Genomic DNA, 51,612 nt, shown 5'->3' with positions numbered 1-51,612 from the left:
ATTTTCGAGAACTCCGCGCTGTGGCCATGGATGCGTGGCGCGACATCGCACAACTCAGTGCCGCGTGAAAACTGCCATCAGCCCCTATTTCCAGACAGACAGGTTAACTTTACAGTACCGTCTGGTGTTCAGGTCAGGATCTTGCCCCTGTTTTCGGGCATCAGCGCTGTTACGTCACTGTTGGTATCGCCGTCCATCATGTCGGCCAGGTGGCGTGCGGTTGTCGGGCCAAGGGTAAAACCTTGATGGCCGTGACCGAAATGGAACCACAGCTGGTCATGACGCGGCGCGGCGCCGACGAGGGGCAGCATGTCGGGCAGGAACGGCCTGGTGCCACGCCAGACCTTTCCTGCCTGGGCCATGCCCGGATCCATATAATTGCGCACCCCCCTGGCCGCGCGCGACAGTTGGCGGGTGTCGGGCACGCGGCCTGCGGCCTCCAATGCGACACCGCAGGTCATGCGCAGGCCGGCCCGCATCGACGACAGGACAACCCCGTGTTCGGCATCGAAGATCGGGCGCTGCAGGGCCGGGGCGCGATCATACATGCGATGGGCACCATGTTTCATGACCATGCGCACCTGATATCCAAGCTGCTTCAACAATTGCGGGCTCCACGGGCCGAGGGCGATCACCGCGTGTTCGGCCTGTGTCCGGCCCTGATCGGTGTTCACCTGCCACATGCGTCCCTCGCGCTGCAGGTTCAGCGCATCGCCACCAAGAATCCGACCACCCCGTTCACGAAAACAGCTCGCATAGCGCGTCACCAACCCGCCGGGGTCGCTGCAACTCCAGACCTCGGGCCAATGAACGCCACCGGCCGGCGTGCTGGTGTAAAGGGGTTCCATCCTTCGCACCGTGCCGCCATCCAGCGCGGTAGCCGCGATGCCGTAACGTGCGTCGAGGCGTTCAAGGTCCCGTGCCATCGCCTCGAAGCGGCGCGGGTTCCGAAACACGGACAGATACCCGTTGCGGGCGATCAGATCGCCGGCATCCGCAGCCTTGATCCAGCGATCATGATCGGCGCTTGCGGTGCGGATCAGATGCGCGTGAGATGTGCAAAGGGCCTGATAACGGCGCGGATGAGAGAAGCGATAATATTGCCACAGCGCGGGCCACTGCCCAAGCACCCCGCCAAACGACCAGAGAATATCGTTGGTGCGCCCCAGAAGAATGTCACAAAGCTCGCGCGGGTTGCGCGGCATTGCGTAAGGCTCGGCCGCTTCGGCCTGGATAAGACCGGCATTGCCATGGCTGGTTTCCTGCCCCGGCAATCCGCGATCCACGACCGTCACGGTATGACCCCGCGATTGCAGTTCCAATGCGGTGGAAATGCCCACCATTCCGGCGCCCATAATCATGATCTCGGACATCAGCCGGCCCCCCTTGACGGGGAATGGGTGTCGGGAACATTGCGCATGAACGTGACCTTCCGTTTGGAGCCAATGCCCCGATTCAGCGCGCCGCGCCCTGATAACCACTCAATACGCGCGTCAGGTTGTCACCAAGGCTGTCCGAGAGATATCCGCCTTCCTGCACGAAAATGGTGGGCAGACCGGCGCGCGCGATGGCTTCGCCTATCCGGGAAAACCCGTCTGCGGTGACCTGAAAGCCCTGGAACGGATCGTCTTGCGACGCATCCAGCCCAAGCGCGACGACCAGCACATCCGTGCCAAAGGCACGCACGCGGTCAAGGCAGGCATCAAGCGCGGCAAGAAAGGGCGCATCGCCCGTGCCGCGCGGCAGCGGCAGGTTGAAATTGTATCCCCGGCCACGACCTTCGCCGCGTTCTTCCTGATGCCCCCAGAAAAAGGGATAGAACTCTGCCGGATCGGCATGGATCGACAGTGTCAGAACATCATCACGATCATAGAACAGACCCTGCGTGCCGTTGCCGTGATGCACATCCACGTCCAAAATCGCCGGGCGCAGGCCCTTGTCGCGCAGCAATTGCGCCGCGATTCCCGAATTGTTCAGAAAGCAGAAGCCCCCCGCCATGTCGCCGAATGCATGATGTCCGGGCGGCCGACAAAGCGCATAGGCCGCACGCGCGCCATCGGCCATCAGCCCCGCCGCCGTGATTGCGCTTTGCGCCGACCAATAGGCCGACCCCCATGTGTCGGCATTGATCGGGCAGGATGTGTCGGCCTGATGGTATCCCGCCTGCCCCAGTGCCGAACGCGGATAGCTGTCGCCGCGATTTCCCGGTTTGATATGCGAGATCACCTCGGGGCCTGCACCCTCGATCTGGCTCCAGCGGGCATGGATCGTCTGCAGGAAAATCAGGTATTCCGGGGAATGCAGCGCCGCGATGGGGCCAAGCCCCGCATCCTCGGGTTCGGCGAAACTGCATCCGGCAGCCTCGGCCCCCGCGCGCAGGATCTCGGTTCGCTGGGGTTGTTCGGGGTTCGGTTTCATCACGCCATAGGCCATGAATTGGCCGGGATCATGGGCGCGTTGGCGGGGGTCGTAGATCGCTTTCATCGGGGTCTCACTGAAAATTAGGTGTCAACCAAAGACGAGATCGGGCAGCCACAGCGCCACACCGGGCACGAAAGTGGTGATCAGAAGGGTCGGCAGCCAGGCAAAGAAGATCATGATGAAGGTCGGCTTCAACATCTCGCTGACCGGCGTGTCTGTAACCTTGGCCCCCAGATACAACAGCGGCGCGGTCGGCGGGGTGATATTGGCCATGCCCAGATTGACGCCAAGAACGGCGGCGAAATGCACCGGATCCATGCCGACGCTTTGCACGATGGGCAACAGCAGCGGCGCGGACAGAAGCAGGCCCGAGATGTCATCCATCAACATGCCGATCAGGATCATCACCAGATTGACCATCAACAGGATCACGACCGGATTGTCCGAGATCGAGAGGATAAGTTCCTCGGCCATGCCCGGAATGTCTTCGAACACCAGAAACCGGCTGACGATGACCACCACAAAGACCATCAGCATCACGACGCCGATGGTCGTGCCTGCATAGCGCAGGGTCGGCCAGATATTCTGCGGCGTCAGCCCGCGATAGATGAACAACCCGACCGGAATGGCATAGATCACGGCCACACCTGCGGCCTCGGTCGGCGTCATGATGCCGCCATAGATGCCGCCAAGGATGATGACCGGCATCAACAGCGCCGGAAAGGCGCGGCCAGCGCGACGGACGAATTCCTGCGGATAGCTGGCCGGGCGTTCCAACAACTTCAGATCCGCCTTGCGCATCAGCACGAAATTCACGACGCAAAGCAGCGTGATCAGGATCAGCCCCGGCACGACCGTCGACAGGAAACAGCGCAGAACCGATTGCTGTGCGACCCAGGCGTACAGGATCTGCGACGAGGATGGCGGGATCAGCAGCCCCAGCGGGCAGGCCGCCACGATCAGCGCCGCCGCGGGCCCGCGGGGGTAATTCGCGGCCTTGAGATGGGGCATCATGATTGACCCGATACAGGTCAGGGTCGCCGCCGCCGAACCCGAAATAGAGCCGAAGATGCCGCTGGCAAACACTGCCGCCGCGCTGAGGCCGCCATGGATGCGCCCGACCAGCAGCTCGGCGACAGAAATCAGCGGCGCGGCGATGCGGCCACGCTCCATGATGGCGCCGGCCAGAATGAACAGGGGGATGGCCAGAAGCACAATCGAGTTCATCTTCCAATGCCCGGTGGGCAGGAAGCCGGTCACGTCATGTCCGCCAAAAAGGCCGATAAAGACCAGCACCCCGCCAAAGGACAAGGGCACGCTGACCCCGATCAGAAGAAGCAGGCACAGAATGGCAAGGCTGCCGAGAATGATCATCTGTCAGGGTCCTCAGGCGGTGTCGTTATCGGCCTGCACCGCGAAGCGCTCTGCCGGAAGTTTCAGGAAGACGAACAGCCGCAGGGCGCTGTAGAACCCCATCAGGCCAAAACCCACGAAAATGGCGGCGCGCGGCACGAAAAAGGGAATCTGCAATGCAATGGTGGTCTGATAGCGCGGGTAATCCCCGAGCTCGTCAATCATCATGACGCTGGACCAGTAAAACAGCACCAGCGTTACACCCAGCTCGATGGCGGTAATGACGATCGCCCTTGTGCGACGCTTGGCGGGATCGATGATCACGAAATCAAGCAGGTCGGCATTCACATGCGCGCCTTCCCAGGTTCCCAGCGCGGCGGCGATGAAATACAGCCAGAAGCAGATGATCAGCAGCCATTCTTCATAGGCGAACAGATCGGCGTTGAAGCCATAGCGGAACACCACCACCAGAAAGAAGGTCAGTGCCATGGCGATGCAGCCAAAGCAGATATAGATGGTCTGAAGCCGCAATATGGTGCGGACCAGCTTGGCCAGCCCCGGTGGCAAATCCTGGCTCAGATCTTTCATCGCGCGTCTACCGTCAAAATTGGAAAGGATCGCGCAGGCTCTGGGGTCCAGAGCCTGCCGTGGATCAGTTCTCGCTCACCATCAGGCGGTCGATCACGTCCTGTCCGACGATATCGGCGATACCGGGCCAGACTTCCTCGCGCACGGTTTCCGCGATCGCGCTGCGATCTTCGTCCGACACTTCGACGACCTCGTAACCGGTTTCCTTCAGCTGCTCGAGATAGCTTGCCTCATTGGCCTTGGCTTCCGAAAAATAGCTTTGCGCCGCCTTGTCAAAGGCCGCCTGCACCGCTGCGCGCTGTTCGTCGTTCATGTCCTCCCATGTTTCCAGAGAGGCGTAGTAGGTGGTGTTCTCGACCACGGCGCCATAAGGGATGAAATACTTGCCCACATCCGACGTCGCGAACGCGCTATAGGCCAGCTGCGCGGTGCAGCAGATCGCCCCATCGACAACGCCCGACTGGATCGCGGGGAACACCTCGCCCCAGTTCATGGTCGTGGCGTTGAAGCCCATGGCCTCGACCGTGCTCTTGATTACCTGGCTGGACCAGACGCGGATATTCAGACCCTTGTCGCCGGTGCCGGTCGCGTCTTCGGGCATGGACTGCGCAACCACACCAATGAACCCTTCGGGCGCATTTGCCAGCAGCTTGAGTCCCAGACCTTCCAGACGCTCGGCGAAGACTTCGTTGAACGCGCTGTCCTTGTTAAGATAGATCGCTTCCATCTCGTCAAAGCTCGACACCAGATAGGGCAGCGAGTTGATTTCCAGGACGGGATCGCGATGGGCATAAACCACGGAATGCACCAGATCGACATTGCCGCGCGACGCATCCTCGAACAGCTCTTCGCCCGAACCAAGCTGCCCCGCCTCGAACAGGGTGACCGACAGACCGACATCCGCGTCCTCGATGTCCTTTTCGATCTGCTTGAGGATCTCGTTTCCGAAATGCTCGACCGGAACAACGCCGGCCAGCTTCAGGCGCATATCGGCGGCTTCGGCGGTGGCCAGTGACATCGCAAGGGCCGCTGTGGTGGTCATGAAAGCCTTGAGCATAAAGAATTCTCCGTTCCCAGTTGTCATGGCGGCAGGATCGTCACTTGCGCCCATCTGTCGGCTGGTGCCGTTTCTGTCGATGGGCCGGATCAGGCCGCCGGTTGACGGCAAGGTTGCGAAGATTGGCACAATAGATCAAATAGATAATTTCTGAACATGCCATAGTTTCAATCTATATTGATGCTGGCTATCGCGATTTTGCACGAGGAATGCCCATGCCAGCGACCCGACTTGATCCAGAACGCCTTGCAAGGGAAATGAACTGGAACCTGCTGCGCACCTTTGTCGTGCTGGCGGAAAGCGGATCGATCACCAACGCTGCCGAACAGTTGCGGTTGAAGCAACCCAGCGTATCCGTGGCGTTGAAAAAGCTGGAGGATCGGCTGGGGCAGCGCCTGATCGACCGATCTCCCGGCCGGTTTGCGCTGACCGAGGCGGGACAGCTGCTTTACCGCGAGGCAGTGAATATCAATGGCTCGATCCTGCGGTTGGCGACCTTGATGCGTGAAGTGACGCCAGAGATCAGCGGCCATGTGCGCATTGCCGTGGCCAGCCATGTGGTATGCCCGATATTTGATGAGGTGATCGGCGATTTCTACGCTGCGCATCCACAGGCAAAATTGTCGATTGATGTGATTACCAGCATGGATGCCATTGCCGCCGTGTCTGCCAAACGGGTCAGTTTTGCCTTGGCGCTGGTCCGCGAAAAAGACCCGAACCTGTGCTATATGCCGTTGTGCCGCGAGGTGTTTGGCCTGTTTTGCGGCCCGCGTCATCCATTGTTCGGTCGCCGTAACCTGACGCTGGATGATTTGAAGGGGCACGGGGCCGTGGTGTTCGACAATGACCGTTTGCAGGATGCCCTGCAGGATGTGACCCTGCTGCGGGCGCGCGCCGCGCTTGCTGCGCAAGTCAGGGGCGTTTCCGAGAACCTGGAAGAGGTGCGGCGCATGATCATGGCGGGTTTGGGCATCGGTCCCCTGCCCAAGCATGTTGTGGTCCGGGATCTGCGCGACGGCCTGCTGTGGCAAGTGCCTCCGTTCGAAGATCTGCCCGAGGTGGATGTATACTTGATCTGGAACCCCGAGACCGTTCGCAACCGCGCGGAAGACAAGCTGTTGCATGGTTTGATCGCGCGATTGGAGGCGACGCCTTTTGCCGACCGCATCTATGTATGACGGCTGTCCGTCCGATCAGGGCTTGACCTCAGGCCGACGGCAAATCCGACAGGCAAATGCGCGATCCGCTTTGCGGCTGGGATGGGCCACTGCAAACATTCCGGATTGCGTCAGCATGTCTTGATGCGGTCATTTCGCTTCGCGAGGGCCGGGCCGTTCAAGGCCCGCGCTGCACTGGCTGGCGACGGATAAATGGGCAGGAACGGATCGCTTGCCTTTCTTATGGGCAACGCGCCCGAGATCTGGGCAGGATTCAGTGCTGTCGGCATCGGCAATCCTTTTGGCTCTGGCCGAGTCACCTCGGGCGGCGCTTCAATCAGGGTATTCACATGCAAGCATAGCCATGGTCAAACCAATGAATTTTGATGAAATGTGGGGTGGCGACGATCGGATCCGCCGACCTTACCAGAAATTTCACGACTGGTTCGACACTGAAGAACCCGCCCGGCTGCGCGCCAAGCAACGCGAAGCCGAAGAATTGTTCCGGCTGACCGGGATCACCTTCAACGTATACGGCCGTGCCGAGGCCGAGGAACGACTGATCCCTTTTGACATCGTTCCTCGCATTATCTCGGATCGGGAATGGAACCGTCTGACGAAGGGCATTGAACAACGCGTGCGTGCCATCAATGCGTTTCTGCATGATGTCTATCACCGTCAGGAAATCATCAAGGCCGGGCGCATTCCCAAGGACATGATCAGCCGGAATGCCGCCTTTGAGCCGAAAATGATCGGAGTGACGCCGCCGGGCGGGGTTTATACCCATATTGTCGGTGTCGATCTGGTCCGCACGGGGCCGGACGATTTCTATGTTCTCGAAGACAATGTGCGTACCCCGAGCGGCGTCAGCTATATGCTGGAAAACCGCGAAACCATGCTGCAGATGTTCCCCGAACTGTTCGCCCGAAACAAGGTCAAGGGTGTGCAGGGTTATCCGACCGACTTGCGGCGATCGCTTGCGGATTGCGCCCCGTCGGGCGCGGCGGGTTCGCCGGTGGTGGCGGTGCTGACGCCGGGCATTTACAATTCGGCCTATTACGAACATGCGTTTCTGGCCGACCAGATGGGGGTCGAGCTGGTCGAGGGTCATGATCTGCGGGTCATGGGTGGGCGGGTCGCCATGCGTACGACCCAGGGCTACAAGCCCATCGACGTGCTGTATCGTCGCGTCGATGATGAATTTCTTGACCCGCTGAACTTCAATCCTGACAGCCAGCTTGGCGTTCCCGGAATCATGGATGTTTATCGCGCTGGCGGCATCACCATTGCCAATGCGCCCGGCACCGGCATTGCGGATGACAAGGCGATCTACAGCTATATGCCCGAGATTGTCGAATTCTATACCGGCGAAAGGCCGATATTGCAGAATGTGCAGACATGGCGTTGCTCGGACCCGGATTCCCTAGCCTATGTCCTTGATAATCTGGCGGATCTCGTCGTGAAAGAGGTCCATGGATCGGGCGGCTATGGCATGCTGATCGGACCCACGGCCACAAAACGGGATCTGGCCGCATTTCGCAGGAAACTGCAGGCGCGGCCCGGTCACTATATCGCGCAGCCGACCCTCAGCCTGTCCACGGTTCCGATCTTTTCAAAGCAGGGGCTGACCCCGCGCCATGTGGACCTGCGGCCTTTTGTGCTGGTCAGCCCGAACCGGATCACCGTGACCCCCGGCGGCTTGACACGGGTCGCATTGCAAAAAGGATCGCTTGTGGTGAATTCCAGCCAGGGTGGCGGCACCAAAGACACCTGGGTGTTGGAGGACTGACGCGATGCTTGGAAAAACCGCCAATGGCCTGTTCTGGATGTATCGTTACCTCGAACGTGCCGAAAACACCGCCCGCCTGATCGAAACCGGGCAGCGCATTGCATTGACGCGGCTGGATGCCGGTGATTCCGAATGGCGCCCGGTCCTGCAATCGGCAGGCAGTCTGGACCAGTTCGGGTTGCGCCACGACGAATTGCACAAGGATGCCGCGATCGACTGGTTGCTGCGTGACCGGACCAACCCCTCATCTGTCCTGTCTTCCATCGAAGCCGCGCGCCAGAATGCCCGTCTGGTGCGGACCGCCCTGACCCATGAAGTCTGGGAGGCAACCAATAGTGCCTATATGCAGGCCCGTGACATTCTGGCGCGCAAGGTCGGTGAACGGGACCTGCCCAGTGTTCTTGGCACCCTGCGCCAGCGGACTTCACTGGTGCGTGGCATGACCCATGGCACGATGCTGCGCAACGAGATCTATAATTTCGCGCGCATGGGCACGTTTCTGGAACGGGCAGACAACACGGCGCGAATTCTGGATGTCAAATATTATGTCCTGCTGCCATCGGCCAAGGCTGTCGGCACCTCGCTGGACAATGTGCAATGGGAAACCATCCTTCGGTCGGTGTCCGCGCGCGGGGGATTTCGCATGGAATACGGTGCAGCCGCCGGCCCCCGTGAAATTGCCAGTTTTCTGATACTGGACCGGCGCATGCCGCGCAGCCTTGCCTTTTGCGTTCGCAAGATCAGGGAACAGCTTGCGCATCTGGCGCCGGGGCATCGCAAGCCGGGCAAGGCCCAGGGCAAGGTTGCGCATCTGGAACACGCCTATCTGACCTATGATATCGATGCGGTTTTTGACTATGGCCTGCATGAATTCGTTCAGAAAATGCTGGATCTGTTATCGGATCTGTCCGCGCAGATCGAAGCTGATTTCCGGTTCTATGAGTAGATGATGTATCTGAATATTCACCACGAAACCCGCTATCGCTTTGAAACCGGTGTTCAATACGGGCTGCAACAATTGCGGATGACACCGAAATCATCACATCAGCAACAGGTCGTGGCGTGGCAGACGCGGGTGGTCGGTGGGGTCAATGAACTGCATTTCGAGGATCATCACCACAATACGGTCGAACTGATCAGTTTCGCCTCTGCCACCGAAGAGCTGGTTCTGATAGGCGAAGGTCAGGTGCGCATCACCGACACGAATGGCATTGTCGGTCGGCATCGCGGTCCTGCCCCGTTATGGCTTTATGAACAGATAACCCCGCGCACCAGGGCGGATGCAGGTGTGCGCGACCTGTTGCGCGAGCTGCCCAAGGGCGATGCGCTGGATCGTTTGCACAATCTGTCGCAATTGATCCGCGAGCAGATCGCATTCGAGGTCGGCGTGTCCTGCACCGATTGGGGCGCCGAAGAGGTGATCGCCGCCGGCAAGGGCGTGTGCCAGGATCACACCCATGTCTTTCTGGCCTGCGCACGAAAGATGGGGTTTCCCGCGCGCTATGTCTCGGGGTATCTGATGTTGAACGACCGCAGTTCGCAGGTCGCCATGCATGCCTGGGCCGAGGTGCATCTGGATGGCCTGGGTTGGGTCGGTTTTGACATTTCCAACGGGATTTCTCCGGACACGCGCTATGTCAGGGTTGCGACGGGGCTGGACTATCGCGATGCGGCACCTGTATCCGGTTCGCGGATCGGGGGCATGGGCGAAACCTTGTCGGTCTCGATCGACGTCGTGCAACAATAAGAGCGCCGGATGACCTATTGCGTGGGAATGATGCTGGAAGGGGGGCTGGTCTTCATGTCCGACACCCGCACCAATGGTGGCTTCGACAATATCTCGACCTTTCGCAAGATGTCGATCTGGGAGGCCCCCGGCGAACGGATGATCACGCTGATGGCTGCCGGAAATCTTGCGACCACGCAGGCCGTCAAAAGCGTTCTGGACGAACGCAGCAAATCGCCGGATGACAGGCAATCCTGCGTGTTGCGGGCACCGTCGATGTTTCAGGTTGCCAGGCTGGTCGCCGACACGCTGCGGGATGTCATTGCCCAACACGCCAACGTCGGACAGCGCGCCGACAGCACCTTTAACGCGACGCTGATTCTGGGTGGGCAGATTGGCGATTCCCCCCCGCGGCTGTTCCTGATCTATCCCGAGGGGAATTTTATCGAGGCATCGCCTGACACCCCGTTTTTCCAGATCGGTGAGACGAAATACGGGCGTCCGATCCTTGTGCGGGCCTATGACCCGAACATGAGCTTCGAGGCGGCGATGAAGTTGCTGCTTGTCAGTTTCGATTCAACGCTCAAGGCCAATCTGACGGTTGGCGCGCCGTTTGATTTTCATTGTTACCGGACCGACAGCCTGCGCATCGGTGCCACGGGCCGGATCGAGGCAACCGATCCCTATTTCCAGGCCGTTTCGCAGGGCTGGGGCGATGCATTGCGCGAGGCGTTGGACATGCTGCCCGATTTCAGCCTGCGCGCCGCAACCTGAGCGATCGGTAAAGATCAGGTCCGCCGCGTCCGCAAATCATGCGAAACCGGGGCGTTCATGCATTGGGACAGACGCGCAGGATATCCGCCAATGCGGCTGCGGACCCGGCCATTCCGGTCTTGAACAGATCGCGGCCGCCTTCCAGCGGAACATCGACCTCCAGACCACTGGCTTGGGCAAAGAATTCCTTGTCGGTCTGCCCCATTTGCAAAGATGCGATCAGGCCGTTGTCCTCTCCCGCACGATATTCCGCTTCGATTGGAACGCGTGCCATGCGCCCATCGGCATGTTGAATCCAGATCATCAGATTGCGCTCGGACCCGTCATCGGGAAACAGGGGCGTGCTGCCGCCAAGCAAGGTGAAACTGATACTGGTGCTGCCCTTGAAGCATCCCAATTGCAGTGTACGCCCTGCGGCCTGAGCCCGATAGAATACCCGATCAGCTTGTTGAGTCGTCCTGATCCAATCTTTCGCCGAAGCAATCGTCGGAAGAAAAATAAACGATATCAATAGGCAAATCGCGACACGCATCAAAACACCCTCCCATGTTATGCATGACCCATGATGTGGCAGGATTGACCCTGAATGCGATTCCGGCAACCGTTAATAGGTTGATCTGCGCATATCACTGGTTGCGGGGCTGGGCCACGAGGAATGCGGGAACCATCTCAATACAGCCGTTCGGCATTGTCGCGATAGATCGCCGCCTTTTCGGCCTTGGCGATGCCGGCATCTTGCAGGGCCTGATCCAGCAGGTCGCGCCAATACGCCGGGGATGCCATCGCCGTTGCGACAGGCCAGTTGCTGGCATACAGCAACCGGTTGGCGGCAAACAGGTCCAGCATCACGTTCAGATGGTCACGGGTCATGGTCTGGTCACGGCCGGGGTCGCGGTGACCGGCAAGCGGCAATCCTGACAGTTTGACATGCAGGTTCGGGTAACGCGCAAGCCGTTGCATGGTGGCGCGCCAGGCCGGGAAGCTGTCCGGGTTTTCATCAGGCAGGCCGAAATGCGCCAGCACGACATTCAGATCGGGATAGGCCGCGGCAAGCGCGCCGACGGCGGCGGCATGGATGGGCGGGGCAAGTATTTCGACAATGGCTCCGTGGTCGCGCAACGAGGCGCATGTCGCCCGTGCGGCATCGCTTTGCAGATACTTTGCGGGTTCGGGATCAAGCAGGGGGGTGAAGCGTACCCCGCGAAAGGCCGGATCGCCGGCCTGTCGGGCAAGCTGATCGGCGCAGTCCCGTGCGCGCAGATCGACCCATCCGATGACCGAACGGAACATCGGATGCCGATGGCACAGTTCAAGGCAGTACATCGCATGTTCAACCGTGGCCGGCCCATGCACAAGAACGGCGCTGTCCGCATTGGTTGCGGCCAGTATCGGGGCAAGATCTTCGGGCATGAAAGCCTTGTCGATCAGTGCCGGGAACTGCTGTTCCGCGATGAATGTTTCGCCTCGGGTTCGGTCCCAGATGTGAACATGGGAATCGACGGCCGGGATGGTCATGTCATATGCCTTTCGTCGGGGCCGGGATGCCCAGCTCGTCCAGATTGCGCCACAGGTCCGCAGGGGGGATATGCCTCAGATCCTCTAGGTTAGAGGCCAACCCTGTCGGTTCCGTCAGGCCCAGCACCAGCCGCGTTACGGCCGGATGGGCCGCGCTGTAATGCAGGGCTGCGCGCTTGAGCGACACACCCTGCGCCGCGCACGCGGCTTCGATCTTGCGAACACGGGCGCGGATTTCCACACCGGGTTGCTGGTAATCGAAGCGCGTAGAGGGGTGATCGGCGCCGGTGGCCAGAATGCCCGAATTGAATGGCGCGGCCAGTTCGACATCGATGCCCCGTGACAGGCACATGGGAAACAGATCCTTGGCCGCCGTCTGGTCAAGCAGGGTGAACCGGCCCGCCACCATCAAGACATCCAGATCGGAATGGTGCAGCAATGCCAGATGCGTGGCCGCCACATTGCTGCCGCAGCCGATGGCCCCGACCACGCCTTGCGATTTCAGATCGGCCAATGCGGGCAGAGCGCCTTCCAATGCCTCGTCGATATTGTCGTCGCAGTCGTGGACAAAGGCGATGTCCAGCCGGTTCGTGCCAAGCCGGGACAGGCTGGTTTCGATGGCGCGCAGGGTCGCGTCCCGCGAATAGTCGCGCCAGTCCCCGGGGTTGTCCATCGGGTTGGAAACAGCCGCAGCGTAATCTCGATACCGTCCGACCTTCGATGACAGCATGTAATCCGCGCGGGGCAGCCCCCGCAGCAACCGGCCCAACCGTTCTTCGGACAGCCCGCCGCCATATAAAGGTGCAGTGTCAAATCGGCGAATGCCCATGTCCCAGGCGGCGGCCATCATGCGTTCGGCCTCGGCATCCGAAATCGGGGCCGCATTCGTGGTGCCCAACAGGCCAAAACCCAGCCCTACGGGTTTCACGGGCGGATTCATCGGATACGCTTTTCGGTTTTGGGATCAAAGAAATAGGCATGCGCCATGTCGAAGGACAAAGGGTGCGCCGCACCTTCGGTCAGACTGGTGCGTCCACCGGTCTTGCCGATCAGGGCGTGTTCTCCGACCATGAAATGCACCAGTTTCTCGGTTCCCAACTGTTCGATGAGATTGACCGGCAGGGTGATCGAAGCCCCGGCAGGCAGGTCCGCCGAGGGCCGGATGTCGTCGGGGCGGATACCACAGATCACACTGTCGCCGGCCCGCAGGCTGCTGGGGGTGGCACAGGCGATGTCGTTCTGGCCCAGTTTCAGCCCGGTTGGGGTGACCATGCATTCGACCAGATTCATCGGCGGGCTGCCCATGAAACCCGCGACAAATACGGTGTCGGGATCGTGAAAGATCTGGTCCGGGGTGCCTTGTTGTTCGATGCGCCCGTCCCGCATGATGACGATACGATCGGCAAGGGTCATCGCCTCGACCTGATCATGGGTGACATAGATGATCGTGTTTTCCAGCCGCTGGTGCAGCCGTTTGATTTCCGCCCGCATCTGACCGCGCAGCTTGGCATCCAGATTTGACAGCGGTTCGTCGAACAGAAACACCTCGGGGTCGCGCACGATCGCGCGGCCCATGGCGACGCGCTGGCGTTGCCCGCCCGACAAGGCACCCGGTTTGCGGTCAAGCAATGGCGTCAGTTCCAGGATTTCCGCGACCTCACGGACGCGGCGATCGATCTCGTCCCTCGGCATGCGCGACAATTGCAGCGAGAACGCCATATTGTTGTAAACCGTCTTGGACGGGTAGAGCGCGTAATTCTGAAACACCATCGCGATTCCGCGTTCCTTGGGGCGCAGGCCGTTGACCACACGTTCACCAATGGCGATTTCACCGCCCGAGATGGTCTCTAGTCCGGCCACCATGCGCAGCGTCGTCGACTTGCCACAGCCCGACGGGCCGACAAGGACGCAGAATTCGCCCGGCTGGATGGATATGTCGATCCCGTGCAGGGCCTTGTGGGCGCCATACATTTTCACGAGATTTCGGATTTCGATGCGTGACATGAATACTCCGGGTCTTACAGGCGGCGCGCTTCGTTGCGCAGGTAAAGCAACGTAAAGGCGGCCGAGATGATAAGGATCGAGACGGCAACGGTGGCGGCTTGCGCAAACTGGAAATCAACAAAGCCAAGCCGGAAGGTCAGCGTGGAAAGCACCTCGGTCGCGCGACCGGGGCCGCCGCCCGTCGACAGCCAGACCAATGGGAACAGCTGGAAGGTCCAGATCAGATCCAGCAATGCGACACCGAAAATGACCGGCTTCAGCTGGGGCAATGTGACATGCCAGAATTTGTGCCAGAACCCGGCACCATCGATTTCGGCGGCTTCGTACAGTTCTTTCGGAACGGTTTGCAGGCCGGACAGAAAGCTGACCATGATGAATGGATACCCACGCCAGGTCGAGATCAGCAGCAGCGACCACATGGCCAGATCGGGATTGCCTAGCCAGTCCAGCGGCTCTGATACCAGGCCCAGCCATTGCAGCACATAGTTCACCAGCCCGAATGGGTTCAGCAGCAATTGCCAGTTCAACGCGACGACAACGGCGGTAAAGATCCAGGGCAGGATCAGCATCGACCTGAAAAAGGTTCGGGCGCGCGGGGCAATATCTGCGTTGACCAGCAGAGCCAGCCCGATCCCGACGACCATATGCCCAAGAACCGATCCCACGGTAAACACGATGGTGTTGAGGCCGGCGCTCCAGAAGCCGGAATCCGACAGCAGATTGGCATAGTTGTCGAGGCCCACGAATGTCGGTTCGCGTTCAACGATCACGTTGTCATACAACGAATATTCAACCACCTTGTAGAGCGGCACCGACAACAGCGCCCCGAGGATCACCAACCCTGGCAACAGGAAAAGGTAAGGCGTGCCCCGCGTGGTCATATGGCGAAACATTGAGGTCACTGGTTCGTCCTTCTGCGAAATCGGGCCGGGCAAGAACCGGCGATGCCCGGCCCCTGCATTTTATTGGGCGAGTTCAAGCCAGCGCGCCTGTACGGCGGCGGCGGTTTCTTCCGGTGTCTTGTCGCCGCGCAGCATGGCCTGGATCTCTTCCGTCATGACGGCCCAGCTTCCGGCGGCTTTGGGGGACTGGCGCATTTCCTCTACCGGGGTGTCGCCCTCGAGGATGTCGATCTGCTTGATCAGCGTCGGATCCGCCCCCTCGCGCACGACATCAAGTGCCTTCAGATTTCCGGGCAATGCGTTTGCCGCCTGGGCCGCCTGAGCGTTGACTTCGGGCGACAGAAGGTAGTTCACGAACGTCCAGGCATCGTCCTTGTTGTCGCTGCTGGCAGAGATCCCCAGTTCCCACCCGTGGACGCGATAGGCCTGTTCGCCATTCGAAGGCACCCGCACAAGCGTATAGTCAAGCTCGGCGTTGCGCCCGGTAATCGCGCTGGAATGCACGCCGGGTGAAATCAGAAAGCCTGTGCGACCGGCGATGAATTCCTCTAGGTCGACGCCACCGGTCCGCGATGCGGCACCCGGCGCGATGCCACCCTCATCCTGCATGTCCTTGAGCAGTTGCAGTGTTTCGACGACCTTGGGATTGTCAAAATCAGGAGTGCTGCCGTCCATGATGCGCCCCCCATTTGCATAAAGCAGCGGCAGGAAGGTCAGGATCGGCCCGTTCGATGGCGGCTGCGAGGAAAACGGCATGCCGATGCCAGAGATGCCATCCTCCAGCGCAGAAATGGCCTTGGCCTGTTCGGCAAATTCCTCCCATGTGGTGGGGGGCGCCTCGAACCCGGCCTGCCGGACCAAACCCATGTTGACATGCATCACGAAGGGAAAGGCATTCAGCGGCACCATCCAGGTATGGCCTTCGATCTTGCCCAATGGCGCCTCGACCAGATCGCCCGCGGCAAAGCTGTTGCCTTCGCGGGTCAGGTATTCGTCCAGAGGTTCAAGGATGCCGATGTCCAGAAATTCCTTGGTCCACGGCATATTCAGCCCCAGAACATCGGACCCGACGCCAATGGCGTTGTCGGTGACGATGCTTTCGCGAACCTTGCCAAAAGGCTGGGTGACCAGCTTGACGGTGATATCGGGATGCGCGGCCTCGAAATCCGCGACCAGCTGGTCATAATATCCGCTGGTGTCTTCGGCGGCGAACCATTGCAACCATTCGATCTGCCCCGCCTGAGTGGTGAAGGGCGTCAGCGCCGTTGCGGCTGCGAATGTCCATGCGGACAGACGAAACTTGTTCATTTGTAATCTCCTCCATGTTGTGTCCGGGGCCGCCCGCCCCGGTTGTCGGGCTCCTCAACCCTTGACGCCGCCTGCGGACAGCCCGCCGACAACAAATCGCTGAACCAGCATGAACAGGACCAGAACCGGCAGTGATCCGATGACTGAAAAGGCCATCATCTCATCCCATTTCAGGCCGAATTCTCCCACCATCATCGAGATGCCCACCGGCACCGTGCGCATTTCCATCGACCGGGTCAGCGCCAGCGCGAACAGGAACTCGTTCCAGGCAAGAAGAAAGGTATAGACTGCGGTCGAGATGATCCCCGGCACCGCCACCGGCAGCAAGACCCGGACCAGAACCCCAAGCGGTGAACAGCCGTCGATCGTGGCGGCCTCGTCGAAATCCTTGGGAATGGTATCGAGATAGCCGTTCATCATGACGATGGAATAGGGCAGGGCAAAGGTCAGATATGTCAGGATCAGGCCCCAAAGCGTATCGTAGAGCCCCAGAAAGACGATCACACCGAAATAGGGGATCAGCAGCGTGATGGTCGGCACCATCTGGGTCGTGATCACGAACAACTTGGCCACCCGGTCCCCGAAAAAGCGATACCGCGAGAAGCCAAAGGCCGCCAATGTGCCAATCACCAGCGACAGGAATGTCACGGCCAACCCGACGATATAACTGTTGATCAGGAATGTCCGGAACTTGGGATCGCTCAGGACCTTGGCATATCCGCCCCAGTGAAATTCTTCGGGCAACAACCGGGGCGGCAGAGAAAAGGTTTCAGTCGTCGGTTTCAGCGAGACCGAGATCATCCACAGGATCGGAAAGACCAGGATGATCGTCACGATGGTCAGTGCGGCATAGATCCCGAACCGGCGCCAGCGTTGCTGGCGTTCCTCGTTGATCATGCGTGCCTGAATGCCGGTGCTGGCCATCACAACACCTTCAGCGTCGCATTGTCGATAAAGTCCCAGTCCAGCGCGATGCCAAGGCCGGGGGCCTGGGGCAGATGCGCCTGGCCGTCGCGAATGTCTATCGGGTCTTTCAGGCCGATGGCGAACAGGTGTTCGGGCACCAGGACCTCGAAGAACTCATTGTTGCGGATGGCGGCGGCGCAATGCAGGTTCACCAATTCCAGCGGATGATAGATCGCGGTGTGGATCTCGCAGTTGATCCCATGCGCTTCAGCCAGATGCGCGGTTTTCATCAGGCCGGTGATGCCGCCCGACCAGGACGCATCGCCGCGCACGATATCGACGGCACGCGTCGCCACCAGTTCGGCGACGCCTGCGGGGTGATTTTCCGCCGTTTCGCCGCCCACGATCGGGATGCGCAATTGACGCGTAAGTTCCCGCATGGATCCGTGGCATTCATCGAACATCGGTTCTTCCAGCCAGTAATAATTCAATTCTTCCAGCATCTTGCCGAAATGCAGGTTTTGCTGAAAGTTGAAGTTGTTGACGGGATCCGACATCAGGCGAAAATCCGGGCCGACGGCCGCGCGGCAGGCGCGATGGGCCTCGAATGCCACCTCCAGATCCGCCGGGGGGTGCAGCTTGTAAGCCGCCCAGCCCTTTGCCTGCAGGGCCTTGGCCTCTTCGGCATAGGCTTCTGGCGTCGCAAGCGTCAACGAGGACCCATAGATCGGAACCGCATCGCGCACCGCACCCAGATGTTTATACAACGGCAGGCCGGCCGCCTGGGCCTGAGCCAGATGGCAGGCTATGTCATAGGGCGCATAGGCATAGGCCGGGGTGAAATTCCATGCCCGGTTGAAGCGTCGGTAATCATGCCAGTGCTTTTCGCGGTAATCCGGATCGCGGCCGATGAAAAACGGGCGAAGAAGCTCTGCCGACACGGCCCCCATCGCCAATGCACTGCGTCCGGCAAAACCGAAGGTTTCGACGCTCAGGCCCTCATCGGTTTGGAACCTCATGGCGAGAAACTCGAAATCGATCGGCTTTCCGTCTTTCAGGCTATAGCGCTGGTCTGGTTCGTGGCGGCAGGCGCGGATCTCGATATCGGTGAATTTCATGAATGCTCCTTTAGCCGGCCACATAGGCGGCGTGTTCCGTCGTGTAGAAATCAAGGGTCGAGGCGCCGACCGAACCGGTGCCCAGGCCGGATGCCCTGATCCCGACAAAGGGCATGTTGTCGTCGGGCGCGGTGCCGTGGTTGACGTGAATCATGCCGGTCATCAGTTCGGACATCGCCCGGCGTGCAAATGCCAGTCGGTCGGTGAAAATCGCGCTGGTCAGCCCGTAGGCGGTCGCGTTCGCAAGGCGTATCGCCTCGTTATCGCTGTGAAAGCGGGAAATGGTCAGGACGGGGCCGAAGATCTCGTCCTGAAATGCCGGGTTCTCCGGGTCATCGGTCGCCAGCAACGTGGGGGCAAAGAACTGTCCGTCAGGTGCCTCTTTCGGCGTCAGGCGATGACCGCCTGTCAGCAGCCCGGCACCGTCCAGCTGTGCGGCCCGAACGAGGCGGGTGATCTTGTCCAGTTGCGCCGGGGTGGTGATCGGCCCAAGCGTGGTGCCCTCGGCGCTGCCTGGTCCCGGCTTCAAGGCGGCAAGGCGATTAACCAGCCCCGTGCAGGCGGCGTCATAGATATCGGCATGAACGATCACGCGGCTGACTGCGGTGCAACGCTGACCCGAGCATTGGAACGCCGCGGCGGTCACGGCGTCCAAAGCTGCATCGAGATCGTCCGTCTTGTCGATGATCGCGGCATTCTTGCCGCCCAGTTCAAGCGAGACCGGCACAAGGTTGCCACCTGCAACGGCCCCGATCTTGCGGCCCGTCGGCACCGATCCGGTAAAGGAAATCGCGTCCACATTCGCCGCGACCAGCCGTTCGGCGACTGTAGCGGCCCCGTTGACAAGGCAAAGCACCCCGTCAGGCAGGACTCCTTGGGCGGCCTGAACGATGCGCATTGCGGCGGCGGGTGTGTATTCCGATGGCTTCAGCACAACGGTGTTTCCGGTGGCCAGCGCAGGCACCAGTTTGCGCAGCGGCGTAAGCACCGGAAAGTTCCACGGCGTGATCGCCAGAACGACGCCGCGCGGACGGCGCAGGATGGTATTGCTCCAACCTGGCGCGCGACCGGGCATGGAGGTGCCGCCATGAGCGCGGGCAAAGCCAAGCATCTGACGGGCCTCGCGCAGGGATTTGCCGATCTCTGCCCGCGATTCCGCCAAGGGCTTGCCCTGTTCTGCGGTCATCTCGTGGCTTAGTTGCTCGGCTTGTTCCTCGATCCGTTCCAGCCAGGTTGCCAGAAGATCGCAGCGTTCATTGGCGGTTCGGACTGACCAATCGGCAAAGCCCCCACGGGCATGGTCGAGAACCTGTGAAATCTGCTCGGGCGTTGCCGTGCCATAGCGCCCGACCAGCGTTCCATGGGCTGGGTCATGGGTTTCAAACACATGTTTACAGGGCATGTTCGTGGTGACGGGCAGCACGGCCGGGCGGGTGTCTGAACCGGTCATGGTGCACCTCGTGTCATTTGCAGTTCGGTGATCAATCCCTGCGCCCCGCTGCGCAGCATGCTTTGATCCGATCCGGCAGGGACCACCTGTGCGCCACGCCCGACCAGATCCTGCACCGCCAGACCCGGTGCGGGCAGGGCGCCAAAAACCTTGCCGGCAGTCAGCGTCGCGTCAAAGACCTGATCGAAGGCTTCGCGAAAGGCGGGGTGGTCGTATTGGCGAAACAGCCCCATGGACGCCGACAGATCGTTCGGACCGACAAAAATTCCGTCAAGCCGCCCGATGGCAAGAATATCGTTCAGATTTTCCACTGCGGTCGGTGACTCGATCTGGACAAGTACGGTCAATGCATCATTGGCATGGGCGAAATAGGAATCCGCTTCATATCCCCAATTCGCGGCCTGAATGGCCCCGACGGCCACGCCCCGATGGCCATCGGTCGGGAACAGCGCCGCGTCAAGAATGGCAAGGGCGGTGGCGGGCGTATCGACCTGCGGCACCAGAAGGCAATTGGCGCCAAGGTCGAGACATCGCTTGACGTTTCCGGCATCATGATCAGGCAGGCGCACCATGACCGCTGTGTCAAAGGCAGCCAGCGCCTGAACCTGCGCGGCCAGTCCATCCAGACCGCCGCGCCCATGTTCCAGATCGACCAGAATGTAATCCAGCCCGGCTGCAGCCATCAGGCAGGCCGCCTCGGGCGAACCAAGCGTCGACCAGGCACCCGAGACCGCCTGACCTTCGGCCAGCTTTCGTTTGAACGCGCGTCCTTTTTCAAGACTTCGTGGCAGAATGGTCATGTGATCTTCCTTGTCTTGGAATAGGCGCTGGCCAGGTTATGTGTATGCACATGGGCACCGGCAGGAATGTTGCGGGTGGCGTGGCCAATCGGCCATCCGCCGCGCCAGACGGTGTCGCCCGCCGCAATGTCATGCAGGGCGATCTTGTGAAAAACGGGAATATCGGCACGGGCCAGAAGGGTCCGGTTCGGGGTTGCGACGGTGGCACCCCGGGGCGCCTCTCGCAGCATATAGGCAACCATGTCGTCGGGGTGGATCTGATAGGCGGGGATCGTCATATTGCGGCTCCGAAACGGCTGATGGATTCCGCGCCTTCGCCCATGATTTCGCCGAATGTCCGCTGGCCCGAGGCTGTTGCCGTCACTTGCGCAACCAGATCGATGGTCAATTGCGCAAGCGAGCGACCGGTAAACGCCCCCGATGCATCGAAATCAATCTGGCAGGGCAGTTTCTGGGCCGTTCCGGCATTGGCCGTGACCTTCAGCGTCGGCGCGATCGCGCTGCAATAGCTGTTCCCCAGCCCGGTGGTGAACAGAACCATCTGGGCCCCCGACGCGACGAAACCGGTCAGTGATTCAGGGGAATAGCTGGGGGCGTCCATCAGATGCAGCCCGGTGGTTTCCGGGGGCGCGGCATAGGCGAGAACCGATTGAATCGGTCGGCTGCCCGCCTTGAGAACCGCGCCGCTGGCCTTTTCCTCGATGGTGCTCAGCCCGGCCTTGATATTGGCCGCATTGGGGTTCGTGCCCAGCAGATCCAGCCCCGCGGCATCCGCCAGTGCCAGCCGGTCCGCGACGGCCCGTTTCAACCTTGCGCCGATTTCGGGCGAACCTGCACGGCGGGCCAGCGCGTCTTCGGTGCCCAGCCATTCGATGCTTTCGCCCAGAACTACGGTGCCGCCCGCGTCAACCAGCCAATCCGCGACCTGTCCCAAAAGCGGATTGGCAGCCAGGCCCGATGAAGGGTCCGACAATCCGCATTCCATGGCCAGAAACAGGTCCGAGATAGGGCAGGGTTCTGGCCGCATGGCGGACAGGTCGCGCAAAAGCTGCGCACCCCGGGATATCGCCCGCTGTGAAAGCAAATATGCGTCATGGCCTGTATCGTCCAGACCGAGGGCCGCGAACGGGCGGTCAGCGGCTTGACAGGCAGCAATCATCTGGTCGAGGCGGGTGCGATCGGCGCCGATCAAAAGCACAGCGCCACAATTTGGATGTGTCGCCATTCCGGTCAGCGCCGCAGTGTGAAATGCGGCATCCTCGCCGACCATGCCCATGCCATACATCGTTCCGGCGAAGACAGTGCCGGGCAAGGCGGCGGCAACGCGGCGTGCCGCCGCGTCGGTCAGCCCTGTGCAGTTCAGCACCAACAGGTGATTGCGAATGCCCGAACGCCCGCATGATCGTGGGTAGCCAAAGAATGCCTCAGTATGTGTCATATGTGCCTGTAATCCGGTTCAGGGGACGGCGCGAAATGCTTTGGGCGGGGTAAGATTTGGTGACAGCGCGTTTTCCGAATCCTTTGGAGAAACCACGGATGTCGCCGCGCAAACTGTTGGATTCGTTTCGAATCACGGTCCCCTCCCCATGATGATCAGATGGGGTTTTTATAAGACCCCAGCTGAGAGCTTAGTAAAGATTTGACAGTTCCAGCCTTGTAAGTCAATTATCATTTTCATGATTTCAATCGCAGCCGTCGCATCCCTTGATGGCGATGTCGGAAAAGCAGCCGGGAAGTTGGAGAATGTCTGTGGCCAGTGACATGCAAGACCTCATTGGGGATGATCCGGGCCAGCAGGCGCAAGTCCAGCGATCCGGGGCCTATGAGCGTTTTCTGAAATGCCTGATGCAAGGCGTGTTCCGGCCCGGCAGGCTGGTCACACAACGAGAGATTTGCGATGCGACGGGATCGACCATTACCGCCGTTCGCGAGGCGCTAAAGCGGCTGGAGGGCGAGGGTATCGTCGAGCTGATCGCCAAGAAGGGCGTTATCCTGCACGAAATCACGGCTGATGAGGTGCGGGAAATCTATCAGCTGCGCAAGCTTGTCGAAATTCCGGCGGTCCGGGCCTATGCCTCTGATCATGATCCGGCCGTGATCGACGCCCTGCGGCGCAAAACCCGAGAGGTGATGGAGGCGCCGATGGAAACCCCGCAGCAACGGCAGGCTTTGGTGCGACGTCGCACCAAGTTGGACTGGGATCTGCACCAGACGTTTCTGGGCGCGCTGCGTAGCAGCCTGATCGACGATATCTTTCGCAATCTTGAAGCCAGGCAGATGCTGGTGCGCCTGCAATTGCCGCCGCGGTATCTTAGCCATGGCGAAGCCTTTGCCGAGCATCTGGAAATTCTTGATGCCATCGGCGCGTGTCAGTCCGAACGCGCCGCGCAGCTTCTGGAGCGCCATCTCGATACTGCGCAGCAGCGATTTCTGGATGCCATAGAATATTGACCCGGCCTCAGGCCTGCCTGCGCCTGCTCAACCCGGCCGTCAGCCAGCGCCGCCAGGGCAGCATTGTGGCACATAGCATCAGTATCGCCACCAATAGCAATGCCGCACTTCCGGGTCGTGTGAAGAACACGGTCGCATCGCCCCGAGACAGCAGCATGGCGCGCCGAAAATATTCTTCCATCATCGGGCCCAGAACAAATCCGATCAGCATGGGTGCAGGCTCGAACCGGAACAGTCGCAAGACATAGCCAACCAGACCAAAGGCCAGTGTTGCCCAGATGTCGGTCAGTGAATTCGAAATGGAATAGACGCCGACGCAGATCAGTACGATGACCGCCGGGTAAAGGAAGTAGTGCGGCACCCGCAACAGCCGCACCCATAATCCGATCAACGGAATGTTGAGGATCAGCAGGAAGATGTTGCCAAACACAAAGCTGACGACAAGGCCCCAGAACAGCTCTGGATGTTCCGAGATCATCCTTGGGCCGGGGGTGATGCCGTGGATCATCAAGGCGCCCAGCATCAGAGCCATCGTCGTCGATCCCGGGATTCCAAGGGTCAGCGTTGGAATGAATGCGGTCTGGGCGGCCGCGTTATTGGCTGATTCCGGCACGACGACACCCTCGATTGCGCCTTTTCCAAACTGATCGGCGCGTTTGTTCAGCCGCTTTTCAAGGGCATAGGCAACAAAGCTTGCGACTGTCTGGCCGGTTCCGGGAAGCGTGCCGAAAAAGCTGCCTATGGCCGATCCACGCACCGCAGGCATGAAGCTGCGGCGCCATTCATCCCTGTTGGGAAACATGCGCCCGATCATGCCCGCGCCGGCATAGCTTTGGGTTGTGCCGCGCATCGAAGTAATGACCTCGGAAACGCCGAACAGTCCCATCGCCACCACCACCAGCGAAACGCCGTCCCGCAATTGTGGAATGCCACCTGTGAAGCGGGTCTCGCCCGAATTTACATCCACGCCGATCGTGCCCAGCAAGATGCCCAGACAAACCATCATCAGTCCACGCACCACACCCGAGGTGCTGACAATCGAGGCGGCGACAAGACCAAGAACCATGACCGAGAAATATTCGGCCGGCTGAAACAACAGCGCGAATTCCGCCAGCCTTGGCGACAGAAGCACCATCACAACAACCCCGAAAAGTGCCCCGAACATAGACGCCATCGCCGTTGAAAACAGCGCAACCCCCGCCCGGCCTTGCTGGGCCATTGGATAGCCGTCGATACACGTGACTGACGCAGATGGGGTGCCGGGTATGTTCAGCAGGATAGAGGCAATCGAACCTCCGTATTCGGCTCCGTAATACACCCCTGCCAACATCACCAATGCCGTTTCCGGGGGAAGGTAAAAGGATACGGGCAACAACATCGCGACCGCAGCCAAGGGGCCGACCCCGGGCAGGGCGCCGATAAAGGTGCCAAGGAACACGCCGACAAAACAGTAGATCAGGTTCTGCATCGTCGCGGCCGTGTTCAGGCCAAGTGCAAGATTGTGAAGAAGGTCCAAATCTAGATCCCCTTGATGGCGGTAAAGGGGATGCCAAGGCACAGCACAAAGATCAGCCAGACTCCGACCGCTACGCCCGCCGCGAGGGCAAGGCGCATTGGCCAGCGAAAACCGGGAATCACTGCCGCTGTCGTCAAGACGGCAATGAAGGTGGCCGGCAGCACGCCCAGTAGCGGCGTAAGCAGCGCAAATCCGACCACCCCGCCCGTCACGCCCAGAACGGCAACCGGGTCGGCGTGATCGACCGGCAGGGGGTGGCGCAGGTTTTGCACAAGCCCGATCAGGGCCAGAAGGCACAGCAACCCCCCGACAAGCAGCGGGAAGGCGCCCGGCCCCATGCGGCGAAACGACCCCAGATCCAGCGATGTCACAGCCCCAACGGAAAAAAACAGCCCTGCCGACAGCATGATCAGCGGGCCGGCATGTGAAATCAGATGTCGCATGGTGTCACATCCAGTTGAAATTCCGGGCCATCATATTCGTCAGGAACTTCAATCTCACCGGTCCGGATCCTGCGTGCGGCATCGCTGACGGCCTGTGCGGCTTTGGGCGGAATGTCTGCGGCGACACGCAGTGAAACGACATCCCCGGAGGTCAGTCCGAATTCGGTGATCCCGGTCGGGATATGGCCCTCTATCATATCCGAGATCGCGGTTGTCACACCGATGTCGATGCGCGCCATTGCAGAGCCGACAAAGACTTCGGGGTTCTGTTCCACCCAATCAAGCGCGTTGCCGATCTGTTTGATCCCGGCTGTGCGGCAGGCGTCAATGGCGCCGGCGCGCGCTGCGTTGAGCATGGTGAAGATCACGTCGGCGCCGTTCGCGATCAAGCCGTCGGTCCATTTCCGTGTGACCGAGCTGTCATCCTGCGTCCCGCAAAATCCCGTCAGCACCCTGACCTGAGGTCGTGCATGGGCAACGCCTGCGACAAAGGCTGCGCGCCCCTTCAGGCCCGGACGGACCCGATGGCCCGACAGATGGCCGACCGTGCCCGTCTTGGTCAATTGTGCGGCCAGAACGCCGGCCAGAAACGCCGAATCTTCCTGGCGAACGTCATAGCTGGCCAGATTCGGCCCGGTTATCTGGCCTTGCACGATGGCGAAGCGCTTGTCGGGGTAGCGGGCTGCAATCTCGGGGGTGGCGATGTTGCCCTGCCCCCCGATGAACACCAACCCGTCGATCTCTGGGACGATCTGCGCCAGGCGGGCGCGGATTTCGTCCTGATCATAGCGCACACCCGAGACACAGCTGATATCGGCCGCGTGGTCCTGCATGGCCCGCCGAACCCCTGCCAAAGCCGACGCGTTAAAGCCTGCATCCTGCACTTCGCCCACGAAGAATATCGCGATCTTCATTAATGCACTCATTGCGTTGCCGCCTGAACGAGCGGGGTCCAGCGGGTCAATTGATCCTGAACGTAGCTGCTGAATGCTTCGTTGGACTTGGGTTCCCTGATCAGTCCCCATGTGTCGAACTGTGCCTGCACTTCGGGCAATGCCATCGCGTCGGTCAAGGCGGCGTCAAGTGTTGCCTTGATTGCGGCGGGGACGCCGGCAGGCGTCGAGACGCCAAGCCAGTTTTCGGCCTCGATCGGATAACCTGCCTCGATGAAGGTCGGCACGTCAGGCAATGACGCAATCCGCTCGGGTGCGGAAACGGCCAAGGGTATTGCCGTGCCCTCGGCGACGGCGGGCAGGTTCTGTGGCACGGCATCGAAGATCGTCGGCACCACGCCGCCCATGAAGTCGAGCCGCATCGGGCCGGAACCCTTGTAGGGGATGTGAAACAGCTCCGCGCCAGATTCGTCCTGGAACTGTTCGGCAATGACATGCCCCCATGAACCGACGCCCGAGCTGCCATATTCAAGGAGGCCGGGTTGGGATCGCGCCATGTTCACCAGGCTGTCCAGATCTGTGATTTCGGCGCTTGGCGCGGCGAACAATCCCAGATGCACGGTGCCGACATAGGTGATGTGATCGAAATCCGCGATCGGATCATAGGGCGTATCGGGAAAACGGACAGGGGCGACATTGAAAGGTGTCAGATTCGACAGCATCAGGGTGTAGCCATCGGGCTGCGCCTGTTGCAGCGCCTGTGCCGCGACGGTTCCGGCGGCGCCGGGCTTGTTCTCGATGACGAATTGCTGACCCAGGCTGACGGAAAGCTTTTCCGCCAGCAGGCGTGCCACCAGATCGGATGAACCTCCGGGTGGAAAGGAAACAAGAATGCGCACCGGGCGTTCGGGCCAGTCGTCCTGGGCGAAGGCGGGAAGGGCGGTGGTTGCGAAGATGGCAGCCATCGTGGCAAGAAAGGTTTTGCGGTTCATGGGGATGCTCTCTCTGTTCATGAAATCATAGTTCCATGAGAGCGGCGAAATCACCAAGATACGAAATTCCAGTTTCTAATTAGCAAAGAAAGAAACTGAAGTTTCGCATCCAGTTTGTGCAAATCGCACCCATATTGCCGGGCAATCACGCAGGATTGAAAGCCTGCGGTCCTTTATGGCGGCAAGAATCGTTCTGTCAGTGCGTCACCGCGTTGGCAGGGAAGTGTTGGTTGCCAATCTCGCCCGCATCGATCAAGTATATTCATATGGAACCACAGTTTCTTTCTGATCGCGATCCCGGCTTTCTGGGGCGAATCCGTGCGGCTCTGCCCGAACTGCATCGGGCCGAGACGAAGCTCGCGGAGTTTCTTTTGGATTTCCCCGGTGATCTTGCCGCGTATGACGCGCAGGAGCTTGCCCGACTCAGCGGTGTGTCGAAGGCAACCGTGTCGCGCTTTGTCCGCCGGATCGGTTTCGATACCTATGAGGCCGCGCGTCGGGCGGCGCGTGATGAACGTCAAACCGGATCGCGCCATTTCATCGCCCATGCCGGGCGTGGCGTCGAGGATGACCCGCTTGCCGATATACTCAATCAGGAAATGGCGAATATCGCCTGGACACTCGATCGCCTGAATGCCGAAGAGATCGCAGAGCTTGCCGATGCGATATTGTCCGCGCGCCGGGTCTGGCTGATCGGGTATCGGATCAGTCGGGTCTTTGCGGACTATCTCTATTGGCAGTTGCTGAAGGTTGTTCCGGCCGTGGCGGTCATTCCGCAGGCAGGGGAAAGCCTGGGTGAATACACCGCTGAAATGACGCCGGACGATCTTGTCGTGATGGTTGCGCTGCGGCGAAGGGCGGCCAATACCGACAGGGTTGTTTCCGAGTTGGTGCGCGCAGGGCCGCCCGTTGCCTTGCTGACGGATGATGGCAGCGCGCCGGATAAACGGCTCAGATGGCATTGGCGATGCCGTATCGAAACCTCCAGCCCGCAATTCAATCACGCGGCAGTGCTGAATCTGTGTCATCGGATCGTGACGATCACGACCCTCAAGGCCGGCAGTGCGGCCCATCACCGTTTGCGCAGAATTGATGAGGCGAATGAGCGGTTGGGCGAGGTCTGAACACTGAACAGACCGCAATGGTTGCGTCAGAGATCGGTTCGAAAATCTAGGTCGAGGCAGCGATCAGTCCGGCGACCCCTGCGATGACCAGCCCAAATCCGATCAGCTGAGGTTTGGAAACCCCTTCGCGCATGATCCGGCCGGATACGAACTGCGCCATGATCACCTCGACCAGACCGAGTGTGCGCACATTCGCGGCCGAGGTCATGCTGAATCCCGTGAACCAGAAGAACGAGGCAAGGGCACCCAGAAATCCTGCCCCCAGGGATGACCGCCACAGGCGCATCATGCCACGCAAGACGCCGGGATCGCGCAACAATAGCCAGAGAACGATCATCACCGTTTGCAACGCCTGCGTGACCACCAAGGCCGTCAACGCCCGCGTCACATTCGATCCATGCGCAAGGTCCAGAACGCCGGCACGGACGCCGATCGCGGTCAGGCCGAATAGTCCACCCGAAATGATTCCCAATGCGGCTGCGCGCCATGCGCCTCCGCGCCACTCAAAACCTGAAATCAGCAGGACGCCGAAGGTCGCTGTTGCGATGGCCACCAACATCGGGCCGGACAAGGCATCCTGCAACAGAACCGCGCCGACGATTGCCACGCTGATCGGCTCGGTCTTGATCAGGGCGGTCGTGACCCCGAAGCTGCGCCTTCGCATTGTGGCCAGCATCAGTGCCGTTGCCAGAATCTGCGCCACGCTTGCAAGCAGGAACCAGCCCGTCGCGGGCAGGCCGGGCATTGGAATGGCATGCCAGAACGACCAAAGCGTCAGGGCTGCAACAGCGAATGGAAGGCCAAAGACAAATCGCACGGCTGTGGCGCCGATGGTGCCGATTTCAGCCGTCAGCCCGCGTTGCGCCGCATTGCGCCCGGTCTGTGCGGCCGCTGCCAGCAAGGTCACGGGGATCCACCACATCAGTCGGTTGCCGCCATCTGGTGGCGCAACCGGTGCAGGTCATTTCTGCCGGCGGGCATGGTCTGTGCACTCAGGGTCATGGGTGCCTTCAAGGCCCGCCGGTCGTGTTTGTCAAGCCGATGCCGCAGCGCAGGTTGGCCTGTCATGTGTTTGGCATGTGCTATGGCCCCGCGATGGGGGCCATAGCCGCGATGGGGAATGGGTCAACCCTGGGGGCGGTGCAGCACGCGAATACGGCTGTCCCATTCGCCCCGGTCCACATAACACCCGTGCAGGTGGCGAAATCCGGTCGACGGATCAAAGGCTTCCCGGCCATGCATGACGCGGCGATTGTCGAACACGACCATTTCTCCGCCCGACAGCCGCAGCGCGATGCCATAGGCGGGATCGCGGGTCATTTGCATGAACTGCCGATAGGCCCGGTAGAATGGTGCAAGCAGCGCAGGGTCCAGATCGAGAATATCTGCCAGATGGGCATTGAAGCAGATCTCGGAAACCTCGCCGCGCGTATCCAGGGTAATCACTGCCTTGCGCGAACGGATGTCGGTCTGGCGGTCGTGAAAGCGGAACGGCACGGTGGTGTCCGACAGCACCCTGAACGCATCGGGGTGCTGTGCGCGCAGATCCCTTGCCACCGCCACGCCGTCACAAAAGGTCGAGCCACCACCCGTGGCCTCATTGGCAAGGCAGTGCAGGAACTGATATCCGGGTAGCAATTCCTGATTGGTCAGATCCGTATGCAGGGGCAGTGCGTCCGACGTATAGGCCAGATTGTTCGGATCCGGCTTGGACATCACCTCGAAGGTCAGGCCGAAATTGGTTTCGCGCAAATGCCCCACGCGGCGGGCGATTTCGACTCCGGCTTCCGTCGTGTCTGCCAATCCCGTCACGATAGAAAGGCCATAGCGTTTGGTGGTTGCAAGCCAATCCGACAACCCTGACTCAGATGACAGGATGGCATCGGCCGAATGGCGCGGCACGCCACCGCCGCCCAGTTCGGCCCGCCAGGGCAAAGGGGTGATGTCCGCCGGATCGGGGCGTGGTTGCCCTGGACGATGGGCCTTGATCCAATCCAGATCAAAATGGCTGGGTGTGTCCTGATCGGGCCATTTCACGACAAGCGTGTTTGATGCCAGCGTCGCCTCGGTCGGCGATATGTCCAGCTGCACCGCCGTCAGATCGAAAACGCGTTCACCGGTTTGCGGGTGAAAACCTGCGGGATCGGTGTCGCGAAGCCAGATAAAGGGAAATGCGCCGACAGTGCCGTCGGGCCATCGAATGTCAAGGCCATCGGCCCTGGTGGCAAGGGTAGGTTGCATGGATGTCTCCGGGATGGAATGTTGATTGGTCGCGTTGGATCAACCACCCAAGGGGGGCGGCCACCATGCATGGGCCTTGGCATGGGGGTGGCCCGGACATCTTCCCAGAACGGTACACATCCTCGGATGAAAACATGGAACGCCGCATGGGCGCAAGCAGATCGCGGGATCCAAGGTTCGGCGGCTAGTCGACGGATACGCCATGCAGAAAGACCGTGGTCGCCGCATGGGCGATGTCGGCGATTTCATCATCGTCCGGTGTCGCCCGCAGTCCGAGCATCAGATCAAATAGCAGATCGCTGCGCAGCAGGCCCAGGAATTGCCGGGCGGCGGCATCTGGGTCGGCGGCCTTGATCTCGCCTGCCTGTGCCGCCTGAGCAATCACCTGCGCCAGCCAGACACGGCCCTGGCGTGGCCCCAGATCGCGAAATAGCCGTCCAAGTTCAGGAAATCTGCCGGCTTCGCTGGCCACCAGTCGATAAATCCCGATGGTGCGCGGCTGCGCGATCAGTCGCAGCAATTTTGTGGCGAACCGTTCCAACCGTTCGGGCAGTGGCAGGTCCTTGGCGTCAAAACCGCCTGATTCATCAAACAGGCGGGTCGCGTGTGCACGCATGATCGCCTCGAACAGGCCGGTCTTGTTGCCAAACAGGGCATAGATCGTCCTCTTGGAGCCGCCGACCCGCTCGATGATGGCATCGATGCTGGTATTGGCAAATCCGTTCTCGATGAAAAGCTCGGCTGCCGCCGTCAGGATCGCGTTGCGGCGTGGATCATCATCCGGTGCGTCGTCGTTCATTGGCGGTCTTTCGCGGTTTGGGCCTTGACTTGGTAATATATGTTACCATATCGCAGCTACAACTCGGTAACAAGCATTACCGGATGATCCATCGATGCGAAGGCAACATGACCGGTTCTGCTACATCCACACCGACGCCCGGCCTGCCGCTGCGTTCGGTTGCTGCGTTGACGGGGGTCTTCATCTCGGCGCTTGCCTCTGGGCTGATCAGTCGCAGTGGCAGCCTTGCTTTGGGCGATATTCGCGCAGAACTGGGCATCGGGATTGATGGCGGCTCGTGGCTGGCGACATTGTATTGCAGCGGCGAATTGATGGTGATGCCCTTTGCGGGGTGGTTCGCGGTCACTTTTTCGGTGCGCCGTTTCCACACACTGGTGCTGTGGACGTCGGCGTTGATTGCGCTGGCTTTGCCCATGGTCGTGAACCCGCAACTCGCGATGGCCATGAAGCTGGTGCAGGGCATGGCGGGTGGGGCGCTGGTGCCCTTGTTGATGATGATGGCCATGAAATTGCTGCCTGCGCCGATCCGGCTCTATGGGCTTGCGCTGTATTCGCTGACCGCAACCTTTGTTCCCAATATCGCCATCTGGAGCGTCGGGATGTGGAGCGACGGCATCGAGGATTTGCGTTGGATAGCCTGGCAGTTTCTGCCTGCCGCACTGATCGCGACAGCGCTGGTGAATTGGGGTATGCCGAAAGAAGAGGTGAAATGGTCCCGCTTTGCCAGTGTGAACTGGCTTGGTCTGATCGCGGGTCTGTTTGCGTTGCTGTGTTTTGGTATTGGCTTGGCGCAGGGCAACCGGCTGGATTGGTTCAATTCGCCACTGCTCAGGTTCTGTCTGATTTCGGGGGCGCTGGGTTTTCTGGTCTTTATTGCCAGCGAATGGTCGCACCCGGCGCCCTTCATACGTTTTCAGTTGCTGGGCCGGCGGAATCTGGCGGTGGGCTTTTCGGCCTTCGTGTTGATGCTGATCGCGATGAATTCCGCCGCAGCGGTTCCGATGGAGTTTCTGGCTGTTACCCAGGGCTACCGCCCGCTTCAAAGCGCGCCCATCGGGTTGATCGTGGCGTTGCCGCAGCTGTTCATTGGAACCGCTGTTGCGTTTCTTCTGTATCAAAAGTGGATAGACGGGCGGGCGCTGTTTTCATTGGGGCTGGCGCTGATCGGGTTGTCCTGTCTGTTGGCGTCGCGGCTTGATGCAAGCTGGACCTGGCACGAATTCGTGTTCATTCAGACCATGCAGGCGTTCGGTCAGCCCCTTGCGATCATTCCAATGCTGTTTCTGACGACCAGCGTTGTGCAACCCGCCGAAGGTCCGTTCATTGCGGGTTTGGTAAACTGCCTGCGTTCGCTTGGCGCGCTGATCGCGGCGGCGATCATCGGACGGTTCGATCTGGTGCGCGATCAGTTTCACCAAACGATGCTGATTGATCACTTTGGTCATGTGCAGAATCATCTGCCCTTGCCGGTCTCAAATATCAGCGCGCTGATTTCCGCGCAGGTTACGGCGCTGACTACCGCTGACAAATACCTGCTGCTGGGTTGGGTGGCGCTGCTGCTTGTGCCGGCCGGATTGCTTTTCATGCATGTTCCGGCGCCCGGATCCGGCAGCAATGTGAAAACGGAGCAATCCTGATGTTGAAAAGATTTTCTATACTGGGCGGGTTGATCCTGGCCGTGATGGCCACAGCCGCCTTTGTGAACCGGCCTGAAGCCATGCGGAGCGTTCAATCCACCAAGGATGCCTATCTTCAGGCAGACTATACCAATGTCGCGCCTCGGATCAGCGCAACCGTCGTCGAGGTTCTGGTCAAGGAAAACCAGTATGTCGACAAGGGGGCTGTCCTTGCGCGGCTGGATGATCGCGATCAGAAGATCGCGGTGCAGACCGCGCAGGCGGCGCTGGATGCGGCACGCGCGAATCTCAGGATGCTGCGCGCCGAAACCGATATGCAGGATCTGGTGATTGAACAGGCCAACGCGACGCTAGAGGCTGATCACGCTGCGCTGACGCTGGCGCAGACCCAAGAGAAACGTCTTCGCAAGCTGGTCGCGCGCAAGTCATCACCGCAAAGCCTGCTGGATGAGGCGTTGTCGAACCTGACTTCGGCCGAGGCTGCGCTGCGCAGCGATACGGCCAAGCATGATGCGGCCCGCCGTCAGATCGAGGTATATGCGGCCCAACAGGATGCCGCCAAGGCGGCTGTGTCTCAGGCCGAGGTTGCGTTGGCGAATGCGCAACTTGAGCTGTCTTATACGATGATCGTGGCCCCGATTTCCGGGACGGTCGGGCAGATGAACCTGCGTGTGGGGGGCTATGCCCCGGCAGGAAACACATTGGCATCGATCGTGCCGCTGCAGAATATCTATGTCGAGGCGCGTTTTCGCGAGACCCAGCTGGCGCGGGTTCGGCCGGGCCAGCCGGTCCGGTTTTCGGTTGATGGCATTCCCGGCCATGAATTCACCGGCACAGTAGATTCGATCGGTCCAGCCAGCGGCGCCAGCTATAGTGCCTTGTCCGCGCAGAATGCGACCGGAAACTTTACCAAGGTCGCGCAACGTCTGCCGGTGCGCATCAGTGTTGATCCCGATCAGGCCAATGCCGATATCATGCGGGTCGGGATGTCGGTGGTTCCGCGGATCGACGTTTCCGGCTGAGCCGGGCCGAATAATCGGGAAAGGGGGCAGTCGCCCCCCTTTTTCGTTCGCGGTTATCGAGGTCGGAAAAAACGGGGTCCTCAGCGATGGCTGACGAATTTGGATTTCTGGAACGGTTCAAGGATGGATTGGCCACCTTCGGTGCCGTATCCGCTTTCCTTCCATCCGCCCAAGGGAATTTCGGGCATATGGGCGGGGATGTCGTTGATGCCTACGACGCCATAGTCAAGCGCCCGGGCCAATCGCCGCTGCCGTCCGGCAATTGCGGTAAAGACATAGCTGGAAAGTCCGAATTCCAGTCCGTTGGCTTGCTGCAACATTTCGGCTTCATCGCTGAAACGCTGAATTACGGCAATAGGACCAAAGGGTTCTTCGCGCATAACGCGCGAGTCCGGGTCCAGATCGGACAGAACCGTCGGGGCATAGAAGGCGCCGGTATTGCCAATCCGGCACCCGCCAATGTGCAGCTTGGCCCCTCGGGCAACCGCGTCATCGACCAACTCTGCAACCGCGTTCAGGCGCCGCTCGCTGAGCAGTGGGCCCATGGCGCTTTCGGGATCGGTTCCCGGACCAACCTGAATTTCACCGGCCTTCTGGGCAAAACGCTCCAAAAACCGGTCATGGATCTTGTCTTCGACAAAAAACGTGTCGGCGACACGCAGATTTGGCCGGCATTTGCGAATTTCGCCTGTGCCAGATCATCGGCCAGCGCCACTGGATCCGTATGGTCGCAAATGATGACCGGGGCATGCCCGCCCCGTTCCATGGTGACGGGTTTCATCGCCCGCCCAGCCTGTTCTGCCAGCAGCTTGCCCACCGGGGTCGAGCCGGTGAAGGTCACTTTCGTGACTTGGAGGGCCGGAATGAGATACGAGGAGATCTCGGCAGGGATGCCAGATACCACCGAAGTCGCCGCCTGTGGCACACAGGCATCCAGCAAGGCCCGCGACATGCCCAGCACCGACGCGGGCGTTTCCTAGGGCGATTTGCAGAGCATGGCGCATCCGGCACCAAGCGCGCCCGCGAATTTCTTCGCGACCTGCGCCATGGGGAAGTCCCTTGGCGCAGGTCGCGACGGTGAATCTCGATGGTGATGCGGTTGTCAGCGCAAGTTCAGGTCGTCGCGTGTCGCATGGGCAACGCGCCCGATGACACCGCCGTTGGCGGGGTCGATGACCTCTTGCCATTGATCGCTGCTTCCTGCGCGTTCCTGGCCGTCGATCAGCAATTTGAAATCCAGCATCACCTTACCCGCCTGCCGTTTCAAGCGCCGTCTACGGTGATGCGGTGTGGGCATCCGGGTCGCGGACGACGGCTGCAATGGCACGATCTGCCATGGGCCCCGAAAGGCCAAGATAGGCTTCCGGACCACAGTGCTGGCGCAGTTTTTCTTCGCTACCCAAGGTCGCGACGATCTGTTCGTTCTGGCTCAGGATATCCGCAAGCGACAATTTCCGTTCCAGTGCCGTGCGACATGCATCAACTACCACCTCATGCGCAAGCGGGCGTCCCATCTTGGGCGCCATGGCCATCATGACAGCCTCTGCCAGGCTCTGTTGCGAAAATTCCGTGTGGGTTTTCTTCTCATGGATCCAGTTTGGTAGCTGGGGTGCATGGGCAGCCCTACACCCCCAAACTGCAAGACCAGCAACTGGCCAGGCTATAATGAAGCGCTCAGGCGCTGGGGCTCGCTGACGAACTGGTTCGATCCCGAAATGATCTGAGAGGCCGCGCCGACAGGCAAGCGTGGCCACCAGCAGAGTTACCGCCATATGGACGTGGCTCTCGGTGAAGGTGTTGTTCGGCATGGCGCTTGGGCAGACGACCGGGTTCGTTGAAACTCCACCTCGATCATACGCCTCAATGGCCACCCAGGATTACACCGATGAAGGCGCAGAAATTACACCACGTCCTCGGACGCTCACTTCGCCCGGGCTACCCGAATATGCAGCCGCATATATGGCCGTTCCGGCCCTTGGCGTCGCATGTCCGTGCGGGGCCGACCCTTGTTTGAATTTCAGGAGGAAACACGAATATCAAACTGGTTATCGCGACAGCCTTTGCCGCGTTTTCGCTGATCTCGGCACCGATGAGCGCGGGCCGTTCAGGCCGAGCTGGTCGACAATTGCATCAAGAATGATGCAGGGGCCTATCCCCAAGACATCGCTCCGGCATGCGCGGCGACGGATGCCTTTGTCGATGCCTTCAATTCCGGTGATGAAGTCGCACTGGCCAACATATTGAGCTAGCCGCATGTCCGGATTTCCGGTGGAAATGTCCATGTGTGGCAAACCCCCGGTGAATATGCGGCGGATCAGGACAAGACCGCATTGCAGGCAATCGGCTGGAAAGAGTCGCGCTGGGGTTTTGGTTCAAGCTATTGCGGGGCAGGGCGGTGCTTGTCCTGCCCTTGCAATGCGAATTGACGCAGGTTGTTCCACAGCGGGTCTGAAATACCGCTTTGATTGTGCGGTGTGCGACAGCGATACAGGCGGATCTCGATCTCTAGATGCCAGCCGGGGTCGTTCGTGGCGGTGATCAGCCGACCGTGCCGCAGATCGTCTGCGATCAACGAGCCGGGCAACCAGCAAACCCCGCGCCCTTCCAGCGCCAGGGCGCGCAAGCCGATGCACATGGCGCTTTCATGCGTGACCCGGCGCGGCATCTTTCGACTTGAAAACAGGCGCTTCAGCGCGGTGCCAAAGAACGATGCATGACCATAGTCGAGATAAGGGATTTCGGCATCGCTATCGCCCGCAAACACCGCCCGCAGCCTGTCGTTTTGCAGCTCGGGCGCCATGACGGGCTGGATCACGTCACGATCCAGCGCAATCCAGTCGAACTGGCGAGGGTCCAGCAGCATCGGCACATATGGATGGGCGTAGGTTAACAGCAGATCGGCCTCGCCATCGACCAGCGCGTCGAGATTGGCCTCGATCCCGCCGCGATCCGGGATCAACCGGGTCCGGGCCTCGGGCATTTGCCGATCCAGCTGTTGCAGCCATCGCGGCAACGTGGTCACCGTCAAAGCCTGAAGGGCCGCGATATTGATGACGGGCCGGGCCTGGGCGCGCGCCGCCTGTGTTGTCGCGCGGGCCTCTTGCATGGTGCGGATGGCGCCCTGAGCGACGGGCAGAAACGCGACGCCCTCGGGCGTCAGCTCTGCGGGCAGGGTTGCGCGGCTGACCAGATCGGCCCCAAGCCATGCCTCAAGTTGCTTGATGCGGCGGCTGAACGCGGATTGGGTCACGTTGCGGATCTCGGCTGCGCGTGAAAAGCTGCCGGTCGAGGCAAGCGCCACGAAATCCTTTAACCACTTTAATTCCATCGCCATTTCTCCGCGGTTTCATGTTTGCTTCCGGACTTATGCAAATCTTGCATAATTGGTCCCGGATCAAGCATTGGCCTTATTCTGATGCTGCGCCTAGCTTGTCGCGAGTTTTTCAGGACAGGGCAATGACGCGGCAAATTTTCTTGAATGGCAGCTATTTTCCCGAACATCAGGCATCTGTGCCGGTGATGGATCGCGGGTTGCTGTTCGGCGATGCGATTTACGAAGTGACGGCGATGCTGGATGGACGCATGATCGACAATGATCTTCATCTTGCCCGACTCCAGCGTTCATTGGGTGAAATCAATATCCCGATGCCCATGCCGATTGAAGATATCATTGAGATGCAGATCGAGCTGGTGCGGCGCAACGCCATGACTGACGGCACGATCTATATGCAGGTGTCGCGGGGTGCGGAAGAGCGGAACTTTCTGCCGTCCGAAGGTCTGAAGCCCGGCTTTGTCGCCTTTACGCAACCCAAGAAGCTGGACCGCAACCCCGCACAGCAAGTCGGGGCAAAAATGGCGCTGCTGCCCGATCCGCGCTGGTCGCGGCGCGATATCAAGACGGTCATGTTGCTGGGCCAGGTGAACGCCAAGCAGAGCGCAAAGCTGGACGGGTTTGACGATGTCTGGATGTTCGAAGATGGCTGCGTGACCGAAGGCGCGTCATCCACTGCCTTTGTCGTCACTGGGGATGGCGAGATCGTGACCCGTCCCAATTCGACCGCAATCCTGCCGGGCTGCACCCGTCAGGCGGTTATCGCAATCGCCAGGGATCACGGAATGCCGGTGCACGAGCGGGCGATTGCGCTGGAAGAAATCCCACATGTCGCCGAAGCGTTTCTGACCAGTGCTTCCAGCCTTGTTCAACCGGTCATCCAGATTGGTGCGTCCGTGATCGGCTCGGGGCAGCCCGGCCCGGTGACACGGCAATTGCAGAAGCTGTATCTGGAGGCTGCGCGCAGCGGCGCACGCATTACCTAGAAGGGAAACGGCATGGCCAGAATCCGACAGTTCGATATCACGCCGGGCATCATGGCGACGGGAAAGCGCAATGCAATCACGGATGTATCCGGGGTGCAGGTCGGTCACGTCACCCTGTCATCCGGCGACGTGAACACCGGGGTCACGGCCATCATTCCGCAGCCGGGAAACCTGTTCGAGAACAAGTTGACGGCCTCGGTGGAGGTGATCAATGGCTTCGGCAAGAGCGCGGGGCTGGTGCAGGTTGCCGAGCTGGGCAGTCTGGAAACGCCGATCCTGCTGACCAATACCTTCGGGGTTGGAACCTGCAGCAACGCGCTGATCCGGCATGCGGTTGCCCAAAACCCAACGATCGGGCGGGCGACCTCGACCGTGAATCCTGTCGTCTGCGAATGCAATGACGGTGTGCTGTCGGACATTCAGGCCATGGCCGTATCCGAGGCCGACGCCTTGCGTGCGATTGAAATTGCGCAATCCGACATGCAGGAAGGATCGGTCGGGGCAGGTGCCGGCATGATTACCTTTGGGTTCAAAGGTGGAATCGGAACGGCGTCGCGTGTGATGACCTTGCAAGGTCGCGAGCATGTGCTGGGCGCACTTGTGTTGTCGAATTTCGGGCGGGCGGGGGATCTGGTCTTGCCAGATGGGCGTCGGCCCGATCCGCGTGTCCCGCATGAGGACGAAAAGGGGTCGATCATCGTGGTGTTGGCCACGGATCTGCCCGTGGACCATCGGCAATTGTCGAGAATCTGCCGACGGGCTGGTGCCGGGATAGCCCGGCTTGGGGCATTCTATGGAAATGGCAGCGGTGACATCGTGCTGGGATTTACCAGCAGAAACCGTATCGCGCATCGGCCGGCCGAGGATGTTTCGGTCGTCGAGCGGATGTCCGACGCCCGTATCGACGATGCCTTCCGCGCCGCTTGCGAGGCGACCGAAGAGGCGATCCTGAATGCCATGAGCACGGCCACCGCAGTTCGGGGGCGCAAGGGCGCGACGCGGCCCCTGCTTGCCGATTGGTTGGGCGCAAGGCCTGAAAAGTAGTCACGCCTGGCAAGATGTGAAATTAATCCGAATGAAATTTACGACTGAAGAAAAAATAATTTCACATAGTGGCCGATTCGGTTGTAATCCTTTTGTGACGGAAACCGAGGTGAAGTGACGGATGTCGGATTTGAGGGCACTGATAGAGGCGCATTGGGCAAAGCTGACGCCCAACCAGCAGCGTATCGGTGAATACGCCCTTTCCAATCCGTTTCTTGTCGCAACGATGGGCATCGAGGATCTTGCCGAGGCCAGCGCGGTCTCTGCCCCCACGATCACGCGCTTTGTGCGCCAGTTGGGGTTGAAGAACTATGCCGAGTTCCGGGCCATTGCGGTTCGGCGCTATCAGGATCTGTTGCGCCCGATCGACAATGTCAGCCGCGCGCAGGAATCATCCAGCACCGAGGTGATCAAGGCGTCCCTGGCCTCGGCGACGGGGAATCTTGACGGATTGGCCGGTCTGTCCCCGGCGTTGTGCGACAATGTGGTGGATCAGATGGCCGCCGCAAATCAGGTGGGGTTCCTGGGGTTCGGCAGCAGCGCGCTTGGCCTGACCTATTTCCATGGCCTGACCGAAGGTTTTCTGCGTAACTCCGTCATTCTGGACGGGCGTGGGGGGCATGAACGTATCGCGCGGCAGATCGGCCGCATGGGGCCGCATGACGTGCTGATCGCGATGGCCCTGCCGCGCTATTCGGTTGCCACGGTCGAGTTTCTGCGGCTGGCGCGTGCGTCTGCCGTGCCCTGCATCGGCATTACCGACAGTGATCAATCCCCGATCTGTCAGTTCTGCGACCAGATCATCCGGTTACCTGCGGCGCATCCGGTGTTGAACAGTTCTGCATTGGCCGCCTTTGCGTTGTTCGAGGCGATCGCCGCATTGTTCACGGCCCGATATCAAAGCGCGTCCGATGCAACGGCGATGACGCGGCTGATCTTTCCCTATCTCTACACGGACGAGGATTCGTCCCAGCCCGATTCCGAGGATAATCAATGACGACAGCACGACAGGACGGTTCGGACCCCACAATCAGCGTCGAAGGACTGAACGTCGAATTTCGGGGCGAGAATGGCGTGTTCCACGCGGTCAAGGATCTGTCGTTCCATATCCGCGCGGGCGAGACTCTGGCCGTTGTCGGGGAATCCGGGTCTGGGAAATCGGTCAGTTCGCTTTCGGTGATGCGCTTGATCGAATTCGGCGGCGGGCGGATTTCGGGCGGTTCGATACGTCTGACCGGGCGCGATGGCAATCTGCGCGACATCACCGCAACGTCGATGGAACAGATGGAAGCGGTGCGCGGCAATGACGTCGCAATGATCTTTCAAGAGCCGATGACCTCGCTGAACCCGGTGTTTACCGTGGGCGAGCAAATCGCCGAAGCGGTGCGGCTGCATCAGGATTGCACCCCCGACATGGCCCGCGCCGAGGCGCTGCGTATGCTGGAAAAGGTTCGCATTCCTGACGCGAAATCCATTCTGGACCGACATCCTCACCAATTGTCGGGCGGGATGCGGCAGCGTGTGATGATTGCCATGGCGCTGTCCTGCAAGCCGCGCTTGTTGATCGCGGATGAGCCGACAACCGCATTGGATGTGACCATTCAGGCCCAGATCCTGCAATTGATCCGGCTGTTGCAGGAAGAAATGGGAATGGCCGTCCTGTTCATTACCCATGACATGGGGGTCGTCGCCGAAGTGGCGGATCGTGTTCTGGTGATGCGCCATGGCGAAAAGGTCGAGGAGGGCGACGTCCGCCAGATCTTTGAAGCACCACAGCATCCCTATACGCGCGCGCTGCTGGCGGCGGTTCCGCGGCTGGGCGCGCTGAACGGGGAAGAATTGCCGCGCCCGTTTCCGCAGCTGCGCGAGGGGGGCGATTATCGTTCGGCAGACGGGTTTGACCAATACCCATCCCAAAATACCGTCGAGGCCGGAGCGCCGGTGTTGGAGGTGCAGAACCTTGTCACGCGTTTTGATATCAGGCGGGGGCTGTTCTCGCGGGTTTCCGGGCGTGTTCATGCGGTCGAGAACGTGAATTTCAACCTGCACAAGGGTGAAACGCTGGCCCTTGTTGGTGAATCGGGCTGCGGAAAATCCACGACCGGCCGCACCTTGATGATGCTGCAAGAGGCAACCTCGGGATCGGTGCTGTATCACGGGAAGGATATTTTCCGCCTGCCGGCGCGTGAACGCAAGGCCGTGCGGCGCAAGATCCAATATGTGTTTCAGGACCCGTTCGCTTCGCTTGATCCGCGCCTGACGGTCGGATTTTCAATTGCCGAGCCGCTGATCACGCATGGGCTTGCGGCGGGGCGGGGGATCGATGAACGTGTCGCCGAGCTGTTGATCGATGTCGGTCTGCGCCCCGAACATGCGCAGCGCTACCCCTATGAATTCTCGGGCGGGCAGCGTCAGCGAATTTGCATCGCGCGGGCATTGGCGGGTGAACCCGATGTGCTGATCACGGATGAGGCCGTGGCCGCACTGGATGTGTCAATCCAGGCGCAGGTAATCAATCTGCTGATGGACCTGCAACGCAAACGCGGCCTGTCCTATGTTTTCATCAGCCATGACATGGCGGTGGTCGAACGTGTCAGTCACCGCGTGGCCGTGATGTATCTGGGGCAAATCGTGGAAATCGGCCCGCGCCGGCAAATCTTCGAGAACCCCCAGCATCCCTATACACGCCGCCTTCTGTCGGCGGTGCCCGTCGCATCCCCTGATGCTCGCGACCATCAGCGTCCGTTGATCGAAGGGGAAATCCCAAGCGCGATGCGCCGCGTCGACGACCCGCCCCTGGTCGCGCCGTTGATCGAGGTCGCGCCCGATCATTTCGTCGCGCGGCACGCCATCGGCACATTCGACGCGGCCTGATCGCCCGAACTTCGGAAAATCCAACACTAAGGAGAGGTAAATGAAACTGAAATCCATCTTGCTGTCATCGGCGCTTGGCGTTGCGATGCTGGCCCCGGCCGCCGTTTCGGCAAAGGATCTGACGGTTGCGATCCAGAACAACCTGACCGGGCTTGACCCCAGCAATGTCAACGACACGCTGTCCCAGACCTCTTTGCGGCTGATCTATCAGGGTCTGTTCGGCTTTGACAAAGACATGAAGCTGATCCCGCTGTTGGCAGAAAGCTATGAAAGCAACGCGGACGCCACCGAATTCACCATCAAGTTGCGCGAAGGCGTCAAGTTCCACGACGGCACCGATTTCAATGCGGCGGCCGTCAAGGTGAACCTCGATCGCCTGCGCAACCCGGACAACAACCTGTCGCGCCGCAGCCTGGTATCAATGATCAGCGAGGTCGAGGTCGTGGATGACCTGACCGTCAAGCTGGTGCTGGATGCGCCGTTTGGTGCCATGATCGCTTCGCTGGCCCATCCCGGCGCGATGATCATTTCGCCTGCCGCGCTGGAAAAATATGGCGATGACATCGCCCGCAATCCGGTTGGCACCGGCGCGTTCGTGTTCAAGAACTGGGCCGCGGATACATTGGAAGTGGCGCGCAACGATGATTATTGGAAGGGCCCGGCCAAGGTTGACAACGTGATCATCCGTTCGGTGCCTGAATCGGGTGCGCGGATGGCCATGCTGCAAACCGGCGAAGCGCAGTTCGTTCCGAACTTCCCGCCCGAATTGATGCAGGTCGTCGAGAAAAACGAGGATCTGAAGGTCGAGACCTCGCCTTCCATCGTCGAATACTATGTCGCGATGAACAACAACAAGGAACCTTTTGGCGATCAGAAGGTCCGTCAGGCGCTGAACCATGCGGTGGACAAGGATGCGTTTTGCCAGATCGTCTTTAGCGGCCTTTGCTCGCCTGCGGATTCGATCATTCCGGGTGGTCTGTCCTTCCATGTGAAGGCCGGAGAATATGAATTCGATCTGGATCGCGCCCGCGAATTGATGGCCGAAGCCGGTTACGAGGACGGGTTCTCGACCGAAATCTGGGCCAATTCCAACACGGAATCGCTGCGTGCGGTACAGTTCATCCAGCAGCAGTTGGCGCAGATCAATGTCGACGTGAATGTTGTTCCGCTTGAGGCCGGTGTTGCCGCGCAGCGCATCTGGTCCATCGAATCCCCCGAAGATGCCGAGGTGCAGATGTATTACGGTGGCTGGTCGTCGTCGACCGGGGATGCCGACTGGGGTATTCGTCCGCTGTTGCTGGGTGAAAATGCACCGCCCTCGATGTTCAACGTGGCCTATTATGCCAATGATGAACTGGATGCAGCGATCACCGGCGCCATTGGCACCGCCGATCCCGAAGAGCGCGCGAAATACTACGAAACCGCGCAAAAGCTGGCATGGGATGGCGCGCCCTGGATCTTTCTCGGGGTTGCCGACCTGATCGCGGCGCAGACGGCGGATGTGACCGGCGTCCATATGCTGCCCGATCGCGGTTTCCTTCTGGAAGACGCGGCTTTCGCCGAATGATCTGTCGCGGGGAACGGGCGCGTCCCGTTCCCGCATTCTGGCACGCGCCCGTCCGGTCGGGAACCGGTCGGGCAACATGTCGGGTGACGCGCCGACCTTGTTGAGACACATATATGCTATCTTTTCTGATCAAACGACTTGCGGGCATGATCCCAGTGGTGCTGATGGTGATGGTCGCCGTCTTTGCCTTTGTGCATCTGTTGCCCGGCGATCCGGCCCGCCTTGTCGCCGGCCCCGAGGCCACCGCACAGGACGTTGCCGCGGTTCGGACCGCACTGGGGCTGGACAAGCCACTGCCACAGCAGTTTCTGACCTATGTCGGCAATACGTTGCAGGGTGATTTCGGGATGTCGCTGAAAACCCGCCGCCCGGTGGTCGAAGAGATCGGGATGCGCCTGATGCCGACCGTCTGGCTTACCCTGTTCGCGATGGTCTGGTCGGTGGCGATCGGTTTGTTGATCGGCGTGGTTTCGGCCGTCAAGCGCGGGCGATGGCCCGATTATGGGGGCATGATCCTGGCCGTGTCGGGGATATCCTTTCCGCCATTCTGGCTTGGGCTGTTGTTGATCAACCTGTTTTCGGTGCGTCTGGGGTGGTTGCCGACGGGGGGGTATGGCACATGGCAGCATTTCCTGATGCCGTCCTTCACGCTTGGTCTTGGTGTGGCTGCCGTCATGGCGCGGTTCACGCGTTCGGCCTTTATCGAGATCGCACGCGAAGATTATGTGCGGACCGCCCGCGCCAAGGGTGTGCCTGAACGGTCGGTCATCTGGCGGCATTCGCTGCGCAACGCCCTGATCCCGATCATCACGATGGTGGGTTTGCAGTTCGGCTTTCTGCTGGGCGGTTCGATTGTCATCGAAAGCGTCTTTGCCTGGCCCGGCGTGGGGCGCCTGTTGGTCGATTCCGTGAGCTACCGTGACTATCCGGTTATTCAGGCGCTGGTTCTGATGTTCTCGCTTCAGTTTATCTTCATCAACCTGCTTGTTGATATCCTTTACGTTTTTGCCAATCCGGAGATCCGCTACAAATGAGCACGCTCAGCACGAATACGGATATGGTCGGCAAGACCCGCAAACCCCTTGCGGAATTCTGGCGCCGTTTCATGCGCCAGAAAGTTGCGCTGGTCGCATTGGGGTTTCTGATCCTGCTGATCGGTGCGGCAGTGTTTGCACCCTGGATCGCGCCCTACGATCCAACCCAGCCTGATTACGTGAACGTCCTGCAGGGTCCCAGCGCGCAGCATTGGGCCGGAACCGACACCTATGGCCGCGATATTTTCAGCCGCATCATCTGGGGTGCGCGGATTTCGTTGGCCGTCGGCTTTCTGTCGGTCACGTTGGGGGCGATCGGTGGCGTCGGATTGGGCATTATCGCCGGCTTTTACGGGCGCTGGATCGACAGCCTTGTCATGCGGGTCTGTGATCTGTTGCTGGCCTTTCCCGGGATCTTGCTGGCGATTGCCGTGATCGCGATCCTCGGGCCGGGGATTACAAACGTGATCTATGCCGTCGCGATCTTTTCTGTGCCGGTATTTGCGCGGCTGGCGCGCGGGACGACGCTGCAACTGAAACAGGCCGTGTATGTGGATGCCGCGCGTGCGGTGGGGGTCGCCGACCGGGTGATCATGTTGCGCCACATCCTGCCTGGCACCTTGCCGAATGTGATTGTCTATTTCTCGATGCGGATCGGCACCTCGATCCTGACGGCTGCCGCATTGTCGTTCATTGGTCTTGGTGCGCAGCCGCCCTCGCCGGAATGGGGCGCGATGCTGGCGGATGGGCGCACCTATATGGGTGTGGCGGATCATCTGACGCTGTTTCCCGGACTGGCGATCTTTTTGACGGTGCTGGGTTTCAACCTGCTGGGCGACGGTCTGCGCGATGCGCTGGACCCGAAGCTGCGCTCGCACTGAGGGGGCGTCATGCGGGTATACATTTCTGCCGATATCGAGGGCGTGGCCGGAGTGGTCTCTCCGGCGCAATGTCAGGCAGGCAACGCCGAATACGAGAAGGCCCGTGTCTTGATGACACAAGAGGTCAATGCCGTCGTCGAGGGGTTGTTGCAGGGCGGCGCGACCGAGATTCTGGTCAATGACTCTCACGGTCCGATGACCAATCTGTTGCCGGACATGCTGCATCCGGCGGCGGATGTCATTCTGGGCAAACCCAAACCCATGAACATGGCGTGCGGGCTGGATGGTGGTTTTGATCTGTTTTGCATGATCGGTCATCATTCGCGCGCGGGGGGCGGGGGCGTTCTGGCCCATACGACAAACGGCTTTGCCTTTCATGAGATACGCGTGAATGGTGTGCCCTGCGGAGAACCGGCCATCTATGGCGCCTATGCCGCCGAACTGGGCATTCCCGTTGGTTTGGTGTCGGGTGACGATCTGACCCGCGACGAAAACAAGCCATTGTTTCCCGACGCCGAGTTCGCAGTGGTCAAACATGCCATTGGTCAACGGGCGGCCCGTCAGCTGTCCGTTGAACGGGCCAGGGCATTGCTGCGCAAAGCGGCTTGCGTCGCTGCGTCCCGTCAGGATCGCAGCCCCCCCAAACGGCCCGAAGGGCCGTTTCAGGTAGAGTTTGTCATGTCCAAGGCCGTGCTCGCGGATCAGTTCGAAGTGTTGCCCCCTGCGACACGCATCGATCCGATGACCATTGCCTTTGACTGTGGCAGCATGGCCGAGGTGATCGGCTGGATGACCGCATTGTCCGCAATGAGTTTTGCGGTTCGTTAACAATCAATTCCGAGGCCAGGTTTGTCCCCAAAGATTTCACCCGTTATCGCATTGCATGGTGGTGCCGGAACCATTCTGCCCAGCAAGATCACCCCGCAGCAGGAGGCCGATTACCATGCCGCCTTGCGGGCATGTCTGACGGCCGGGCTTGATCTGCTTCAACAGGGCGGTTCGGCGTTGGATGCCGTGACCGCGGCCGTGATGGCGCTTGAGGATGATCCATTGTTCAATGCGGGGCGTGGCGCGGTGTTCACATCGGATCGGACGCATGAAATGGATGCGGCGGTGATGCAGGGCACGACCCGCGAATGCGGCGCGATCGCCGGGATCTGTGGTCCGAGGCACCCGGTTCTGGCCGCCCGCGCCGTGATGGAACAATCCGAACATGTTCTTCTGAGCGGCGAAGGTGCGGCGCGTTTCTGCGACACCGCCGGGTTGGAGATGATGCCGGCCGACTGGTTCGGCACAGAGGTGCGGCGCCAGTCGCTCGAGGCCGAGCTGGAGCGCCGCCGCCAGAACCTGCCCGATGATGGCGATCCTGCGCGCAAACATGGCACGGTCGGGGCTGTGGCCTGCGATTCCGGGGGGCATCTTGCCGCAGCGACATCGACCGGTGGCATGACCGCGAAACTGCCCGGACGCGTCGGTGACAGCCCTGTGATCGGGGCCGGAACATGGGCCGATGACCAGACATTGGCAATGTCGGCGACCGGACATGGCGAATATTTCATCCGGTGGGCAACCGGCCACGAAATCGACGCCAGGATGCGCTGGGGCGGCCAGGATCTGGCCCGTGCGGCAGGTGATGTCGTGGCCGAACTTGGTCAGCGTGGCGGATCTGGCGGTCTGGTTGCGGTTGACGCAGACGGGAATATCGTGCTGCCGTTCAACAGTCCGGGAATGTATCGGGCCTGGTGCGGACGTGATGGCCAGATCCATACAGCCATTTTCGGGGACCAGCCCCCGGTCTGAGCCATGGCACCGCGTTGTCAGATCAGCGTCTCGTTATAGATCTCGATCGCATCGGTCAGATGGGGCGCCAGCCGCGAAAATTCGGATAGCGCATCCTGGCGCAGCAATGTGCGACATTGCTGCGCCAGCGAGTCCGGCATCGAACCCAGTTCTTCAAGCCGGTGAATCAGATAGATCTGCCGTGACAGCCCGGCAAAGGGCAGGGGCCAGATATCGATGCTTTCGCGAAAGCGGATCGAGTCAAGCAGGCTCAGTGGTGTTGTCAGGGTCCAGCCTCCGGTCTTGGCAACCGTCGCGATGACCGATCGGCTGGCCTCGAATGAGAAGCGGCGCGGGAACTGGACGCTCAACCGCTTGAGATGCGCCGACACCATGCGCCCCATCGGCATGGCATCGGAATACTGGATGAAAGGCAGCGTCTCCAGCTGGCTTCGCCAGTCGAGATTGTTGGAATAGGCCCCACGGGCGGTGACAAGCACGAATTTCTCGCGCAGCAGTTGCAGGACCTGAAACTTGTGCATGTCAGCGGGAATGATGGCGGTCACCGCAATATCGGCATCACGGGACAACAGCCTTGCCGTGACCTGATCGGACCGCCCCGAAAAGGTTCGGATAAAGCAGCGCGGAAGGCGCGCCTGCATCGACGCGGCAAGCGAGGGCGTCAACGAGGCGTCCAGATCATCGATGATCGCGAAATTCAGCAGGGGCAGGCTGCCGAGGTTCAGTTCCGCCAAAGAGGCTTCGGCGATGGAAACGGTCGTCAGGATGCGATGTGCATGCAGGGCCAGCGCCTGACCCACGGGTGTCAGCGAAATCGGCTTTTGCGTGCGATCAAACAGCTTGCTGCCGATTCCGGTCTCCATGGCGGTAACCTGCTGGGAGACGTTGGATTTGCTGATCCCCAGTTTTTTCGCGGCACCCGCCACCGAACCGGTTTCCTCGACTGCGACAAAAACCCGCAGACTGCGCAGGCTGAGCTTGCCCTGTGTTGCCATCTGGTTTTCGGATGTGGAACCCGTGCGCGACATCTGCGGTACCTTTTTGCTGGAATCGGGTCAGCGGTGCATGCGGGAGAATTTGCCGAATTATTGGGCAGTTTTGACCGGACCACCCGATCGGGGCATGTTAGGCGCATTCCATGATTTTTCAAATTGTTTTCAGCATTGTAATTGGAAGTTCACAGAATAATCCTGTGGCAGGATGTTCACCTTTGGCGCGTGTGTCGTTCTGATTTCCTGAACTACTGATGACCGTGATTGACCCAAGGCCCTCGCCGCCCGTTACCTGCAGTCAAAGCGACGATATTCTGGGCAAGAGGTAGTGATGAAAAGTCAGACGCGTGTGGTGGTGATCGGTGGGGGCATTGCCGGATGTTCAACCCTGTATCACCTGACGCAAGAGGGATGGACCGATGTCGTTCTGGTCGAACGGAACGAACTGACTTCGGGGACAACCTGGCATTCCGCCGCGCAGGTGACGAATTTCGGTGCGACGCAGACCATGGTCGGGCTGAAAAGCCATTCGATCAAGCTGTACAAGGAGCTTGCCGAAGACCCCGAATATCCGATCAACTATCACCACGCCGATGGCGGGATTCGTTTGGCAAATACCGAACGTCAGATGGAAGGTTATCGCCATTTCATCAGCGTCGCCAAGGGAATGGGCGTCGATTTCGAACTGATAGATGCCGAGGAATGCGCCCGCCGCCACCCGCTGATTTCTACGGACAACCTGATTGGTGGGCTGTGGGACCCGCTGGACGGTGATATCGATCCGGCACAGTTGTGTCAGGCATTGGCCCGCCGCGCGCGTCAGGCCGGGGCCGAGGTCTATCGCAACACACCGGTGACGGGCTTGACCCAGCACCGCGATGACAGCTGGACCGTGCATACCGAACATGGCGATATTCGATGCGAGATCGTTGTGAACGCCTGCGGTTATCGGGTGAACGAAGTCGGCGCGATGATGGGGGTTCATCACCCCGTTGCCTCGATGGAGCATCAGTATTTCCTGACCGAACCGATCAAGGCAATCGAAGATGCTGGGCACCGGATGCCGCTGCTGCGCTGCCCGATCAGCGATTACTACTGTCGTCAGGAGAAAAATGGCCTGCTGGTCGGGTTCTATGAACAGGACTGCAAGACCTGGGGCATGGACGGCATCGACCCGAATTTCGTCAACGCCCTGTGCCCCGATGATCTGGACCGGGTGATGGATGTGCTGGAAGGCGCCTTCGCTCGGATGCCGGCGCTGATGGATACGGGGATCCATACTGTCGTGAACGGTCCGATCACCTATACCATTGACGGTGCGCCGCTGGTCGGCCCGATCCCGGGCAAGCGCAACGCCTTTTGCATCATCGGTCTGCGCGCCGGTCTGGGCGAGGGCGGCGGCCATGGCTGGCTGCTGGCCCAGCAGATCGTGCATGGCGAGGCCTGCTATGACACCTGGGTCATCGACCCGCGCCGTTTTACCGGCCATGGCAATGTGGAACTGACTGCGCTTAAGGCGATCGAGGATTACCAGAACGAATTCCGCTTTCACTTTCCACATGAACACCGCCCCGCAGGTCGCCCGATCAAGACCACCCCTCTGACGCCGGTGCTTGCGGCCGAGGGCGCGGATTTCGGTGTCGTGAACGGCTGGGAACGGGTCGCCTATATCAAGCCCACCCCCGATTTCCATGAAACCCACAGCTTTCGGTTCAACGAGACTTTCGATGTCATCGGCGCAGAGGTGAAGGCCGTGCAGACCGGCGTCGGCTTGACCGAGGTGAACGGTTTCAACCGGATCGAGATCACCGGCCCCGGCGCACGCGACTGGCTGGACAGGATGACTTGTGGGCGGGTGACGCGCAAGGTCGGCAAGGTCGGGCTCAGCTATCTGCTGAACCATCATGGCAATGTGAAGGCCGAGGCGACGCTGGCCAATCTCGATCAGGAAACAATCTGGTATGGATCGGCTGCGGCGTCCGAGTTCCATGATATGGATTGGCTGCAAAAGCATTTGCCGGATGACGGTTCGGTTTCACTGAAATCGCTGACCAGTGACTGGACCATTCTCGTGCTGGCGGGGCCGAAATCGCGCGATGTGCTGTCGGCGGCCTCGCGCGGTGATTGGTCAGCGCAGGCTTTCCCCTGGCTGTCGGTGCGGCACGCCTTTGTCGGTATCGCACCTGCGGTGGTGATGTCTGTCAGCTTCTCGGGCGAACTGGCCTATGAAATCCACGTCCCGAATAATCAGCTTTACGCGGCCTATCTGGCGCTGCGCAAGGCGGGTGAGACGCATGGCTTGCGTCTGTTCGGCTCGCATGCGGTGGAATCGATGCGGCTGGAAAAGGGCTATCGTCACTGGAAAGCGGATCTGATCACCGAATTCGATCCGATGGAAAGCGGGCTGGAGCGTTTTGTCAAAGCCGACAAGCCCGGTTTCATCGGCAAGGACGCGTTGACTGCACAGATGGCCAAAGGCCCGCGTCGCAAATTCGTCAGCATGGTTCTGGATTGCTCCCACGCCCCGGCGCATGGCGGCGACAGCATCCTGTCTGATGGCAAATGCATCGGCACCGTGACCTCGGCCGGATGGGGCTATCGCACAGGCAAGAATATCGCGATGGGCTTTGTCGAACCCCAATACGCACAGATCGGAACGCAGTTGTCGGTCGAGGTGATCGGCGAACCGATCGCGGCCAGCGTTGTCGATCCCTGCCTCTACGATCCGCAGAACAGTCTGATGCGCGCCTGACCGGTTGATCCGGCCCCGCGCATTCTCACAACCACGCAAGCTGGCGCCAGCGGCGCCGGTCGGAAATACACCCGAAGGAGGCAAGATGAAGGTAGTTGTGCCGGTCAAGCGCGTTATTGACTACAACGTGAAGGCGCGCGTTAAGGCTGATGGTTCTGGTGTTGATCTGGCCAATGTGAAGATGTCGATGAACCCCTTTGACGAGATTGCGGTCGAAGAGGCGATCCGGCTGAAGGAAAAGGGCGTCGCGACCGAGGTCGTGGCCGTCAGCATCGGGGTCAAGCAGGCGCAGGAAACGCTGCGCACCGCGCTGGCCATGGGCGCCGACCGCGCGATCCTGGTGGTGGCCGCCGATGACGTCCATA

49 protein-coding genes and 2 pseudogenes are annotated in these 51,612 nt (G+C 60.2%); 21 read left to right on the top strand and 30 right to left on the bottom strand.

Translation table 11 applies throughout. The features are described 5' to 3' along the window. Positions 1-128 precede the first annotated feature (128 nt). The 5 genes from PAF17_RS16690 to dctP all read right to left on the bottom strand — a co-directional run bounded on the left by PAF17_RS16690 (position 129) and on the right by dctP (position 5,404). The gene (locus PAF17_RS16690; RefSeq protein ID WP_271890230.1) at positions 129-1,373 is read right to left on the bottom strand and encodes an NAD(P)/FAD-dependent oxidoreductase; all 1,245 of its coding nucleotides are present in this window, start codon (positions 1,371-1,373) and stop codon (positions 129-131) included. An 82-nt stretch (positions 1,374-1,455) separates the two neighbouring features. Then, positions 1,456-2,484, bottom strand: coding sequence for a histone deacetylase family protein (locus PAF17_RS16685; RefSeq protein ID WP_271890229.1), 1,029 nt, complete (start codon positions 2,482-2,484; stop codon positions 1,456-1,458). A 24-nt stretch (positions 2,485-2,508) separates the two neighbouring features. Beyond that, the gene (locus PAF17_RS16680) at positions 2,509-3,795 is read right to left on the bottom strand and encodes a TRAP transporter large permease (RefSeq protein ID WP_271890228.1); all 1,287 of its coding nucleotides are present in this window, start codon (positions 3,793-3,795) and stop codon (positions 2,509-2,511) included. Between the two features lie 12 nt (positions 3,796-3,807). Next, the gene (locus tag PAF17_RS16675; RefSeq protein WP_271890227.1) at positions 3,808-4,362 is read right to left on the bottom strand and encodes a TRAP transporter small permease; all 555 of its coding nucleotides are present in this window, start codon (positions 4,360-4,362) and stop codon (positions 3,808-3,810) included. A gap of 64 nt (positions 4,363-4,426) precedes the next feature. After that, entirely contained in the window at positions 4,427-5,404 is a 978-nt protein-coding gene (dctP, locus tag PAF17_RS16670) for a TRAP transporter substrate-binding protein DctP (protein ID WP_271890226.1), read from the bottom strand. Between the two features lie 224 nt (positions 5,405-5,628). On the opposite strand from dctP, the gene PAF17_RS16665 reads away from it, so the two are divergent. The 5 genes from PAF17_RS16665 to PAF17_RS16645 all read left to right on the top strand — a co-directional run bounded on the left by PAF17_RS16665 (position 5,629) and on the right by PAF17_RS16645 (position 10,865). Continuing rightward, positions 5,629-6,597: a LysR family transcriptional regulator gene (locus tag PAF17_RS16665; protein ID WP_408636438.1), complete on the top strand. Its 969-nt coding sequence runs from the start codon at positions 5,629-5,631 to the stop codon at positions 6,595-6,597. A gap of 355 nt (positions 6,598-6,952) precedes the next feature. Then, complete coding sequence (locus PAF17_RS16660) at positions 6,953-8,365, top strand: circularly permuted type 2 ATP-grasp protein (RefSeq protein WP_271890224.1); 1,413 nt, start codon at positions 6,953-6,955, stop codon at positions 8,363-8,365. A 4-nt stretch (positions 8,366-8,369) separates the two neighbouring features. Next, positions 8,370-9,311 (top strand): alpha-E domain-containing protein, encoded by a 942-nt coding sequence (locus PAF17_RS16655; protein WP_271890223.1) that lies wholly within the window; start codon positions 8,370-8,372, stop codon positions 9,309-9,311. Positions 9,312-9,314: 3 nt separating this feature from the next. Further along, positions 9,315-10,112: a transglutaminase family protein gene (locus PAF17_RS16650; RefSeq protein ID WP_271890222.1), complete on the top strand. Its 798-nt coding sequence runs from the start codon at positions 9,315-9,317 to the stop codon at positions 10,110-10,112. Between the two features lie 9 nt (positions 10,113-10,121). Continuing rightward, positions 10,122-10,865 (top strand): peptidase, encoded by a 744-nt coding sequence (locus PAF17_RS16645; protein WP_271890221.1) that lies wholly within the window; start codon positions 10,122-10,124, stop codon positions 10,863-10,865. 55 nt (positions 10,866-10,920) lie between these two features. On the opposite strand, the gene PAF17_RS16640 is transcribed toward PAF17_RS16645, so the two are convergent. The 12 genes from PAF17_RS16640 to PAF17_RS16585 form a co-directional block, all read right to left on the bottom strand. Next, positions 10,921-11,262, bottom strand: coding sequence for a hypothetical protein (locus tag PAF17_RS16640; RefSeq protein ID WP_271890220.1), 342 nt, complete (start codon positions 11,260-11,262; stop codon positions 10,921-10,923). Positions 11,263-11,534: 272 nt separating this feature from the next. After that, positions 11,535-12,380 (bottom strand): amidohydrolase family protein, encoded by an 846-nt coding sequence (locus PAF17_RS16635; RefSeq protein WP_271890219.1) that lies wholly within the window; start codon positions 12,378-12,380, stop codon positions 11,535-11,537. A gap of 1 nt (position 12,381) precedes the next feature. Then, entirely contained in the window at positions 12,382-13,320 is a 939-nt protein-coding gene (locus PAF17_RS16630; protein WP_271890218.1) for an aldo/keto reductase, read from the bottom strand. Beyond that, on the bottom strand, positions 13,317-14,384 hold the full coding sequence (locus PAF17_RS16625) for an ABC transporter ATP-binding protein (RefSeq protein ID WP_271890217.1): 1,068 nt from the start codon (positions 14,382-14,384) through the stop codon (positions 13,317-13,319). The genes PAF17_RS16630 and PAF17_RS16625 overlap by 4 nt, the downstream gene beginning before the upstream one ends. A gap of 14 nt (positions 14,385-14,398) precedes the next feature. Further along, positions 14,399-15,277, bottom strand: coding sequence for a carbohydrate ABC transporter permease (locus tag PAF17_RS16620; protein ID WP_271890232.1), 879 nt, complete (start codon positions 15,275-15,277; stop codon positions 14,399-14,401). 69 nt (positions 15,278-15,346) lie between these two features. Beyond that, complete coding sequence (locus tag PAF17_RS16615) at positions 15,347-16,594, bottom strand: ABC transporter substrate-binding protein (protein WP_271890216.1); 1,248 nt, start codon at positions 16,592-16,594, stop codon at positions 15,347-15,349. 54 nt (positions 16,595-16,648) lie between these two features. Beyond that, positions 16,649-17,518: a carbohydrate ABC transporter permease gene (locus PAF17_RS16610; protein WP_271890215.1), complete on the bottom strand. Its 870-nt coding sequence runs from the start codon at positions 17,516-17,518 to the stop codon at positions 16,649-16,651. Beyond that, complete coding sequence (locus tag PAF17_RS16605; protein ID WP_271890214.1) at positions 17,518-18,618, bottom strand: enolase C-terminal domain-like protein; 1,101 nt, start codon at positions 18,616-18,618, stop codon at positions 17,518-17,520. Before PAF17_RS16605 ends, PAF17_RS16610 begins: the two co-directional genes overlap by 1 nt. Before the next feature lie 10 nt (positions 18,619-18,628). After that, a complete protein-coding gene (locus tag PAF17_RS16600) occupies positions 18,629-20,068 on the bottom strand; it encodes an aldehyde dehydrogenase family protein (RefSeq protein ID WP_271890213.1) in 1,440 nt (479 codons plus the stop codon). After that, positions 20,065-20,868: an HpcH/HpaI aldolase family protein gene (locus PAF17_RS16595; protein ID WP_271890212.1), complete on the bottom strand. Its 804-nt coding sequence runs from the start codon at positions 20,866-20,868 to the stop codon at positions 20,065-20,067. The genes PAF17_RS16600 and PAF17_RS16595 overlap by 4 nt, the downstream gene beginning before the upstream one ends. Then, positions 20,865-21,146: a UxaA family hydrolase gene (locus PAF17_RS16590; protein WP_271890211.1), complete on the bottom strand. Its 282-nt coding sequence runs from the start codon at positions 21,144-21,146 to the stop codon at positions 20,865-20,867. Before PAF17_RS16590 ends, PAF17_RS16595 begins: the two co-directional genes overlap by 4 nt. Beyond that, a complete protein-coding gene (locus PAF17_RS16585) occupies positions 21,143-22,306 on the bottom strand; it encodes a UxaA family hydrolase (RefSeq protein ID WP_271890210.1) in 1,164 nt (387 codons plus the stop codon). Before PAF17_RS16585 ends, PAF17_RS16590 begins: the two co-directional genes overlap by 4 nt. A 323-nt stretch (positions 22,307-22,629) precedes the next feature. On the opposite strand from PAF17_RS16585, the gene PAF17_RS16580 reads away from it, so the two are divergent. Continuing rightward, positions 22,630-23,319, top strand: coding sequence for a GntR family transcriptional regulator (locus PAF17_RS16580; protein ID WP_271890209.1), 690 nt, complete (start codon positions 22,630-22,632; stop codon positions 23,317-23,319). 7 nt (positions 23,320-23,326) lie between these two features. Here PAF17_RS16580 and PAF17_RS16575 read toward each other — a convergent pair whose 3' ends face one another. From PAF17_RS16575 to PAF17_RS16560, 4 genes are read right to left on the bottom strand one after another with little or no spacing between them, the layout of a single operon-like run. Continuing rightward, positions 23,327-24,835 carry a tripartite tricarboxylate transporter permease gene (locus PAF17_RS16575; protein ID WP_271890208.1) on the bottom strand — a complete coding sequence of 503 codons (1,509 nt, stop codon included), beginning with the start codon at positions 24,833-24,835 and terminating at the stop codon, positions 23,327-23,329. Positions 24,836-24,837: 2 nt separating this feature from the next. Continuing rightward, on the bottom strand, positions 24,838-25,278 hold the full coding sequence (locus tag PAF17_RS16570) for a tripartite tricarboxylate transporter TctB family protein (protein ID WP_271890207.1): 441 nt from the start codon (positions 25,276-25,278) through the stop codon (positions 24,838-24,840). Continuing rightward, on the bottom strand, positions 25,266-26,192 hold the full coding sequence (locus PAF17_RS16565; protein ID WP_271890206.1) for a BMP family lipoprotein: 927 nt from the start codon (positions 26,190-26,192) through the stop codon (positions 25,266-25,268). Before PAF17_RS16565 ends, PAF17_RS16570 begins: the two co-directional genes overlap by 13 nt. Positions 26,193-26,200: 8 nt before the next feature. Next, positions 26,201-27,163, bottom strand: coding sequence for a Bug family tripartite tricarboxylate transporter substrate binding protein (locus PAF17_RS16560; protein WP_271890205.1), 963 nt, complete (start codon positions 27,161-27,163; stop codon positions 26,201-26,203). 266 nt (positions 27,164-27,429) lie between these two features. Between PAF17_RS16560 and PAF17_RS16555 the strand changes: the two genes are divergently transcribed. Further along, the gene (locus tag PAF17_RS16555) at positions 27,430-28,287 is read left to right on the top strand and encodes a MurR/RpiR family transcriptional regulator (protein ID WP_271890204.1); all 858 of its coding nucleotides are present in this window, start codon (positions 27,430-27,432) and stop codon (positions 28,285-28,287) included. A 46-nt stretch (positions 28,288-28,333) separates the two neighbouring features. Here the strand turns inward: PAF17_RS16555 and PAF17_RS16550 are convergent, their stop codons facing one another. The 3 genes from PAF17_RS16550 to PAF17_RS16540 form a co-directional block, all read right to left on the bottom strand. Next, positions 28,334-29,209, bottom strand: a complete 876-nt coding sequence (locus PAF17_RS16550; protein ID WP_271890203.1) for a DMT family transporter — start codon at positions 29,207-29,209, stop codon at positions 28,334-28,336. Between the two features lie 203 nt (positions 29,210-29,412). Beyond that, complete coding sequence (locus tag PAF17_RS16545; protein WP_271890202.1) at positions 29,413-30,528, bottom strand: TauD/TfdA family dioxygenase; 1,116 nt, start codon at positions 30,526-30,528, stop codon at positions 29,413-29,415. Positions 30,529-30,712: 184 nt separating this feature from the next. Continuing rightward, positions 30,713-31,327 carry a TetR/AcrR family transcriptional regulator gene (locus PAF17_RS16540; protein WP_271890201.1) on the bottom strand — a complete coding sequence of 205 codons (615 nt, stop codon included), beginning with the start codon at positions 31,325-31,327 and terminating at the stop codon, positions 30,713-30,715. A 107-nt stretch (positions 31,328-31,434) separates the two neighbouring features. On the opposite strand from PAF17_RS16540, the gene PAF17_RS16535 reads away from it, so the two are divergent. Both PAF17_RS16535 and PAF17_RS16530 read left to right on the top strand, forming a co-directional pair. Beyond that, positions 31,435-32,964, top strand: a complete 1,530-nt coding sequence (locus PAF17_RS16535) for an MFS transporter (protein ID WP_271890200.1) — start codon at positions 31,435-31,437, stop codon at positions 32,962-32,964. Beyond that, positions 32,964-33,986: an HlyD family secretion protein gene (locus PAF17_RS16530; protein ID WP_271890199.1), complete on the top strand. Its 1,023-nt coding sequence runs from the start codon at positions 32,964-32,966 to the stop codon at positions 33,984-33,986. Before PAF17_RS16535 ends, PAF17_RS16530 begins: the two co-directional genes overlap by 1 nt. An 80-nt stretch (positions 33,987-34,066) precedes the next feature. On the opposite strand, the pseudogene PAF17_RS16525 reads toward PAF17_RS16530, so the two are convergent. The 3 genes and pseudogenes from PAF17_RS16525 to PAF17_RS16515 form a co-directional block, all read right to left on the bottom strand. Beyond that, a pseudogene (locus tag PAF17_RS16525) lies at positions 34,067-34,938 on the bottom strand (aldehyde dehydrogenase family protein). Positions 34,939-35,088: 150 nt separating this feature from the next. Continuing rightward, positions 35,089-35,229: a hypothetical protein gene (locus tag PAF17_RS16520; RefSeq protein ID WP_271890198.1), complete on the bottom strand. Its 141-nt coding sequence runs from the start codon at positions 35,227-35,229 to the stop codon at positions 35,089-35,091. A gap of 31 nt (positions 35,230-35,260) precedes the next feature. Next, positions 35,261-35,536 carry a hypothetical protein gene (locus tag PAF17_RS16515; RefSeq protein WP_271890231.1) on the bottom strand — a complete coding sequence of 92 codons (276 nt, stop codon included), beginning with the start codon at positions 35,534-35,536 and terminating at the stop codon, positions 35,261-35,263. 63 nt (positions 35,537-35,599) lie between these two features. Here PAF17_RS16515 and PAF17_RS16510 point away from each other — a divergent pair. Continuing rightward, positions 35,600-35,828, top strand: a pseudogene (locus tag PAF17_RS16510) (transposase); the annotation flags it as partial. Positions 35,829-36,031: 203 nt separating this feature from the next. On the opposite strand, the gene PAF17_RS16505 reads toward PAF17_RS16510, so the two are convergent. Together PAF17_RS16505 and PAF17_RS16500 are read right to left on the bottom strand one after the other, a co-directional pair. After that, entirely contained in the window at positions 36,032-36,268 is a 237-nt protein-coding gene (locus PAF17_RS16505) for a hypothetical protein (protein WP_271890233.1), read from the bottom strand. Between the two features lie 95 nt (positions 36,269-36,363). Next, positions 36,364-37,314: a LysR family transcriptional regulator gene (locus PAF17_RS16500; protein ID WP_271890197.1), complete on the bottom strand. Its 951-nt coding sequence runs from the start codon at positions 37,312-37,314 to the stop codon at positions 36,364-36,366. A gap of 128 nt (positions 37,315-37,442) precedes the next feature. On the opposite strand from PAF17_RS16500, the gene PAF17_RS16495 reads away from it, so the two are divergent. The 9 genes from PAF17_RS16495 (at position 37,443) to PAF17_RS16455 (ending at position 47,503) form a co-directional block, all read left to right on the top strand. Further along, on the top strand, positions 37,443-38,303 hold the full coding sequence (locus tag PAF17_RS16495; RefSeq protein WP_271890196.1) for a D-amino-acid transaminase: 861 nt from the start codon (positions 37,443-37,445) through the stop codon (positions 38,301-38,303). 12 nt (positions 38,304-38,315) lie between these two features. Beyond that, positions 38,316-39,347: a DmpA family aminopeptidase gene (locus PAF17_RS16490; protein WP_271890195.1), complete on the top strand. Its 1,032-nt coding sequence runs from the start codon at positions 38,316-38,318 to the stop codon at positions 39,345-39,347. Between the two features lie 121 nt (positions 39,348-39,468). Continuing rightward, a complete protein-coding gene (locus PAF17_RS16485; protein WP_271890194.1) occupies positions 39,469-40,344 on the top strand; it encodes a MurR/RpiR family transcriptional regulator in 876 nt (291 codons plus the stop codon). Further along, positions 40,341-42,221, top strand: a complete 1,881-nt coding sequence (locus PAF17_RS16480; RefSeq protein WP_271890193.1) for a dipeptide ABC transporter ATP-binding protein — start codon at positions 40,341-40,343, stop codon at positions 42,219-42,221. Before PAF17_RS16485 ends, PAF17_RS16480 begins: the two co-directional genes overlap by 4 nt. A 40-nt stretch (positions 42,222-42,261) precedes the next feature. Next, positions 42,262-43,788 carry a glutathione ABC transporter substrate-binding protein gene (locus PAF17_RS16475; RefSeq protein WP_271890192.1) on the top strand — a complete coding sequence of 509 codons (1,527 nt, stop codon included), beginning with the start codon at positions 42,262-42,264 and terminating at the stop codon, positions 43,786-43,788. A gap of 113 nt (positions 43,789-43,901) precedes the next feature. Next, positions 43,902-44,822 carry a glutathione ABC transporter permease GsiC gene (gsiC, locus tag PAF17_RS16470; RefSeq protein ID WP_271890191.1) on the top strand — a complete coding sequence of 307 codons (921 nt, stop codon included), beginning with the start codon at positions 43,902-43,904 and terminating at the stop codon, positions 44,820-44,822. After that, on the top strand, positions 44,819-45,703 hold the full coding sequence (locus PAF17_RS16465) for an ABC transporter permease subunit (RefSeq protein WP_271890190.1): 885 nt from the start codon (positions 44,819-44,821) through the stop codon (positions 45,701-45,703). Before gsiC ends, PAF17_RS16465 begins: the two co-directional genes overlap by 4 nt. A gap of 9 nt (positions 45,704-45,712) precedes the next feature. Beyond that, positions 45,713-46,531, top strand: a complete 819-nt coding sequence (locus PAF17_RS16460) for a M55 family metallopeptidase (RefSeq protein WP_271890189.1) — start codon at positions 45,713-45,715, stop codon at positions 46,529-46,531. A 21-nt stretch (positions 46,532-46,552) separates the two neighbouring features. Next, positions 46,553-47,503 (top strand): isoaspartyl peptidase/L-asparaginase family protein, encoded by a 951-nt coding sequence (locus PAF17_RS16455; RefSeq protein ID WP_271890188.1) that lies wholly within the window; start codon positions 46,553-46,555, stop codon positions 47,501-47,503. Between the two features lie 17 nt (positions 47,504-47,520). Here PAF17_RS16455 and PAF17_RS16450 read toward each other — a convergent pair whose 3' ends face one another. After that, on the bottom strand, positions 47,521-48,531 hold the full coding sequence (locus PAF17_RS16450; protein WP_271890187.1) for a LysR family transcriptional regulator: 1,011 nt from the start codon (positions 48,529-48,531) through the stop codon (positions 47,521-47,523). Positions 48,532-48,826: 295 nt separating this feature from the next. On the opposite strand from PAF17_RS16450, the gene PAF17_RS16445 reads away from it, so the two are divergent. Both PAF17_RS16445 and PAF17_RS16440 read left to right on the top strand, forming a co-directional pair. After that, entirely contained in the window at positions 48,827-51,247 is a 2,421-nt protein-coding gene (locus PAF17_RS16445) for a GcvT family protein (protein WP_271890186.1), read from the top strand. An 85-nt stretch (positions 51,248-51,332) separates the two neighbouring features. Then, a partial coding sequence (locus PAF17_RS16440) for an electron transfer flavoprotein subunit beta/FixA family protein (RefSeq protein ID WP_408636437.1) occupies positions 51,333-51,612 on the top strand: 280 nt, incomplete at its 3' end.

The organism is Paracoccus onchidii, assembly GCF_028294535.1.
Lineage (GTDB): Bacteria > Pseudomonadota > Alphaproteobacteria > Rhodobacterales > Rhodobacteraceae > Paracoccus > Paracoccus onchidii.
Note: the sequence above shows the minus strand (reverse complement) of the source record. Positions and strands in the feature narration are given on the sequence as shown.

What these genes read in the sequence shown, in the direction of transcription:
- PAF17_RS16690 (WP_271890230.1), bottom strand. Translation starts at nt 1,373, where the DNA reads ATGTCCGAGATCATGATTATGGGCGCCGGAATGGTGGGCATTTCCACC.
- PAF17_RS16685 (WP_271890229.1), bottom strand. Translation starts at nt 2,484, where the DNA reads ATGAAAGCGATCTACGACCCCCGCCAACGCGCCCATGATCCCGGCCAA.
- PAF17_RS16680 (WP_271890228.1), bottom strand. Translation starts at nt 3,795, where the DNA reads ATGATCATTCTCGGCAGCCTTGCCATTCTGTGCCTGCTTCTTCTGATC.
- PAF17_RS16675 (WP_271890227.1), bottom strand. Translation starts at nt 4,362, where the DNA reads ATGAAAGATCTGAGCCAGGATTTGCCACCGGGGCTGGCCAAGCTGGTC.
- dctP (WP_271890226.1), bottom strand. Translation starts at nt 5,404, where the DNA reads ATGACCACCACAGCGGCCCTTGCGATGTCACTGGCCACCGCCGAAGCC.
- PAF17_RS16665 (WP_408636438.1), top strand. Translation starts at nt 5,629, where the DNA reads ATGCCCATGCCAGCGACCCGACTTGATCCAGAACGCCTTGCAAGGGAA.
- PAF17_RS16660 (WP_271890224.1), top strand. Translation starts at nt 6,953, where the DNA reads ATGAATTTTGATGAAATGTGGGGTGGCGACGATCGGATCCGCCGACCT.
- PAF17_RS16655 (WP_271890223.1), top strand. Translation starts at nt 8,370, where the DNA reads ATGCTTGGAAAAACCGCCAATGGCCTGTTCTGGATGTATCGTTACCTC.
- PAF17_RS16650 (WP_271890222.1), top strand. Translation starts at nt 9,315, where the DNA reads ATGTATCTGAATATTCACCACGAAACCCGCTATCGCTTTGAAACCGGT.
- PAF17_RS16645 (WP_271890221.1), top strand. Translation starts at nt 10,122, where the DNA reads ATGACCTATTGCGTGGGAATGATGCTGGAAGGGGGGCTGGTCTTCATG.
- PAF17_RS16635 (WP_271890219.1), bottom strand. Translation starts at nt 12,380, where the DNA reads ATGACCATCCCGGCCGTCGATTCCCATGTTCACATCTGGGACCGAACC.
- PAF17_RS16630 (WP_271890218.1), bottom strand. Translation starts at nt 13,320, where the DNA reads ATGAATCCGCCCGTGAAACCCGTAGGGCTGGGTTTTGGCCTGTTGGGC.
- PAF17_RS16625 (WP_271890217.1), bottom strand. Translation starts at nt 14,384, where the DNA reads ATGTCACGCATCGAAATCCGAAATCTCGTGAAAATGTATGGCGCCCAC.
- PAF17_RS16620 (WP_271890232.1), bottom strand. Translation starts at nt 15,277, where the DNA reads ATGTTTCGCCATATGACCACGCGGGGCACGCCTTACCTTTTCCTGTTG.
- PAF17_RS16615 (WP_271890216.1), bottom strand. Translation starts at nt 16,594, where the DNA reads ATGAACAAGTTTCGTCTGTCCGCATGGACATTCGCAGCCGCAACGGCG.
- PAF17_RS16610 (WP_271890215.1), bottom strand. Translation starts at nt 17,518, where the DNA reads ATGGCCAGCACCGGCATTCAGGCACGCATGATCAACGAGGAACGCCAG.
- PAF17_RS16605 (WP_271890214.1), bottom strand. Translation starts at nt 18,618, where the DNA reads ATGAAATTCACCGATATCGAGATCCGCGCCTGCCGCCACGAACCAGAC.
- PAF17_RS16600 (WP_271890213.1), bottom strand. Translation starts at nt 20,068, where the DNA reads ATGACCGGTTCAGACACCCGCCCGGCCGTGCTGCCCGTCACCACGAAC.
- PAF17_RS16595 (WP_271890212.1), bottom strand. Translation starts at nt 20,868, where the DNA reads ATGACCATTCTGCCACGAAGTCTTGAAAAAGGACGCGCGTTCAAACGA.
- PAF17_RS16590 (WP_271890211.1), bottom strand. Translation starts at nt 21,146, where the DNA reads ATGACGATCCCCGCCTATCAGATCCACCCCGACGACATGGTTGCCTAT.
- PAF17_RS16585 (WP_271890210.1), bottom strand. Translation starts at nt 22,306, where the DNA reads ATGACACATACTGAGGCATTCTTTGGCTACCCACGATCATGCGGGCGT.
- PAF17_RS16580 (WP_271890209.1), top strand. Translation starts at nt 22,630, where the DNA reads ATGCAAGACCTCATTGGGGATGATCCGGGCCAGCAGGCGCAAGTCCAG.
- PAF17_RS16570 (WP_271890207.1), bottom strand. Translation starts at nt 25,278, where the DNA reads ATGCGACATCTGATTTCACATGCCGGCCCGCTGATCATGCTGTCGGCA.
- PAF17_RS16565 (WP_271890206.1), bottom strand. Translation starts at nt 26,192, where the DNA reads ATGAAGATCGCGATATTCTTCGTGGGCGAAGTGCAGGATGCAGGCTTT.
- PAF17_RS16560 (WP_271890205.1), bottom strand. Translation starts at nt 27,163, where the DNA reads ATGAACCGCAAAACCTTTCTTGCCACGATGGCTGCCATCTTCGCAACC.
- PAF17_RS16555 (WP_271890204.1), top strand. Translation starts at nt 27,430, where the DNA reads ATGGAACCACAGTTTCTTTCTGATCGCGATCCCGGCTTTCTGGGGCGA.
- PAF17_RS16550 (WP_271890203.1), bottom strand. Translation starts at nt 29,209, where the DNA reads ATGTGGTGGATCCCCGTGACCTTGCTGGCAGCGGCCGCACAGACCGGG.
- PAF17_RS16545 (WP_271890202.1), bottom strand. Translation starts at nt 30,528, where the DNA reads ATGCAACCTACCCTTGCCACCAGGGCCGATGGCCTTGACATTCGATGG.
- PAF17_RS16540 (WP_271890201.1), bottom strand. Translation starts at nt 31,327, where the DNA reads ATGAACGACGACGCACCGGATGATGATCCACGCCGCAACGCGATCCTG.
- PAF17_RS16535 (WP_271890200.1), top strand. Translation starts at nt 31,435, where the DNA reads ATGACCGGTTCTGCTACATCCACACCGACGCCCGGCCTGCCGCTGCGT.
- PAF17_RS16530 (WP_271890199.1), top strand. Translation starts at nt 32,964, where the DNA reads ATGTTGAAAAGATTTTCTATACTGGGCGGGTTGATCCTGGCCGTGATG.
- PAF17_RS16520 (WP_271890198.1), bottom strand. Translation starts at nt 35,229, where the DNA reads ATGCTGGATTTCAAATTGCTGATCGACGGCCAGGAACGCGCAGGAAGC.
- PAF17_RS16505 (WP_271890233.1), bottom strand. Translation starts at nt 36,268, where the DNA reads ATGGACATTTCCACCGGAAATCCGGACATGCGGCTAGCTCAATATGTT.
- PAF17_RS16500 (WP_271890197.1), bottom strand. Translation starts at nt 37,314, where the DNA reads ATGGAATTAAAGTGGTTAAAGGATTTCGTGGCGCTTGCCTCGACCGGC.
- PAF17_RS16495 (WP_271890196.1), top strand. Translation starts at nt 37,443, where the DNA reads ATGACGCGGCAAATTTTCTTGAATGGCAGCTATTTTCCCGAACATCAG.
- PAF17_RS16490 (WP_271890195.1), top strand. Translation starts at nt 38,316, where the DNA reads ATGGCCAGAATCCGACAGTTCGATATCACGCCGGGCATCATGGCGACG.
- PAF17_RS16485 (WP_271890194.1), top strand. Translation starts at nt 39,469, where the DNA reads ATGTCGGATTTGAGGGCACTGATAGAGGCGCATTGGGCAAAGCTGACG.
- PAF17_RS16480 (WP_271890193.1), top strand. Translation starts at nt 40,341, where the DNA reads ATGACGACAGCACGACAGGACGGTTCGGACCCCACAATCAGCGTCGAA.
- PAF17_RS16475 (WP_271890192.1), top strand. Translation starts at nt 42,262, where the DNA reads ATGAAACTGAAATCCATCTTGCTGTCATCGGCGCTTGGCGTTGCGATG.
- gsiC (WP_271890191.1), top strand. Translation starts at nt 43,902, where the DNA reads ATGCTATCTTTTCTGATCAAACGACTTGCGGGCATGATCCCAGTGGTG.
- PAF17_RS16465 (WP_271890190.1), top strand. Translation starts at nt 44,819, where the DNA reads ATGAGCACGCTCAGCACGAATACGGATATGGTCGGCAAGACCCGCAAA.
- PAF17_RS16460 (WP_271890189.1), top strand. Translation starts at nt 45,713, where the DNA reads ATGCGGGTATACATTTCTGCCGATATCGAGGGCGTGGCCGGAGTGGTC.
- PAF17_RS16450 (WP_271890187.1), bottom strand. Translation starts at nt 48,531, where the DNA reads ATGTCGCGCACGGGTTCCACATCCGAAAACCAGATGGCAACACAGGGC.
- PAF17_RS16445 (WP_271890186.1), top strand. Translation starts at nt 48,827, where the DNA reads ATGAAAAGTCAGACGCGTGTGGTGGTGATCGGTGGGGGCATTGCCGGA.